The organism is Mycobacterium sp. DBP42 (genome assembly GCF_005924235.1).
GTDB classification, from domain to species: domain Bacteria; phylum Actinomycetota; class Actinomycetes; order Mycobacteriales; family Mycobacteriaceae; genus Mycobacterium; species Mycobacterium syngnathidarum.
Genome location: NZ_VCMY01000003.1, coordinates 227,366 through 282,322, shown reverse-complemented (window position 1 = coordinate 282,322; position 54,957 = coordinate 227,366). Strand labels below are relative to the sequence as shown.

At 66.7% G+C, this 54,957-nt stretch carries 61 protein-coding genes (2 of these 61 only partly in view); 28 read left to right on the top strand and 33 right to left on the bottom strand.

Going from position 1 to position 54,957, the window contains the following annotated elements:
• The 4 genes from E0T84_RS05590 to E0T84_RS05575 all read left to right on the top strand — a co-directional run.
• Positions 1 to 113, top strand: partial view of a cutinase family protein gene (locus tag E0T84_RS05590; protein WP_070186123.1) — the end only. The gene continues 553 nt to the left of window position 1, outside the view; only the last 113 of its 666 coding nucleotides appear in the window; the start codon falls outside the window, past its left edge; its stop codon occupies positions 111 to 113.
• A gap of 24 nt (positions 114 to 137) precedes the next feature.
• Entirely contained in the window at positions 138 to 842 is a 705-nt protein-coding gene (locus tag E0T84_RS05585) for a cutinase family protein (RefSeq protein ID WP_070186122.1), read from the top strand.
• Between the two features lie 91 nt (positions 843 to 933).
• A complete protein-coding gene (locus E0T84_RS05580) occupies positions 934 to 1,581 on the top strand; it encodes a cutinase family protein (RefSeq protein WP_070944361.1) in 648 nt (215 codons plus the stop codon).
• Positions 1,582 to 1,644: 63 nt separating this feature from the next.
• A complete protein-coding gene (locus E0T84_RS05575) occupies positions 1,645 to 2,535 on the top strand; it encodes a hypothetical protein (protein ID WP_070186121.1) in 891 nt (296 codons plus the stop codon).
• A gap of 134 nt (positions 2,536 to 2,669) precedes the next feature.
• Here E0T84_RS05575 and truA read toward each other — a convergent pair whose 3' ends face one another.
• From truA to infA, 8 genes are all read right to left on the bottom strand, one after another.
• A complete protein-coding gene (truA, locus tag E0T84_RS05570) occupies positions 2,670 to 3,539 on the bottom strand; it encodes a tRNA pseudouridine(38-40) synthase TruA (RefSeq protein WP_070186120.1) in 870 nt (289 codons plus the stop codon).
• Between the two features lie 16 nt (positions 3,540 to 3,555).
• Entirely contained in the window at positions 3,556 to 4,062 is a 507-nt protein-coding gene (gene rplQ / locus E0T84_RS05565) for a 50S ribosomal protein L17 (RefSeq protein WP_070186119.1), read from the bottom strand.
• 74 nt (positions 4,063 to 4,136) lie between these two features.
• The gene (locus E0T84_RS05560) at positions 4,137 to 5,189 is read right to left on the bottom strand and encodes a DNA-directed RNA polymerase subunit alpha (protein WP_004571526.1); all 1,053 of its coding nucleotides are present in this window, start codon (positions 5,187 to 5,189) and stop codon (positions 4,137 to 4,139) included.
• Positions 5,190 to 5,266: 77 nt separating this feature from the next.
• A complete protein-coding gene (gene rpsD, locus E0T84_RS05555; protein ID WP_070186118.1) occupies positions 5,267 to 5,872 on the bottom strand; it encodes a 30S ribosomal protein S4 in 606 nt (201 codons plus the stop codon).
• A 14-nt stretch (positions 5,873 to 5,886) separates the two neighbouring features.
• Positions 5,887 to 6,300, bottom strand: coding sequence for a 30S ribosomal protein S11 (rpsK, locus tag E0T84_RS05550; RefSeq protein WP_004571524.1), 414 nt, complete (start codon positions 6,298 to 6,300; stop codon positions 5,887 to 5,889).
• 5 nt (positions 6,301 to 6,305) lie between these two features.
• Positions 6,306 to 6,680 carry a 30S ribosomal protein S13 gene (gene rpsM, locus E0T84_RS05545; protein ID WP_070186117.1) on the bottom strand — a complete coding sequence of 125 codons (375 nt, stop codon included), beginning with the start codon at positions 6,678 to 6,680 and terminating at the stop codon, positions 6,306 to 6,308.
• A 193-nt stretch (positions 6,681 to 6,873) separates the two neighbouring features.
• A complete protein-coding gene (rpmJ, locus tag E0T84_RS05540) occupies positions 6,874 to 6,987 on the bottom strand; it encodes a 50S ribosomal protein L36 (protein WP_003879483.1) in 114 nt (37 codons plus the stop codon).
• A gap of 86 nt (positions 6,988 to 7,073) precedes the next feature.
• Complete coding sequence (gene infA, locus E0T84_RS05535; protein WP_003418601.1) at positions 7,074 to 7,295, bottom strand: translation initiation factor IF-1; 222 nt, start codon at positions 7,293 to 7,295, stop codon at positions 7,074 to 7,076.
• Positions 7,296 to 7,624: 329 nt separating this feature from the next.
• Here infA and E0T84_RS05530 point away from each other — a divergent pair, with 329 nt between their 5' ends.
• The 8 genes from E0T84_RS05530 (at position 7,625) to E0T84_RS05495 (ending at position 16,494) form a co-directional block, all read left to right on the top strand.
• Positions 7,625 to 8,119 (top strand): hypothetical protein, encoded by a 495-nt coding sequence (locus E0T84_RS05530; RefSeq protein ID WP_171054925.1) that lies wholly within the window; start codon positions 7,625 to 7,627, stop codon positions 8,117 to 8,119.
• Positions 8,120 to 8,158: 39 nt separating this feature from the next.
• On the top strand, positions 8,159 to 9,688 hold the full coding sequence (locus tag E0T84_RS05525; protein ID WP_138743996.1) for a flotillin family protein: 1,530 nt from the start codon (positions 8,159 to 8,161) through the stop codon (positions 9,686 to 9,688).
• Positions 9,689 to 9,724: 36 nt separating this feature from the next.
• Positions 9,725 to 11,416: an FAD-dependent oxidoreductase gene (locus E0T84_RS05520; RefSeq protein ID WP_138743995.1), complete on the top strand. Its 1,692-nt coding sequence runs from the start codon at positions 9,725 to 9,727 to the stop codon at positions 11,414 to 11,416.
• 13 nt (positions 11,417 to 11,429) lie between these two features.
• Positions 11,430 to 12,923, top strand: a complete 1,494-nt coding sequence (locus E0T84_RS05515; protein WP_138743994.1) for an ATP-binding protein — start codon at positions 11,430 to 11,432, stop codon at positions 12,921 to 12,923.
• 192 nt (positions 12,924 to 13,115) lie between these two features.
• On the top strand, positions 13,116 to 13,979 hold the full coding sequence (locus tag E0T84_RS05510) for an LLM class F420-dependent oxidoreductase (RefSeq protein WP_070186112.1): 864 nt from the start codon (positions 13,116 to 13,118) through the stop codon (positions 13,977 to 13,979).
• 40 nt (positions 13,980 to 14,019) lie between these two features.
• On the top strand, positions 14,020 to 14,871 hold the full coding sequence (locus E0T84_RS05505; protein WP_138743993.1) for an LLM class F420-dependent oxidoreductase: 852 nt from the start codon (positions 14,020 to 14,022) through the stop codon (positions 14,869 to 14,871).
• A gap of 25 nt (positions 14,872 to 14,896) precedes the next feature.
• Complete coding sequence (rfbB, locus tag E0T84_RS05500; protein ID WP_070186110.1) at positions 14,897 to 15,892, top strand: dTDP-glucose 4,6-dehydratase; 996 nt, start codon at positions 14,897 to 14,899, stop codon at positions 15,890 to 15,892.
• The gene (locus E0T84_RS05495; protein ID WP_070186109.1) at positions 15,889 to 16,494 is read left to right on the top strand and encodes a dTDP-4-dehydrorhamnose 3,5-epimerase family protein; all 606 of its coding nucleotides are present in this window, start codon (positions 15,889 to 15,891) and stop codon (positions 16,492 to 16,494) included. Before rfbB ends, E0T84_RS05495 begins: the two co-directional genes overlap by 4 nt.
• Positions 16,495 to 16,524: 30 nt before the next feature.
• Here the strand turns inward: E0T84_RS05495 and E0T84_RS05490 are convergent, their stop codons facing one another.
• A complete protein-coding gene (locus E0T84_RS05490) occupies positions 16,525 to 17,646 on the bottom strand; it encodes a P1 family peptidase (RefSeq protein ID WP_070186108.1) in 1,122 nt (373 codons plus the stop codon).
• A gap of 98 nt (positions 17,647 to 17,744) precedes the next feature.
• Between E0T84_RS05490 and E0T84_RS05485 the strand changes: the two genes are divergently transcribed.
• Complete coding sequence (locus tag E0T84_RS05485; protein WP_110764973.1) at positions 17,745 to 18,365, top strand: TetR/AcrR family transcriptional regulator; 621 nt, start codon at positions 17,745 to 17,747, stop codon at positions 18,363 to 18,365.
• A 64-nt stretch (positions 18,366 to 18,429) separates the two neighbouring features.
• On the opposite strand, the gene E0T84_RS05480 is transcribed toward E0T84_RS05485, so the two are convergent.
• The 3 genes from E0T84_RS05480 to E0T84_RS05470 are packed head-to-tail and all read right to left on the bottom strand — an operon-like array spanning position 18,430 to position 20,797.
• Entirely contained in the window at positions 18,430 to 19,179 is a 750-nt protein-coding gene (locus E0T84_RS05480; RefSeq protein ID WP_070944362.1) for a fluoroquinolone transporter permease, read from the bottom strand.
• Between the two features lie 5 nt (positions 19,180 to 19,184).
• The gene (locus E0T84_RS05475) at positions 19,185 to 19,898 is read right to left on the bottom strand and encodes an ABC transporter permease (protein WP_138743992.1); all 714 of its coding nucleotides are present in this window, start codon (positions 19,896 to 19,898) and stop codon (positions 19,185 to 19,187) included.
• Positions 19,895 to 20,797 (bottom strand): ABC transporter ATP-binding protein, encoded by a 903-nt coding sequence (locus E0T84_RS05470; RefSeq protein ID WP_138743991.1) that lies wholly within the window; start codon positions 20,795 to 20,797, stop codon positions 19,895 to 19,897. Before E0T84_RS05470 ends, E0T84_RS05475 begins: the two co-directional genes overlap by 4 nt.
• Positions 20,798 to 20,939: 142 nt before the next feature.
• Here E0T84_RS05470 and E0T84_RS05465 point away from each other — a divergent pair, with 142 nt between their 5' ends.
• Entirely contained in the window at positions 20,940 to 21,398 is a 459-nt protein-coding gene (locus tag E0T84_RS05465; protein ID WP_171054924.1) for a GbsR/MarR family transcriptional regulator, read from the top strand.
• On the opposite strand, the gene E0T84_RS05460 is transcribed toward E0T84_RS05465, so the two are convergent.
• Both E0T84_RS05460 and E0T84_RS05455 read right to left on the bottom strand, forming a co-directional pair.
• Complete coding sequence (locus tag E0T84_RS05460) at positions 21,377 to 21,976, bottom strand: TetR/AcrR family transcriptional regulator (protein WP_070186105.1); 600 nt, start codon at positions 21,974 to 21,976, stop codon at positions 21,377 to 21,379. The genes E0T84_RS05465 and E0T84_RS05460 overlap by 22 nt on opposite strands.
• A complete protein-coding gene (locus tag E0T84_RS05455) occupies positions 21,973 to 23,484 on the bottom strand; it encodes an FAD-dependent oxidoreductase (RefSeq protein ID WP_070186104.1) in 1,512 nt (503 codons plus the stop codon). Before E0T84_RS05455 ends, E0T84_RS05460 begins: the two co-directional genes overlap by 4 nt.
• A gap of 77 nt (positions 23,485 to 23,561) precedes the next feature.
• On the opposite strand from E0T84_RS05455, the gene E0T84_RS05450 reads away from it, so the two are divergent.
• The 4 genes from E0T84_RS05450 to mmsB all read left to right on the top strand — a co-directional run bounded on the left by E0T84_RS05450 (position 23,562) and on the right by mmsB (position 28,105).
• Positions 23,562 to 24,386, top strand: a complete 825-nt coding sequence (locus tag E0T84_RS05450; RefSeq protein ID WP_070186103.1) for an MOSC N-terminal beta barrel domain-containing protein — start codon at positions 23,562 to 23,564, stop codon at positions 24,384 to 24,386.
• A 145-nt stretch (positions 24,387 to 24,531) separates the two neighbouring features.
• Positions 24,532 to 26,052 (top strand): CoA-acylating methylmalonate-semialdehyde dehydrogenase, encoded by a 1,521-nt coding sequence (locus E0T84_RS05445; protein ID WP_138743989.1) that lies wholly within the window; start codon positions 24,532 to 24,534, stop codon positions 26,050 to 26,052.
• Positions 26,053 to 26,059: 7 nt separating this feature from the next.
• Positions 26,060 to 27,220, top strand: coding sequence for an isobutyryl-CoA dehydrogenase (locus tag E0T84_RS05440; RefSeq protein ID WP_138743988.1), 1,161 nt, complete (start codon positions 26,060 to 26,062; stop codon positions 27,218 to 27,220).
• 12 nt (positions 27,221 to 27,232) lie between these two features.
• Positions 27,233 to 28,105 carry a 3-hydroxyisobutyrate dehydrogenase gene (gene mmsB, locus E0T84_RS05435; protein ID WP_070186100.1) on the top strand — a complete coding sequence of 291 codons (873 nt, stop codon included), beginning with the start codon at positions 27,233 to 27,235 and terminating at the stop codon, positions 28,103 to 28,105.
• Positions 28,106 to 28,186: 81 nt separating this feature from the next.
• Here the strand turns inward: mmsB and E0T84_RS05430 are convergent, their stop codons facing one another.
• Both E0T84_RS05430 and E0T84_RS05425 read right to left on the bottom strand, forming a co-directional pair.
• A complete protein-coding gene (locus E0T84_RS05430; RefSeq protein ID WP_070186099.1) occupies positions 28,187 to 29,023 on the bottom strand; it encodes a hypothetical protein in 837 nt (278 codons plus the stop codon).
• A gap of 109 nt (positions 29,024 to 29,132) precedes the next feature.
• A complete protein-coding gene (locus tag E0T84_RS05425) occupies positions 29,133 to 29,930 on the bottom strand; it encodes an HAD family phosphatase (RefSeq protein WP_070186098.1) in 798 nt (265 codons plus the stop codon).
• Between the two features lie 104 nt (positions 29,931 to 30,034).
• On the opposite strand from E0T84_RS05425, the gene E0T84_RS05420 reads away from it, so the two are divergent.
• Complete coding sequence (locus tag E0T84_RS05420; RefSeq protein WP_070186097.1) at positions 30,035 to 30,697, top strand: response regulator transcription factor; 663 nt, start codon at positions 30,035 to 30,037, stop codon at positions 30,695 to 30,697.
• Positions 30,694 to 31,908, top strand: coding sequence for a GAF domain-containing sensor histidine kinase (locus E0T84_RS05415; RefSeq protein ID WP_070186096.1), 1,215 nt, complete (start codon positions 30,694 to 30,696; stop codon positions 31,906 to 31,908). Before E0T84_RS05420 ends, E0T84_RS05415 begins: the two co-directional genes overlap by 4 nt.
• Before the next feature lie 10 nt (positions 31,909 to 31,918).
• Here E0T84_RS05415 and E0T84_RS05410 read toward each other — a convergent pair whose 3' ends face one another.
• Positions 31,919 to 32,503: a TetR/AcrR family transcriptional regulator gene (locus E0T84_RS05410; RefSeq protein WP_138743987.1), complete on the bottom strand. Its 585-nt coding sequence runs from the start codon at positions 32,501 to 32,503 to the stop codon at positions 31,919 to 31,921.
• Positions 32,504 to 32,589: 86 nt separating this feature from the next.
• On the opposite strand from E0T84_RS05410, the gene E0T84_RS05405 reads away from it, so the two are divergent.
• Positions 32,590 to 32,973 carry a nitroreductase family deazaflavin-dependent oxidoreductase gene (locus E0T84_RS05405; RefSeq protein ID WP_070944263.1) on the top strand — a complete coding sequence of 128 codons (384 nt, stop codon included), beginning with the start codon at positions 32,590 to 32,592 and terminating at the stop codon, positions 32,971 to 32,973.
• Here the strand turns inward: E0T84_RS05405 and E0T84_RS05400 are convergent.
• From E0T84_RS05400 to secY, 11 genes are all read right to left on the bottom strand, one after another.
• Positions 32,970 to 33,416: a hypothetical protein gene (locus E0T84_RS05400; protein ID WP_138743986.1), complete on the bottom strand. Its 447-nt coding sequence runs from the start codon at positions 33,414 to 33,416 to the stop codon at positions 32,970 to 32,972. The genes E0T84_RS05405 and E0T84_RS05400 overlap by 4 nt on opposite strands.
• A gap of 63 nt (positions 33,417 to 33,479) precedes the next feature.
• Positions 33,480 to 33,983, bottom strand: coding sequence for a MarR family transcriptional regulator (locus E0T84_RS05395; protein ID WP_070186093.1), 504 nt, complete (start codon positions 33,981 to 33,983; stop codon positions 33,480 to 33,482).
• Between the two features lie 68 nt (positions 33,984 to 34,051).
• A complete protein-coding gene (locus E0T84_RS05390) occupies positions 34,052 to 35,083 on the bottom strand; it encodes a histidinol-phosphate transaminase (RefSeq protein ID WP_138743985.1) in 1,032 nt (343 codons plus the stop codon).
• Positions 35,083 to 36,132: a 3-oxoacyl-ACP synthase III family protein gene (locus tag E0T84_RS05385; RefSeq protein WP_138743984.1), complete on the bottom strand. Its 1,050-nt coding sequence runs from the start codon at positions 36,130 to 36,132 to the stop codon at positions 35,083 to 35,085. The genes E0T84_RS05390 and E0T84_RS05385 overlap by 1 nt, the downstream gene beginning before the upstream one ends.
• Positions 36,133 to 36,141: 9 nt before the next feature.
• Positions 36,142 to 36,822 carry an SRPBCC family protein gene (locus E0T84_RS05380; protein WP_138743983.1) on the bottom strand — a complete coding sequence of 227 codons (681 nt, stop codon included), beginning with the start codon at positions 36,820 to 36,822 and terminating at the stop codon, positions 36,142 to 36,144.
• A complete protein-coding gene (locus E0T84_RS05375; RefSeq protein WP_171054918.1) occupies positions 36,803 to 38,539 on the bottom strand; it encodes a thiamine pyrophosphate-binding protein in 1,737 nt (578 codons plus the stop codon). Before E0T84_RS05375 ends, E0T84_RS05380 begins: the two co-directional genes overlap by 20 nt.
• A 273-nt stretch (positions 38,540 to 38,812) precedes the next feature.
• Positions 38,813 to 39,547, bottom strand: a complete 735-nt coding sequence (locus E0T84_RS05370; protein WP_070944269.1) for an anti-sigma factor — start codon at positions 39,545 to 39,547, stop codon at positions 38,813 to 38,815.
• On the bottom strand, positions 39,544 to 40,071 hold the full coding sequence (locus tag E0T84_RS05365) for a sigma-70 family RNA polymerase sigma factor (RefSeq protein ID WP_070944270.1): 528 nt from the start codon (positions 40,069 to 40,071) through the stop codon (positions 39,544 to 39,546). Before E0T84_RS05365 ends, E0T84_RS05370 begins: the two co-directional genes overlap by 4 nt.
• A gap of 114 nt (positions 40,072 to 40,185) precedes the next feature.
• Positions 40,186 to 40,983: a type I methionyl aminopeptidase gene (gene map, locus E0T84_RS05360; protein ID WP_070186301.1), complete on the bottom strand. Its 798-nt coding sequence runs from the start codon at positions 40,981 to 40,983 to the stop codon at positions 40,186 to 40,188.
• Positions 40,980 to 41,525: an adenylate kinase gene (locus E0T84_RS05355; protein WP_070944271.1), complete on the bottom strand. Its 546-nt coding sequence runs from the start codon at positions 41,523 to 41,525 to the stop codon at positions 40,980 to 40,982. The genes map and E0T84_RS05355 overlap by 4 nt, the downstream gene beginning before the upstream one ends.
• Positions 41,522 to 42,847: a preprotein translocase subunit SecY gene (secY, locus tag E0T84_RS05350; RefSeq protein WP_070186303.1), complete on the bottom strand. Its 1,326-nt coding sequence runs from the start codon at positions 42,845 to 42,847 to the stop codon at positions 41,522 to 41,524. The genes E0T84_RS05355 and secY overlap by 4 nt, the downstream gene beginning before the upstream one ends.
• 314 nt (positions 42,848 to 43,161) lie before the next feature.
• Between secY and E0T84_RS05345 the strand changes: the two genes are divergently transcribed.
• The 4 genes from E0T84_RS05345 to E0T84_RS05330 are packed head-to-tail and all read left to right on the top strand — an operon-like array spanning position 43,162 to position 46,876.
• The gene (locus tag E0T84_RS05345) at positions 43,162 to 44,076 is read left to right on the top strand and encodes a class I SAM-dependent methyltransferase (protein WP_138743982.1); all 915 of its coding nucleotides are present in this window, start codon (positions 43,162 to 43,164) and stop codon (positions 44,074 to 44,076) included.
• Positions 44,077 to 44,088: 12 nt separating this feature from the next.
• Complete coding sequence (locus E0T84_RS05340) at positions 44,089 to 45,024, top strand: class I SAM-dependent methyltransferase (protein ID WP_138743981.1); 936 nt, start codon at positions 44,089 to 44,091, stop codon at positions 45,022 to 45,024.
• A 7-nt stretch (positions 45,025 to 45,031) separates the two neighbouring features.
• Positions 45,032 to 45,937 (top strand): class I SAM-dependent methyltransferase, encoded by a 906-nt coding sequence (locus tag E0T84_RS05335; protein WP_138743980.1) that lies wholly within the window; start codon positions 45,032 to 45,034, stop codon positions 45,935 to 45,937.
• Positions 45,938 to 45,955: 18 nt separating this feature from the next.
• A complete protein-coding gene (locus tag E0T84_RS05330; protein ID WP_138743979.1) occupies positions 45,956 to 46,876 on the top strand; it encodes a class I SAM-dependent methyltransferase in 921 nt (306 codons plus the stop codon).
• Positions 46,877 to 46,882: 6 nt separating this feature from the next.
• On the opposite strand, the gene E0T84_RS05325 is transcribed toward E0T84_RS05330, so the two are convergent.
• From E0T84_RS05325 to E0T84_RS05315, 3 genes are read right to left on the bottom strand one after another with little or no spacing between them, the layout of a single operon-like run.
• On the bottom strand, positions 46,883 to 47,380 hold the full coding sequence (locus E0T84_RS05325; RefSeq protein WP_138743978.1) for a DUF3830 family protein: 498 nt from the start codon (positions 47,378 to 47,380) through the stop codon (positions 46,883 to 46,885).
• Positions 47,377 to 48,786 carry an amidase gene (locus tag E0T84_RS05320; RefSeq protein ID WP_249383579.1) on the bottom strand — a complete coding sequence of 470 codons (1,410 nt, stop codon included), beginning with the start codon at positions 48,784 to 48,786 and terminating at the stop codon, positions 47,377 to 47,379. Before E0T84_RS05320 ends, E0T84_RS05325 begins: the two co-directional genes overlap by 4 nt.
• On the bottom strand, positions 48,783 to 49,766 hold the full coding sequence (locus tag E0T84_RS05315) for a D-2-hydroxyacid dehydrogenase (RefSeq protein ID WP_138743977.1): 984 nt from the start codon (positions 49,764 to 49,766) through the stop codon (positions 48,783 to 48,785). The genes E0T84_RS05320 and E0T84_RS05315 overlap by 4 nt, the downstream gene beginning before the upstream one ends.
• Positions 49,767 to 49,845: 79 nt before the next feature.
• Here E0T84_RS05315 and E0T84_RS05310 point away from each other — a divergent pair, with 79 nt between their 5' ends.
• The 3 genes from E0T84_RS05310 to E0T84_RS05300 are packed head-to-tail and all read left to right on the top strand — an operon-like array spanning position 49,846 to position 51,981.
• Positions 49,846 to 50,583, top strand: coding sequence for an Asp/Glu racemase (locus E0T84_RS05310; protein WP_371725695.1), 738 nt, complete (start codon positions 49,846 to 49,848; stop codon positions 50,581 to 50,583).
• Positions 50,584 to 50,608: 25 nt separating this feature from the next.
• A complete protein-coding gene (locus tag E0T84_RS05305) occupies positions 50,609 to 51,328 on the top strand; it encodes a maleate cis-trans isomerase (protein ID WP_171054917.1) in 720 nt (239 codons plus the stop codon).
• Positions 51,325 to 51,981 carry a GntR family transcriptional regulator gene (locus E0T84_RS05300; protein WP_138743976.1) on the top strand — a complete coding sequence of 219 codons (657 nt, stop codon included), beginning with the start codon at positions 51,325 to 51,327 and terminating at the stop codon, positions 51,979 to 51,981. The genes E0T84_RS05305 and E0T84_RS05300 overlap by 4 nt, the downstream gene beginning before the upstream one ends.
• On the opposite strand, the gene E0T84_RS05295 is transcribed toward E0T84_RS05300, so the two are convergent.
• Together E0T84_RS05295 and sppA are read right to left on the bottom strand one after the other, a co-directional pair.
• On the bottom strand, positions 51,967 to 53,382 hold the full coding sequence (locus E0T84_RS05295) for an MFS transporter (RefSeq protein ID WP_138744028.1): 1,416 nt from the start codon (positions 53,380 to 53,382) through the stop codon (positions 51,967 to 51,969). The two genes, E0T84_RS05300 and E0T84_RS05295, sit on opposite strands and share 15 nt — an antisense overlap.
• 202 nt (positions 53,383 to 53,584) lie before the next feature.
• Positions 53,585 to 54,957: the 3' portion of a signal peptide peptidase SppA gene (gene sppA / locus E0T84_RS05290; protein WP_138743975.1), read on the bottom strand. The gene runs 412 nt beyond the window's last position; only the last 1,373 of its 1,785 coding nucleotides appear in the window; the start codon falls outside the window, past its right edge; the stop codon is at positions 53,585 to 53,587.

Below are 54,957 nucleotides of genomic sequence, written 5' to 3'. Positions count from 1 at the left end.
ACCTGTGCAACCCCGGCGACCCGATCTGCGGCGACGGCGAAAGCGTCTCGGCACACCGGGCGTACGAAGGTCCGGCCAACGATGCCGCGAACTTCGTGGCAGGCCTGTTGTAGTCGGCGTCCGCTACGATCGCTGAGGTGGTCGAACATTCCACCCAATACCACGCCGCCCGACCGATTCGGCGCTGGATCGGTCTGGCCGCGATCATCGCGGCAGCGGTAGCCCTTCTGCCGGTCATCTCTGCCGGCCATACCGGTTCGGTAGCGGTGGCAAACGCCGCCCCATGCCCCCCGGTCGAGGTGGTGTTCGCCCGCGGTCGTACCGAACCCGCCGGCGTCGGCACCCTCGGGAACGCGTTCGTGAGTGCGCTGCGGGCCAAGACCAACAAGAACATCGGCGTCTACGCCGTCCGATACCCGGCGGACAACGAAGTCGACATCGGGGCCAACGACATGAGCGGCCACATCCAGTACATGATGAACACCTGCCCGGACACCCGGTTGGTGGTCGGCGGGTACTCGCTGGGTGCGGCCGTCGCCGACGTGGTGCTGGCCGTGCCGTTCACGGGCTTCGGTTTCAAGACTCCGCTCGCCGCAGGCGCCGACGGCCACATCGCCGCGGTCGCCCTGTTCGGCAATGGCGCCGCGTGGGTCGGTCCCATCACCCGCTTCAGCCCGGTCTACGCCGACCGGACCATCGAGTTATGCCATGGTGCCGATCCCATCTGCAATCCGGCCGATCCCGACACGTGGAAGAACAACTGGCCCGATCACCTGGCCGGCGCCTACATCGACGGCGGGATGGTCAACCAGGCCGCGGATTTCGTGGCCGGGCGCCTCTGACACGTACCCACTTCGTCGCTGGATCGTTGCCGAACCGGCACCCATTCTCGACGGCACCGTAAATACCATCTAACCCGTGATCGGCCGCCGCATGTCGGCCGCAGTGATCACCGCTTTGACTACCGTTGTGGCACCAATAGCGGTGGCGCCCAGCATGATCGGCGCTGCAAATGCCGCCACGTGTCCTCCGGCGGAGGTGGTGTTCGCCCGCGGCCGCATGGAGCCCCCAGGCCCCGGACAAGTCGGTGCCTCGTTCGTCAACGCGCTGCGCACGCTGCGCGGGCCGAACATCGCCCTCTATCCGGTGAAATACCCGGCCGACACCCAGGTCGACGTGGGCGCCAATGACATGAGCCGCCACGTGCAGTGGATGATGCGCAACTGCCCGAGAACCCGGCTCATACTGGGCGGCTACTCGCTCGGAGCGGCTGCCACCGACCTTGTTCTGGCCATGCCGATACGGGCGTTCACCTTCACCAGTCCGCTGCCCGCCGGCGCCGAACGTCACGTGGCGGCAGTGGCACTGTTCGGTAACGGTGCCAACTGGGCCGCGCCGATCACGCTGTTGAATCCGGCCTACCGCAACCGCACGATCGACCTGTGCCACTCCGATGATCCGATCTGCAACCCGAGCAGCCCGTACAACTGGCGGGCCGGCTGGCAGGATCACCTGGCGCCCGGCTACATCCGGTCCGGAATGGTGGCCCAGGCGGCCAGATTCGTCTCCGCGCGCCTCTGAGGGCTGTGGATAACTTGCGGCCTGGCGTTCCGAATTGTCAGGGGACCCGCCGATGCTTGGCCCATGAACCAACCATTCCTCGGCGGGTTTCCCGGGCGTCAGCCCAGTCCGTTCCTGGGTAGCGACGCGCTAGGTTCCGGCGTGCTCACTGTGCACCAACTACGCAAGAATTATCGTGCCGTGTACCGCAACGTGTATCTGGCCAAGGACGTAGCCCTCTCACCACTGCTTCGGGCACAGGCGGCGTGGCTGTTCACCGGGCCCGATGCGGTCTTGAGCGGGATTTCAGCCGCGGCCGTGTACGGAACCCAGTGGCTGAACGTCAACGCCCCGGCCGAGGTCGTGCGAGCCAACTGCCACGCGCCGGACGGGCTCCGCGTTCGATCGTATGCCCTTGCACCAGAACACATCCGCGAGGTCGACGGGATGCGGGTCACTACTGTTGCCCGGACTGCTTTCGATCTTGGTCGCCTGTTGCCGAACACCGAAGCAGTGCCCGTGTTGGATGCGCTGATGAACAAGACCAAGATCGACCCTGACGCGATATGGCGTTTGGTCGAGGAAAATCCAGGGATTCGAGGCATTGACCGCCTTCGAATGTCGCTGGCACAGGCCGACGGCGGAGCCGAATCCCCGTTCGAGACGCAGACTCGACTCTTGCTCCGAAACACCGCCGTGCCGGGACTCGAGACTCAGATCCCGTTCTACGACGAGTGGGGTCTGGTGTGTACCCGAGCGACGATGGGCTGGCGCCGATGGAAAGTGGCGGTCGAGTGCGACGACGAACGGGATTCCACGGAGCATCGAACGTGGGTGCATTCGCACACTGCCGACCTCGAATCGCGCGGCTGGGTCGTGGTGTGGGTGACCAAGGCGATGATCTCCGGCAGGCGCAGCATCGTGCGGCGAGTGCAGCAGAAACTGTGGGCCGCACGGCGCGCGCAGTACGGCTGAAGGTCCGTCCGCCGCCACTGTGACGAACCTGCAGCCTGTTGCGCCAGAACTGCGGAATTGCCGCAGAATCTTGCAGTTTCGCCACAGTGTTCCGGAGCGACATATGCCGGGGGCGGCCGCGGCTGCACAGAAAGTCAGAGCGTACGCAGGTCCCTGGTGACGACGTTCCTGGCGGCCATTTCGTCATCGGGCGGATAATCGACCCGCACCAGGGTGAGCCCACGGGCGGGGGCCGCGGCGAAATCACTGGACCGACTCGTCTCGGTGAGCAGCCCGGCGGTCCACTCAGGTGGCCGCCTGCCCTCCCCGACTGCCAGCAGCGCACCGACCAACGAGCGAACCATGTTCCAGCAGAACGCATCCGCAGTGACATACGCCGTCACGTAGAACCCGTCTCGCAGCCAATCCAGCCGCTGCAGGTCACGGATCGTGGTTGCCCCTGGCCGATGGCGACAGAACGCCGCAAAATCGTTGAGCCCGACCAACTCCCGCGACGCGGCTGCCATCGCATCAAGGTCGAGAGGCTTTGACCACGGTGTGACGAACCGCGCTTCGGCCGGCTCCACGCCGTAAGGCGCGAGACTCAGCCGGTAGGTGTAGTGGCGGCGCAATGCCGAGAACCTGGCGTCGAAACCCGCAGGAGCCCGCACGATGTCGCGGATCCGGACATCGGTCGGCAGCAATCGCGCCAAACGCCGCACCAGCGGTGTGAATTCAGCGTCGCCCGGGCGGGTGGTTCGGGGGTACGCGTGGGCGAGCGCATCGACAGGGATGTCGACGTGTGCCACCTGGCCGGTGGCGTGTACCCCGGTATCGGTACGTCCCGCGGTGCGCGTCACCACGGGCGTACGGAACACCGTCGAAAGGCCTTCGTCGATCACCCCGGCGACGGTGCGCTGACCGGCCTGCACCGCCCAGCCGGCGAAATCGGTGCCGTCGTAGGCAACGTCGAGCCGCAGGCGGACTAATGCGACATGCCCGCCACCGGAATCGATGGCGGGCATGTCGTTCGATGCCTGACTAGGACTTGGCTTCATCCTCAGAAGCTGCCTCGTCGGCCGGAGCCTCTTCGGCAGCGGCCTCTTCGGCCTCGTCAGCCTTGGGAGCCTCGGCGGCCTTGGCCTGCGCGGCGGCGGCGCGACGAGCGCGGTCCGCCTCGGAGGTCACGGTCTTCTCCCGCACCAGCTCGATGACCGCCATAGGAGCGTTGTCGCCCTTACGGTTCTCGACCTTGATGATGCGGGTGTAGCCGCCCTCGCGATCGGCGAAGAAGGGGCCGATCTCGGCGAACAGGACGTGCACGACGTCCTTGTCGCGGATCTTCTTCATCACCTCGCGCCGGTTGTGCAGCTCACCCTTCTTGGCATGAGTGATCAGCTTCTCGGCGTACGGACGCAGCGCCCGGGCCTTAGGCTCGGTCGTCTTGATACGACCGTGCTCGAACAGCGAGGTGGCCAGGTTGGCCAGGATCGCCTTCTGGTGTGAGGACGACCCGCCGAGGCGAGCACCCTTGGTGGGCTTGGGCATTGCGACTATCTCCTAAATGGGGCCGGCCCCCGTATCAGGTAGGACCGGGACGAATGTTCTTCTGTGGAGCTGGTTTAGAGCTGTTCGGTCTCGGCGTAGTCCTGGGTGTCATCCAGGTCGTAGCCGGCGTCGCTGGTCCAGGTGCCGGTTGCGGCGTCGTAGCCGGCGACCTCCGACGGATCGAACGTGGCCGGGCTGTCCTTGAGCGAGAGACCCAGCTGGTGCAGCTTGATCTTCACCTCGTCGATGGACTTCTGGCCGAAGTTGCGGATGTCCAGCAGGTCGGACTCCGTGCGGGCGACGAGCTCGCCCACCGTGTGCACACCCTCGCGCTTGAGGCAGTTGTACGAACGGACGGTCAGGTCCAGGTCGTCGATCGGCAGCGCGAAGCTGGCGATGTGATCTGCCTCGGCCGGCGACGGTCCGATCTCGATGCCCTCGGCCTCGACGTTGAGTTCCCGTGCCAGACCGAACAGTTCGACCAAGGTCTTGCCGGCCGACGCCAGGGCGTCACGCGGGCTGATCGAGTTCTTGGTCTCGACATCGAGGATCAGCTTGTCGAAGTCGGTGCGCTGCTCGACGCGGGTGGCCTCGACCTTGTAGGTCACCTTCAGCACCGGGCTGTAGATGGAATCGACCGGGATACGGCCGATCTCGGCACCCGAGGCCTTGTTCTGCACGGCCGGGACATAGCCGCGACCGCGCTCGACGACGAGCTCGACCTCCAGCTTGCCCTTGTCGTTGAGGGTGGCGATGTGCATGTCCGGGTTGTGCACCGTCACACCGGCCGGGGGCACGATGTCACCGGCGGTGACCGCACCCGGGCCCTGCTTGCGCAGGTACATGGTGACCGGCTCGTCCTCTTCGGAGGACACGACCAGGCCCTTGAGGTTCAGGATGATGTCGGTGACGTCTTCCTTCACCCCGGGGACGGTGGTGAACTCGTGCAGCACACCGTCGATGCGGATGCTCGTGACCGCTGCGCCCGGGATGGACGACAGCAGCGTGCGCCGCAGCGAGTTACCCAGCGTGTAACCGAAACCGGGCTCCAACGGCTCGATGACGAACTTGGAGCGGTTGTCGGCGAGGGTTTCCTCGGACAGTGTGGGTCGCTGAGAGATCAGCATGGTGTTTCACTTCCTTTCGACGCCCGCTATATGACGTCTCTTGGGGGTTCTCGGGGGCGGAGCCCCCGAGGGTGTCATTACTTCGAGTAGAACTCGACGATGAGCTGTTCGGCCAGCGGCACCTGGATCTGGGCGCGCTCGGGCAGCTGGTGGACCAGGATGCGCTGACGCTCCCCGACGACCTGCAGCCACGACGGAACCGGGCGCTCACCAGCGGTCTGCCGAGCAACCTCGAACGGCAGGGTGTTGAGCGACTTCTCCTTGATGTCGATGATGTCGTACTGCGACACCCGGTAGCTCGGGATGTTCACCTTGACACCGTTGACGGTGAAGTGGCCGTGGCTGACCAGCTGACGGGCCATCCGCCGGGTCCGGGCCAGGCCCGCACGGTAGATGACGTTGTCCAGGCGGCTCTCCAGGATCTGCAGCAGGTTCTCACCGGTCTTACCCGACTGGCGGTTGGCCTCTTCGTAGTACTTGCGGAACTGCTTCTCCAGCACGCCGTAGGTGAAGCGAGCCTTCTGCTTCTCCTGCAGCTGGGTGCGGTATTCGCTCTCCTTGATCCGCGCACGGCCGTGCTGGCCGGGCGGGTAGGGGCGCTTCTCGAACGACTGATCGCCGCCGACCAGGTCGACGCCGAGACGACGCGACTTGCGGGTGGCGGGTCCGGTATAACGTGCCATTTTCTAGATCCTCCCTAGACCCGGCGCCGCTTGGGCGGACGGCAGCCGTTGTGCGGCTGCGGAGTGACGTCGGAAATCGCGCCCACCTCGAGGCCTGCGGCCTGCAGCGAGCGGATGGCGGTCTCGCGGCCCGAACCCGGACCCTTCACGAACACGTCGACCTTCTTCACGCCGTGCTCCTGCGCCTTGCGGGCAGCGTTCTCGGCGGCCAGCTGTGCGGCGAACGGGGTCGACTTGCGCGAACCCTTGAAGCCGACGTGACCCGACGACGCCCAGGCGATGACGTTGCCCTGGGGATCGGTGATCGAGACGATCGTGTTGTTGAACGTGCTCTTGATGTGAGCGGCGCCGTGCGGGACGTTCTTCTTTTCCCGGCGACGGGTGGTCTTGCCGCGCTTGGCGCCCGCGGCCTTCTTCGGTGGTGCCATCGGGGTTACCTAGCCTTCTTCTTGCCGGCGATGGTGCGCTTCGGGCCCTTGCGGGTGCGCGCGTTGGTCTTGGTCCGCTGGCCGCGCACCGGCAGACCGCGGCGGTGCCGCAGGCCCTGGTAGCAGCCGATCTCGATCTTGCGGCGAATGTCGGCCTGCACTTCGCGGCGCAGGTCACCCTCAACCTTGAGGTTGCCTTCGATGTAATCGCGCAAGATGGTCACCTGATCGTCGGTCAGGTCCTTGGTGCGCATGTTCTTGTCGATGCCCGTCGCGGCGAGAATCTCGTTCGAACGGGTACGGCCGACGCCGTAGATGTAGGTCAGCGCGATCTCCATGCGCTTGTCGCGCGGAAGATCAACGCCCACGAGGCGTGCCATGTGGCGGTTTCCTTTTCTCTGCGGAGGTCTGGTCCCAGCCCGTTCCCTCCAGCCCCTAAGGGCTCTGCAGGGGTCCGGCCTCCGTGCCGGACGTGGATGAAGTGCTCATCGCGATTGAACGGCCTATCCGTTCAGTGGTGCTGGGAGTTCATCATTCAGTTGTGTTGCGATCGGTCAGCGCTCGGCTGACAGATCAGCCCTGCCGCTGCTTGTGGCGGGGATCGCTGCAGATCACCATGACCCGCCCATGCCGGCGGATCACCCTGCACTTATCGCAGATGGGCTTGACGCTCGGGTTCACCTTCACGGCTGTTTCGATCCTTCTGGCTTGTTGGTGTCGCGCAGGCGCGCACGTCACCGTTTCTCGTCGTTACTGGTCGGGCTTCTATCGGGTCACTTGTACCGGTACACGATGCGGCCCCGGGACAGGTCGTATGGAGAGAGCTCCACCACTACCCGGTCCTCGGGCAGGATGCGGATGTAGTGCTGCCGCATCTTGCCGCTGATGTGGGCCAAGACCTTGTGTCCGTTCTCCAGCTCAATGCGGAACATCGCATTGGGCAGAGGTTCGACCACGCGACCCTCGACCTCGATGGCACCGTCTTTCTTGGCCATACTTTTCGGCGATCCTTGCTTTCGTTTCGTAGCTTCATCAGTCACAATGCAGCCCGTCGTGCTGCGGAAACCGACCAACTTCAAAACGTGAGCCGGATCGAGGCGGACTTGCAGAAACTCAGCAGTTCCAAGACGGGGCACGCAAAAAGTCGGCGCGATAGCCGCACCGTTGGTCCACAATACCCGTTCATCGGGCTGTACCAAAATCACGGCTGATCAGCTCTGGCCTGCCAGATCCGGGCCGAAGATTGGTGCGCGGCGCGGCCGCGAACCAGGCGAGAATAGTACGAACTGATCCGCACCCGCCGAACGGAGACCGCGAGCACGTGATGGTTGTGTATCTGGCCGCGTTCGTCGTCGGCGGCATCGCTGTACTGGCGGCCCTACTGCTCGCCGACGTCGGACACGGCGACGGAATGCCGTTCCTGAGCCTGACCGGACTGTCGGTCGCCCTGCTCGGCGCCGGCACCGGAGGCCTGATCGGCACCTGGCTGGGGTTGGGCTCCGTCTGGTCGGCAGCTCTGGCCGCGGCCTGCGCCGTGGTGCTGGTGTTCATTCTCAATGGTCTGCTGTTGCCCTACCTGCGCCGCCAGCAGTCCAACTCCCATCGCGGTCGATCTTCTTATGTCGGCCTGCTCGGCACGGTCACCCTCGAGGTTCCGCCGGGCGGCTGGGGCGAGGTGTCCTTCGTCGACGCCGACGGCAACCGGGTGTTCTCCCGGGCCAAGAGCGACGAGCCGGCGACGCTGCCCAAGGCCGCCCGCGTCTACATCGCCGACATCGATCCCGACTTCGTCCATGTCGTCGCAGTTCCAGAGACCTGAGCTGTTCCCGAGCACTGACCCACCGAGAAAGGCACAACCGTGTCCCTGCTGCTCATCGTCGTCCTCGCCGCCATCGCCGCGATCCTGATCCTGGTGGTGTTGCCGTTGATCTACGTCAAGAACTACATCAAGGTGCCGCCCAACGAGGTGGCCGTGTTCACCGGGCGCGGCACACCCAAGGTGGTCCGCGGCGGTGCCCGGTTCCGGATGCCCGGTATCGAACGCGTCGACATCATGAGCCTGGAACCGTTCAACGTCAGCATCAACCTGCAGAACGCGCTGTCCAACAACGGCGTGCCGGTCAACGTCGAAGCCGTCGGCCTGGTCCGCATCGGCTCGGCAGACGAGGCCGTGCAGACCGCGGTGCAGCGCTTCCTGACCTCCGACCTCAACGAGCTGCAGCGTCAGATCAACGAGATCCTGGCCGGTTCACTGCGCGGCATCACCGCGACCATGACCGTCGAAGACCTCAACTCCAACCGCGACAGCCTGGCCCGCAGCGTGGTCGAGGAGGCCGGCGGTGACCTGGCCCGCATCGGCATGGAGGTCGACGTCCTCAAGATCGCCGGCATCTCCGACGCCAACGACTACCTGAAGTCCCTCGGCCAGCGCCGCATCGCCGAGGTCAAGCGGGATGCCACCGTCGGCACCGCCGAAGCCGAGCGCGACGCCCAGATCCAGTCGGCCAAGGCCCGCCAGGAAGGGTCGATCGCGCAGGCCGAGGCCGACACCGCGATCGCCACCGCCAACCAGAAGCGCGACGTCGAGCTGGCCCGGCTGCGCGCGCAGACCGAGGCCGAGAACGCCCAGGCCGACCAGGCCGGACCGCTGGCCAACGCCCGCGCCCAGAAGGACGTCGGCATCGCCACCGAACAGGCCGAGGCCGCCCGGGTGCAGGCACGCATCGAAGTGGAGCAGCGCCGCGCCGAGCAGGCGCAGGCCGCGCTGCAGGCCGACGTGATCGCGCCGGCGGAGGCGAAACGGCAGGCCGACATCGCGATCGCCGAAGGCCAGCGTCAGTCCACGATCCTGGCCGCCGAGGCGGCTGCCGAGACCGAGCGGCGCAAGGGCCAGGCCGAGGCCGACGCCCGTAAAGCCGCCGCCGATGCGCTGCGGGTGGAGAAGCAGGCCGAGGCGGACAGCCTGCAGGCCAAGCTGGTCGCCGAGGCCGCCGGTAAGAAGGAGCTGGCCGACGCGCTGCGCGTCGAACAGCAGGCCGAGGCCGCCGGTATCGAGGCCAAGCTGCTGGCCGAGGCCAACGGTAAGAAGGAGATCGCCGCGGCACTCAACGGCTACTCGGCCGAGGCCGCGCGCCTGCTGATGCTGCCCGACGTGCTGGCCTCTGTGGTCAAGGCGACCGAGGCCGCGGCCGCCCCGCTGGCCGAGATCGACCGGCTGTCGATCATCGGCGGGGCAAACGACACCCAGGGCGCGGTCGGCGGCCTGCTGGGCATCAGCCCGCTGGCGGTGGCCAACATCTTGGAGTCGCTGAAGGCCTCCGGCATCGACGTGGCGTCCATGCTGCAGGGGTCCAATGCGAGCAACGGGGACAGCGCACACCCGAGCTGAGAAAACTGCTGGCGGCGGGGCGCATAATTACTAGCGATGACTGGCCCCGCCTCCCAGCCCCGTAAACCCGTAATCCTGACCGTCGACGACGATCCCGCGGTCTCGCGCGCCGTCGCCCGGGATCTGCGCCGCCACTACGGCGAGCGCTACCGGATCGTGCGTGCCGAATCCGGCCCGGACGCCCTGGAAACCCTCAACGAGTTGAAGCTGCGCGGCGACGTTGTCGCGGTGTTCGTCGCCGACTACCGGATGCCGCAGATGAGCGGCATCGAGTTCCTCGAATCCGCGATGGACCTCTACCCGATGGCCCGGCGCGTGCTGTTGACGGCGTACGCCGACACCACCGCGGCCATCGACGCCATCAACGTCGTCGACCTCGACCACTACCTGCTCAAGCCGTGGGATCCGCCCGAGGAGAAGCTCTATCCCGTCGTCGACGGCCTTCTGGAGGCCTGGCACGCCGTCGGCGACCGGGCCATCCCGCACACCAAGGTGATCGGGCACCAGTGGAGTTCGCGGTCCTGGGAGGTGCGCCAGTTCCTGGCCCGTAACCAGCACACGTTCCGGGCGTTCACCTCCGACGAATCCACGGGCCGTCAGCTTCTGGATGCCGCCGGATTGGACGGTCTGCAACTGCCGGTGGTGATCACCGAGGGGGGTGAGACCCTGGTCGAACCCAGTGACGGCGAGCTGGCCGACATGCTGGGGTTGTCGACCACCCCGTCGCTGACCATGTATGACCTCGCGGTGATCGGCGGCGGTCCGGCGGGTCTGGCCGCGGCGGTCTACGGCGCCTCGGAGGGGCTCAAGACTGTGCTGATCGAGGGCACCACCACAGGCGGGCAGGCCGGCCGCAGTTCCCGGATCGAGAACTACCTGGGCTTCCCGACCGGAGTGTCGGGCGCGGAACTGGCCACCTCGGCGCGCCGGCAGGCCGAGCGGTTCGGCGCCGAGGTGATCACCACTCGCGAGGCCGTCGCGCTCGACATCGCCGGCGCGGCTCGCACCATCACCTTCGCCGACGGCGAGACCATCGGTGCGCGCGCGGTGATCCTGGCCACCGGTGTCGAGTACCGCCAGCTCCCGGTGCCGGGCTGTTGGGCCGATCCCGACAACCCGAACAACTACGTGGGCCGGGGCGTGTACTACGGCGCCTCGGTGTCCGACGCGTCCGAATGCAAGGGCGAGGACGTCTACATCGTCGGCGGCGCCAACTCGGCCGGGCAGGCCGCGATGTTCATGTCGCGCGAGGCCAAGTCGGTGACGCTGCTGGTGCGCGGTCCGTCGTTGGAAGCCTCGATGTCGTACTACCTGATCCAGCAGATCGAACAGACGCCCAACATCTTCGTGCGCACCTGCACCGAGGTGGTCAGCGCCATCGGCGAAGACGATCATCTGGTGGGCTTGGAGCTGGTGAACCGGCAGACGGGCGAGCACGAGGAAGTCCCCGCGACACGCCTGTGCTGCTTCATCGGAGCGACCCCGCGCACCGAGTGGCTCGACGGCGTGGTGGCCCGCGACGACCACGGTTTCATCCTGGCCGGTCCGGATCTGCGCGACGTGTGCGGCTGGTCCCTGGAACGTCCACCGCATCACCTGGAAACAAGTGTGCCCGGTGTGTTTGTTGCAGGAGATGTGCGTGCCGAGTCCGCCAAGCGGGTGGCTGCCGCCGTCGGCGAAGGGTCGATGGCCGTGATGCTCGTGCACCGGTACCTGGCAGAAGCGTGAGGAGCAACTGAAGATGGGCGAGACGTGCCTGCGGGACGAACTGCGGACGCTGTTCCTGTTCGAGCATCTGTCCGACGCGCAACTCGACACGTTGTGCCAGGCCGGCAGCATCGAGCGATTCCCCGCCGGCCCGATCGTCACCGAAGGTGATCCGGCCACGTGCTTCTACGTGATGCTCGACGGCGAACTGGTGATGTCGAAGCGATCCGGCGGCGTCGACATCCAGACCAACCGCACTTCGATGCGCGGTGTGTACTTCGGTGCCTGGTCGGCCTACATCCCGGGTGAGGAGCACATCTACGAAGCGTCGGTGCGCCTGACCAAGCCGTCGCGGGTGTTCGTGCTGGACGCCAACGCGTTCGCCGGCTTCATGCAGTCCCAGTTCCCGATGGCCGTGCACCTGCTCGAAGGCCACAAGGTCGGCGGTCGGCGCCAGAGCCAGATCATCGGTCAGCGCGAGAAACTGCTGGCCCTCGGCAACATCACCGCGGGGCTGACCCATCAGCTCAACAATCCGGCGGCGGCCACCGCGCGCGCCGTGGCCGACCTGCGCGAGGGCGTCGGCAAGATGCGGCACAAGCTGGCGATGCTGGCCGACGGCAAGTTCACCCCGCAGGCCCTGCGGATGCTTGTGACGATCCAGGACGAGGTCGCCGAGCAGGTCGCCAAGAACAAGGGGTTGGAGCTGACCGCGCTGGAGACGTCCGACCGCGAGGACGAGATGGGCGACTGGCTCGAGGACCACGACATCGTGGGTGCTTGGGACTATGCCCCGACCTTCGTCGAAGCCGGCCTCGACATCGACTGGCTGGAACGCATCTCGGGCTCCGTCGACGACGCGCTCAAGGACGGGGAGGCCTCGGCGACACTGCAGGCGGCTCTCGGCTGGCTCAAGTACACGATCGACACCGAGCTTCGGATGAACGAGATCGCCGAGGCGAGCAAGCGGATCTCGGCGTTGCTGGCCGGCGCCAAGCAGTACTCGCAGATGGACCGCGGCGACTACCAGAGCGCCGATGTCCACGAGCTGCTGCGCAGCACGCTGATGATGTTCGGCGACAAGATCGGTAAGGACAAGCCGGTCAGCCTGTGCAAGGACCTCGACAAGTCCCTTCCCGAATTACATTGCTACCCAGGCGATCTCAACCAGGTGTGGACCAACATCATCGACAACGCCATCCAGGCGATGGGTGGCCACGGCAGGCTGACGCTGCGCACCAGCCGCGAGACCGACGAGATGATCCGGGTGGAGATCTGCGACGACGGGCCGGGCATCCCCGCCGAAAACATCAGCCGGATCTTCACACCGTTCTTCACCACCAAACCGTTCGGCCAGGGCACTGGCCTGGGCCTGGATCTGGCCTGGCGCATCGTGGTGGAGAAGCATCATGGGGACCTGCGGGTGCAGTCCAAGCCGGGCGACACCCGCTTCATCGTGCTGTTGCCGTTGCAGGCACCCGTGCCCGAGACGCAGGCCTCCGAGGCAGAAGCTCAAGCGTCGGAGTAGTCCGTCGGCGCCCGGGCAACGCCGCCAGCGCCCCCATTGTCACGCTTTGTCACGCTGGAGCGGCGGTCGACCTCGAACGCCACGCTGGAGTGACAATGGGGGCGGCCACACGGCACACGCCACACGGCCAAGGCACAGATCCAGAGTGATCGGTTCGGAATAGCCCCCGACCAGAGCCGAGTTGAGAGGTTCATGACCCAGACCACTGCGGACACCAAGCCCGATCTCGGCACATTCGGCGCGTTCGGCCATTACGCGCAGTTCCAGCGCCTGTCGGCCGAGCAACTGCGCGACATCGAGGCGCTGGGCTACGGCGCGATCTGGGCCGGCGGGTCGCCACCTGCCGAGCTGGAGTGGATCGATCCGATCCTGGCCGCCACCACCACGTTGCAGTTGGCCACCGGGATCGTGAACATCTGGAGTGCGGCCGCCGGCCCGGTCGCCGAATCGTTTCACCGCATCGAGGCCGCCTACCCGGGCCGGTTCCTGCTGGGCATCGGCGTCGGGCACCGTGAGGTCATCGGCGAGTACCGCAAACCTCTCGACGCACTCACCGATTACCTCGACAAGCTCGACGAGTACGGCGTGCCGACGAACCGTCGGGTCGTGGCCGCACTCGGCCCGAAAGTGCTGGGGCTGTCGGCGGCTCGTTCGGCAGGTGCGCACCCGTATCTGACCACGCCGGAGCACACCGCACAGGCCCGCGAGCTGGTCGGGCCGGACGCGTTCCTGGCTCCCGAACACAAGGCGGTGCTCAGCACCGATGTGGAAAAGGCCCGATCGATCGGCCGCAAGGCGCTCGACCCTTACCTCGGTCTGACCAACTACTGCAACAACTTCAAGCGCCTCGGCTTCACCGATGAGGACCTGGCCAAACCGGGCAGTGACCGGTTCATCGACGCCGTCGTCGCGCATGGCACGGTGGACGAGGTGGCCGCGCGGCTGCGGCAGCATCGCGACGCCGGCGCCGATCACGTGCCTGTACAAGTGTTGACCAGACCCGACAAACTGGTATCGGCACTGGCCGAGCTCGCCGGGCCGCTCGGCCTGGCCTAGCGACCAAAACACCGCGCACCCAACAGACAAGGACTCGTAGATGACCGAATCGCTTTCGCTCAAGCCGGATCTGGGCCGCTACGGGGTGTGGACGTTCGGGGCGGTGGAGCCTGATCAGGCCGCCGAAATCGAGGGACTGGGTTACGGCGCACTGTGGGTGGGCGGGTCCCCCGCGGCCGACCTCTCGTTCGCCGAACCCATCCTGGAGCGCACCGAAGGTCTTCAGCTGGCCACCGGCATCGTCAACATCTGGACGGCCGAGGCCGAGGCGGTGGCCGAATCGTTTCATCGCATCGAATCGGCGCACCCCTGCCGATTCCTGCTGGGCGTCGGGGTCGGGCATCCCGAGCACACCGACGAGTACCGCAAACCTTACGACGCATTGGTGGAATATCTCGACGCCCTGGACGCAGCCAAGGTGCCGACCAGCCGGCTGGTGATCGCCGCACTGGGTGACAAGGTGCTGAAGCTGTCCGCCGGCCGCAGTGCGGGCGCGCACCCGTATCTGACCACCCCCGAGCACACCGCCCATGCCCGGGACGTGCTCGGTGAGTCGGTGTTCCTGGCCCCTGAACACAAGGTGGTGCTGAGCACCGACGGCGCGGCAGCACGCGCGATCGGGCGCGAGACGGTCGACTTCTACTTGAACCTCAGCAATTACCTCAACAACTGGCGTCGCCTCGGTTTCACCGAAGACGACATCGCCAAGCCGGGTAGCGACAAGCTGATCGACGCGGTCGTCGCGCATGGCACTGCCGAGAACATCGCCGCGCGCCTGCGACAGCACGTCGCCAACGGCGCCGACCATGTGGCAATCCAAGTCCTCGGCGGGCCGGACAAACTGATCCCGACACTGACCGAATTGGCCGGGCCGCTGGGTCTGAAGGGCTGACCTGCCGGCCGGTTAGGGTTGGCGCATGCGGTTACTGGTCACCGGCGGCGCCGGGTTCATCGGCGCGAACTTCGTACGCCTCGCCGTCAACGACGCACTGACCACCTCGGTGACCGTGCTCGATGCCATGACGTACGCGGGCAGCCGAGAGTCCCTGGCGGCGGTGGCCGACCAGATCCGGCTGGTGCAAGGCGATGTCGCCGATGCACCTCTGGTACATCAGCTGGTCGGCGAGGCCGACGCCGTGGTGCACTTCGCCGCGGAGACCCACGTCGACAATGCCCTGGCCAACCCGGAACCGTTCCTGCAGAGCAACGTGGTCGGTACGTTCACGGTGCTGGAGGCGGCGCGCGCGCACGGAGCCCGTCTGCACCACATCTCCACCGACGAGGTGTACGGCGACCTTGAGCTCGACGATCCGGCCCGGTTCACCGAGGGCACGCCGTACAACCCGTCGAGCCCGTACTCGTCGACCAAGGCTGCCGCCGACCTGCTGGTGCGGGCCTGGCTGCGGTCGTACCGGGTGCGCGCCACGATCTCGAACTGCTCGAACAACTACGGCCCCTATCAGCACGTGGAGAAGTTCATCCCGCGCCAGATCACCAACGTCCTCACCGGCAGGCGCCCCAAGCTCTACGGATCCGGAGCCAATGTCCGCGACTGGATCCACGTCGACGACCACAACCGCGCGGTGTGGCAGATCCTGAAGAACGGCCGCATCGGGCAGACGTATCTGATCGGCGCGGAATGCGAGCGCAGTAATCTCACGGTGATGCGCACCCTGCTGCGTTTGATGGACCGCGACCCGGACGACTTCGACCACGTCACCGATCGGGAGGGCCACGATCTGCGTTATGCCATCGATCCGTCGACCCTGCACGGCGAACTGGGCTGGGCGCCCGAACACACCGATTTCGACGAGGGCTTGGCGGCCACCATCGACTGGTACCGCGACAACGAATCCTGGTGGGGTCCTTTGAAAGACAACGTGGAGACCAACTACTCGGAGCGCGGCCAGTGACCGCGCGGGAACTGACCGTTCCCGGCGCCTGGGAGATCACACCCAAGCTGCACGGCGACACGCGCGGACTGTTCTTCGAATGGTTCACCGAGGCCGGATTCGCCGAGATGACCGGGCACCGCTTCGACGTACGGCAGGTCAACTGTTCGGTGTCGGCGGCCGGGGTGCTGCGCGGCGTGCATTTCGCCGAAGTGCCGCCCAGCCAGGCCAAATACGTGACGTGCGTGCGCGGCGCCGTGCTCGATGTGGTGGTCGACATCCGGGTCGGCTCCCCGACCTTCGGGCAGTGGGATTCGGTCCTGCTGGACGATCAGACCCGACGTTCGGTCTACCTGTCGGAGGGGCTTGGTCATGCTTTCCTTGCGCTGCAAGATGATTCGACGGTGATGTACCTGTGTTCGGCGCCGTACGCCCCGGAGCGCGAGCACACCATCTTGGCCACGGATTTCGGGATCGACTGGCCGATCGAAGGCGAGCCGGTGTTGTCCGAGCGTGACGCGGCCGCCCCGACCCTCGAGCAGGTGCGTGCCGCGGGGCTGTTGCCTAGGTGGGACGAGACCCGCGCGTTCGTCGACGAGCTGCGCGCCCGGCCCCCCGCCTGACGGTCCGCGACGGCGGATCACCGAACGAGGTCAGTGCCCCTCGAGAACCAGTGCCGAGTGCAGCAGCTTGTGGTCCAGGGCGTGGGCGGTCACCCCGCCCCGGCCGGTCACGGTCTCGGCGGCCACCAACGCGTTGACGATGGCCTCCTCGGTGGCTTCGATGGCCAGGTCGAACAGCCTGGTCATCAACTGAGGCGCCACCATACGCACCGCGATCTCGGGCCGGTTGGCGTCGGGGTTCTCGTCCCATCCGTACGGTGGGATGCCCCGGTTGCCGGTGGAGAAAGCCAGCATCAGATCACCGCTGTACTGCTCCCCGCTGCCACCGACTCGGCCGACGGCCAGCGCGGACCGTTGCGCGAGCCGGGTGCACTGATGCGGTAGCAACGGCGCGTCGGTGGCGACCACCACGATGATCGACCCCGATCCCGCCGGATAAGGGATCGGCAGGTCGGGGGTCGGCACCAGCTCGGGTCCGACCATTTCTCCGACGGGCACCCCGTTGACCCGAAGACGTTCCCGCCGGCCATGATTGGCTTGGACGAGCACTCCGACGGTGTAGGTCCCGGCCACCGTGTCGGTGACCCGGGAGGCCGTTCCGATCCCGCCTTTGAAGCCGTGGCAGATCATGCCGGTCCCGCCGCCGACGTTGCCTTCGGCGACCGGGCCGCTCGTGGCTTCGGCCAGCGCCGCGGCGACGTGCTCTGGGCGGACGTGGTAGCCGTTGATGTCGTTGAGCAAGCCGTCGTAGGTCTCCCCCACCACCGGCAGTGACCAGTACAGGCCCTCGCCGCGGGTCTGGACCTGGGCCTGGACGAGGGTGTCCCGCACGACACCGACGCTGTGGGTGTTGGTCAGCGCGATCGGTGAGGTGAGCTCGCCGGATTCGCGGATCCATTCCAGGCCGGTGAGTTCGCCGCTGCCGTTGAGCCGGTGCGCACCGGCGAACAGCGGCTCGGTGAAGATTCCCGGGTGCGGGATCACGACGGTGACGCCGGTGTTGACCGGGTGGGGCCCGGGACGCTGGATCGTGGTGTGGCCGACGCGCACGCCGGCCACGTCGGTGATCGCGTTGTCGGGTCCCGTGGGATGTTCGCCGATCACGACGCCGATGTCACGGGCACGGGGACGCCGCGAGGCGCAGTCCAGCATGCATCCTCCGGAAAGTTCTGACGAAATTGTTTTCAAGATTGGAAAATAATGGCGCCGGGCAACCACCGGCGTCAACCGAAGTGGCAGATTCGTGAAGGATGGGACCCGTGGGACGGCCGAACCGCCAGGCGCAGCGACGCGAGGAGATCCTCGATGCAGCGACCGCGCTGATCGAACGCAACGATCTGACCACGCTGCGGATCGCCGATGTGGCCGCCGAGCTTCGACTGACCCCCAATGCCGTGCGCTACTACTTCCGAGAAATGGACCAGCTGCTCTCGGCCCTCGCGCAGCGCTCGGACAGCAGGTTCTACGACGACCGGCTCGCGGTGGTGCAACGCACCGCCGACGCCCGGGACCAGATCGCGTTCATGATCGCCGCGGGGTTGCCGTCCGGACCCGAGGATGCCGAGTGGCGCACCATCTGGCGGGCCGTGCTGGCCGCCGGGTTCGTCCTCGACCAGCGCCCCGACATCCAGCACATCTTTCACCGGCAGGTGGGCCTCTACACGCAGATCCTCGAAGCTGGTGGCGCTGCAGGCACATTCACACTGGCCGCACCCGCGCAGGATATCGCGATGACACTGATGTCCATGGAGGACTATCTCGGTTACCGCATCGTGGCGCGAGACCCCGACCTCGACCGAGCCACTGCGCTGCGCCTGATGCGGGGGTACGCCGAACTGACCACGGGGGCTTCACTTCCGGTGCCTACGTGAGCCGCCGCGCCGCACTCCTGGTGGTGATCGCCGCGGTCAGCCAGGAGGTCGGCGCGAGGAACTGTCAGCGGTTCTTGGCGAGGAACCGACGGAACAAGGGCCAGGCGATCGCCAGGTTGTATGCCACGCCGCCCACCAGGTACGGCCACCAGGTGCCGTGGTCGCTGGCGACCCAGAACGCCTTGGCCGCCCAGTACGGCGGCAGCACACCGAAGGCCAGGTTCCATGACGAATCGATGAACCACGGCAGGCATGGCAATCCGGCGATGATCATGCCCAGTGCCCGCAACATCGCAATGCCTTGGATCTTGTTGCCCGCCAGGGCGATTATCAGTAGTAGCGTCACCACGGCGGACAAGCCCGCCACCATCCCGATCGGGATGAGCGCCGGGATCAAACCAGGTTCCAGAATCCCGCTGAACGACAGCGTCGCAACCACATAGACGGCGGTGACCGCCATCACCGTCCCCGCCCGATAGCCGAAGAATGTCGACATCGGCACCGGTGTCACCCGCAGGGCGGACATGGTGCCGGCGTCGATCTCGTCGAGAACCAGGAATGCGCCCAGGCCGCCGGCGATGATGATGCTGGTGAGCAGCAGGAATGCGGTGAGCACCAACGGGTAGTACGGCACCAGATCGAAGTCGTAGCGCTCGGCCAGCATGTCGGTGAACATCGGCGTGAGAACTGCAACTCCCGTGGTCCAGATAACCGGCGCGAGCACGAGCATCACCAGGAGCGGATCGCGGTAGGTGCCGCGCAGGTCATTGCGCCCGAAGGCCGCCAGAGCCCGACCCCTGTTGGAACCGATCATGGCGGTCACAGCACACCTGACCTTTCGATGACGTAGCGGTCGAACAGCGCGTGGGCGGCCCGCCACAGCGCGGCCAGGCACACGATCGGATAGAGCACCGCATAGGCGAGCTGCCAACCACTCAGCGTCACCTGGTCGAATGCGGCGCCCAGCAACAGCATCGGCCCGTGGGTGGGCACGACGAAGAGCACTGGATTGGGCCAGACCCCGGAGAAGAGCAGGATCGGCGGAGTGAGCATGGCGGCAAGTGGGATGACCGCTGCGAGAAACCAGTCGGTGACCGATCCGAACGGCAGCGAGCTGATGAACCCGACCAGCAGCATCAACAGGGTGCCGAGAACCACGCCGAGGACCAGGGGCACCGGATGGTAGGCGGTGCCCCTGGAGATGGTCGACACAACGAGCGCGACCAACAGCGAGATCGACAGCAGCACCGCGAGTTTGGCCGTGAGGTACTCCCCGAACCGCAAAGGGGTCGAGATGATGGCACCGAGGGTGCGTTCCTGCTTTTCGAAGAACACCGAGCCGCCGATGAAGAAAAATCCGATGATCGCGATGTCGCCGACCAACACATAGGGTTCGGCGACCGGGCGGAGGTGGTGCGGCATGGGCAGCAGCACCGCCAGCCATATCAGCCCGGAGAAGATCCCTGCGTGCAGGAATTTCTGCCGGTACTGAACCGTCAGCTCGAGCCGGATCGCACTGGTCAATCTGGTCATATCAGCTGCCGTCCCGTCACCTCGACGAAGACGTCGTCCAGGCTGGCTTCGCGACTGTGAATGGTCTCGACGTGGAAGTTGCGCAATACCGCGTGGAAATCCGGATCGTCGGCCAGGCCGTCCATTCCGAACTCTGTCGTGGTGAGACCCTCTCCGGGTACGCGGTACTGGACCCGCACCCGGCGTTGGCTGCGCGCGATCTTCAATTCGGCAGGCGTGTCCATTGCGACGATGGCTCCGTCGACGACGAAGGCCACCCGGTCGCACAGCTCATCGGCGGTGGACATGTCGTGGGTGGTGAGAAAGATCGTGCGACCACTCGCCTTCAATCCCAGGATGATGTCTTTGACCTTGCGCGCGTTGACCGGGTCGAGTCCAGAGGTCGGCTCATCGAGGAACAACAATTCGGGGTTGTTGACCAGCGACCGCGCAAACGTCAGCCGCATCTGCATTCCCTTGGAATACTTGCCCACTCGGGTGTGGGCCGCATCCTTGAGACCCACGGATTCGAGCAACTCCATCGGATCCGCCGTGGGCCCGTCGTAGAGGGAGGCGAAGAACTGCAGGTTCTCCAGGCCGGTGAGCTTGAGATAGTGGTTCGGCAACTCGAACGAGACTCCGACGCGCTGGTAGTAGTCCGAGCCCCACTCGAGTGGGTCGCGGCCCCACACCGTGGCCTGACCGCCGTGACCTCGCAAGAGGCCGATGAGCAGCTTCTGCGTGGTGGATTTGCCGGCGCCGCTGGGGCCGAGGAATCCGAAGATCTCTCCGCGCCCAACGGTGAAATCCATACCGCGCACAGCGGGTTCGGTTGACTTGGGGTACGTGAACGTCAAGTTCTCGACGTGGATGACAGCCGTCGCGGTGTTCGGGTCGGCCGTGGATGTCAGGTGTTGCATTGTTTCTCAATCGCTCTTCTGTCGTGCGAATAGACAATTTCCGACCAGACTTCCCGGAACACCGCGACCGACTGTACTAAACTTTCAGTAATTTGTGAAGATAGTTTGGGCCGAGGAGGATTCGATGACGTTGGCGTCAGATCTGCAGCACGCCGCCGAAGAGCTCGCCCTGGCACTGACCAGCCATGGGATGCAACGTATGACGGCGCGGGTACTCGCGACGCTTCTGTTCACCGAGAAACCCAACCTGACCATGGGCGAGCTTTCCGAGAATCTGAGCGCCAGTGTCGGCGCAATATCCAGCGCCCTCAAGATGCTCACGTCGGTCGGCCTTGCCGAACGGGTACCCGTGCCGGCCAGCCGCCGCGACCACTTCCGGCTGCGGGATGACGCTTGGGCCATTCTGTTCACCAACCAGAACGAGACGATCGCGGCCATGCAGGCCGCCGCCGAATCCGGCATCGCCGCCACAGACCCCGGAAGCGTGGCGCACCAGCGCCTCTCCCAGATGCGGGATTTCTATACCTTTCTGATGGCCGAGCTGCCCGCGATCCTGGACCGGTGGCGTGAACACCGCACTCAGGGCAACAAGCCCACCTGACGGTAGACCGCACGCAAGTAGTGCCGCATCTCCTCGACGTCGGGCGGGTCTGGTTGCAGTACGCGATATGTGATCGCACCGACCATCATGTCGATCGCCACGTCGAAATCGGTATCGGCAGCGACAGTTCCACACTCCTGCGCATGCTCGAGCAGACGAGTGGCGAGCGCGCGTCGTGGCCGGATGTAGCGATCCCAGTAGACCGTCATGAGCGCCGGGTGACTGACCGCCGAACCGTAAACCCGCGCCACCAGCGCGCGATAGGACGGTGTGGTGGTGACAGCCGCCGCGCTTTCGATCGCGGCCTCGACAAGCTCATGAGGGGATTCGATGTCGATGGCCTCCGGTGAGGCCCAACCCACCTCCTCGGCGACCAGCGTCTCCATCGCCGCGGCGATCAGGTCCTCCTTGGTCGACCACCGTCGATAGATGGTCGGCTTGCCGACACCGGCACGTTTGGCGATCTGTTCGATGCTCGAGCCCTCGACCCCGCGCTCGATGAAAAGGTCCAGCGCTGCTTGCAGGATTGCGCGCTCAGCCGCCGCGTCCCGGGGCCGGCCACGGCCGGCCGTGGTCACCGCACCGCCCCCGTCCCCAGAGCGGCTGTCAGCCAACGGTCGAGCTCGCCGACATCGTCGGGACTCCCCCGCCATGCCAGATGGGCATCCGGCCGGATCAACATGGCCTCTGAGCTGTCGTGGTGCAGGGCCACGACGAATTCGCCCAGGTGGGGCCGCAGCGGTTCGAGATCGTCGGGTACGCCGTCGGGCAACAGTAGTGCCCAGCGCCCGCCGAGCTCGCCGTGTAGTCGGGTGGCCGCCCCGTCGGAGCGGGTGCAGGGCAGATCCGCGATCCGATCGCCGGATCGCGGCTTGCGGCCGCGGCCGCCGAGCGGGCCCTTGCGGTAGCTCACCCACAGCTGTGAAGCCGTGTACGTCGTCCAGCGCTGGATGAAGGCCGAGCTGAACAGGCGGGTGGCCACGTGGTCACGCAGGAACCGGCCGACCGGATTGCTCGCGACGTTGACCCGGGTGACCGCACTTGTGCCGCGCAGCACTTCGGTGGCCAGGGGCCTGCGCTCGGCTTCATAGGTGTCGATGAGCTTGTCGGAGGCCAGGTTTCGGATCACCAGCGCCAGTTTGAAGGCCAAGTTCTCCGCATCGCCGATGCCGGTCAGCATGCCCTGACCACCAAAGGGCGCATGCGCGTGCGCGGCGTCACCGGCGATCAGGATGCGCCCGTGCCGGTACGTATCGGCGAGCCGGCGGTGCACGGTGAACACCGACAGCCACTCGGCGTCGCCGACGGTCACCGCGCGGCCGGTCCGCTGTGGCACCACCTGTTTGATTCGGTCCAGAATCTCACTCTCGCTGGGCTTTTGCGCGAGCGTGGGATCGTAGACGAACAGCCGCCACAAGTCGTCGCGACCGCTGGCATCGGGCATGGGCATCGCGCCGACCACTCCGTCGGGGTGAACCCAGCCGGTCGTGCCGCCACGGTCGAGCGTCCAGTCCAGATGGACATCGGCGAGCAGGAATCGTTCGGAGAGTTTGACCCCGGGGAACGCGATACCAGCCTGCTGCCTGGTGACGCTGGAGGTGCCGTCGCATCCCACCAGCCACTTCGCCCGCACGCGTTCACCGTCGGAGAGTTCGGCAACGACGACGTCGCCCTCCTGCAGCACACCGACCACGCCTCGGCCCCATTCGGGCTCGATCCCGAGCTCGGCCAGTCGGGCCCGCAGTGCCGCTTCGACTTTCGCCTGCGACACCACCATGGGCGGTGCGGCGGTCCGCATGCCCGGATCACCGAACTCCAGGGTCATCACGGGGCGGTCGCCGAGATAGTTGGTGATGCGCATGGCGCGCAACGACTCGTTCGGCAAGTTGCCCAGTGCGCCGATCCGGCCCAGCACTTCCGAGCCTCGGGCGTGCAGAAAGTTGGCCCGCGACGTGGTCGCCGGCCCCGGTGCGCGGTCGACGACGCGCACGGAGAGGCCGTGTAGGCGCAACGAGCAGGCCAGCGTCAATCCGGTCGGGCCGGCACCGACCACCACCACATCCAGGCTCTCATCCCAGGAAACCATGCCAATAGCATAACGATACCGTTCCGTAATTTAAAGAGGTCGCCCCCAACCACGCCCCACCCGGTTATCTTCGGTCCATGAGCATGGCGGCAGATGAGCACATGCAGGTTGACAGCCTGTACCGATACCCGGTCAAGTCGATGCTCGGGGAGCGCGTGGACACGTTGCTCGTCAACGCCGGTGGAGCCGACGGCGACCGCAAGTACGCGCTCATCGATGAATCCAGCGGCCGGGTGGCGAGCGCGAAGCAGGCCCGACTGTGGCGCGGACTCTTGTCGTGTGGCGCTGTCACCGAACGGCGCCAGGTGCGCATCCACCTGCCCGACGGCCGCACGACCACGTCGGATGACGACGACGTCGACGACCTGTTGTCACAGTTCGTGGGGCGCTCGGTTCACCTGATCGACAGCAGACCCGCCGGCGCCTCGATTGAACGCGCGGACCCCGATCAAGTGCTCGACCTGGGCGTCGACGCCCAGGTCGACGCCCCGATCCTGGAACTGGCTCTGGCCACTCCGGGGACCTCATTCACCGATCTGGCTCCCGTGCACGCGATCACCACGGCGACGCTCGAGCACGTCGGCGTCGAGGCCGCGCGCTATCGGCCCAACCTGGTGATCGCCACGCCACCCGGGTATCCCCCGTACACCGAGAACGAGTGGACCGATCACATTCTCAACGTGGGTGAAACGCGGCTTCGCGCAATGGGGCCCACGCCCCGCTGCGTCATTCCGACGCTCGAACACGGCCGCCTGCCCCGCGCGGCACATGCGCTCCGCACACCCGCCGACGAGAATCGGGTCGACGCCTTCGGACTCGGCCTGCTGCCGTGCGCCGGGGCGTACCTGCAGGTGCTTTCCGAGGGCACCATGCAGATCGGTGACCGAGTCTCGCTCGGTTGAATCAACTCCGCCGGTAACGGCACAGGGAGATCGCATCAGAACAGCAGAACCCTTGCGAACTCCGGCGACCAATTACTAGGATATCCAAGTATCTCGGGTACTGCTCGAGCCACTCACTGTGCACATCCCCTTTGGACGGAACGCCATGACCACTCAGATCCCCCACTTCATCAACGGCCAACGCACCACCGCCGGATCGACCCGCACCGCCGATGTGCTCAACCCCAGCACCGGCGAGGTGCAGGCGCAGGTGGCCCTGGCCTCGGCCGCCGACGTCGACGCCGCGGTGGCCGGCGCGGCCGAGGCCCAGAAGGAATGGGCCGCCTACAACCCGCAGCGCCGGGCCCGGGTGCTGATGAAATTCATCGAACTGGTGCACCAGAATGCAGACGAGCTGGCTGAGCTGCTCAGTTTGGAGCACGGCAAGACCGTGGCCGACTCGCACGGCGACATCCAGCGCGGCCTCGAGGTCATCGAGTTCTCCGTCGGCATCCCCCACCTGCTCAAAGGCGAGTTCACCGAGGGCGCAGGCACCGGCATCGACGTGTACTCGATCCGTCAGCCGCTGGGCGTGGTCGCCGGCATCACCCCGTTCAACTTCCCCGCGATGATTCCGCTGTGGAAGGCCGGCCCCGCGCTCGCATGCGGAAATGCCTTCGTGCTGAAGCCTTCCGAGCGCGATCCCTCGGTGCCGCTGCGGCTGGCCGAGCTGTTCATCGAGGCCGGGCTGCCCGCGGGCGTGTTCCAGGTGGTCCACGGCGACAAGGAGGCCGTCGACGCGATCCTGGAGCACCCCGAGATCAAGGCGGTCGGCTTCGTCGGCAGCTCCGACATCGCGCAGTACATCTACTCGGGCGCGGCCGCGCACGGTAAGCGCGCGCAGTGCTTCGGCGGCGCCAAGAACCACATGATCGTGATGCCCGATGCCGATCTGGACCAGGCCGTGGATGCCTTGATCGGCGCCGGGTACGGCAGCGCCGGCGAGCGCTGCATGGCCATCAGCGTCGCGGTCCCAGTGGGCGAAGAAACAGCGCAACGGCTTCGGAATCGGCTCGTCGAGCGGATCAACCAGCTGCGGGTCGGACACAGCCTCGACCCCAAGGCCGATTACGGGCCACTGGTCACCGGCGCGGCACTCGAACGGGTTCGCGACTACATCGGCCAGGGTGTCGAGGCCGGTGCCGAGATCGTGGTCGACGGCCGCGAGCGGGCGAGCAACGAGCTGACTTTCGGCGACACCAGCCTGGAGAAGGGCTACTTCATCGGCCCGACCCTGTTCGACAACGTCACCACCGACATGTCGATCTACACCGACGAGATCTTCGGTCCGGTGCTGTGCATCGTCCGCGCTCACGACTACGAAGAAGCGTTGAAGCTGCCGTCCGAGCACGAGTACGGCAACGGCGTGGCGATCTTCACCCGCGACGGCGATGCCGCACGCGACTTCGTGTCCCGGGTGCAGGTCGGCATGGTGGGCGTCAACGTGCCGATCCCGGTCCCGGTGGCCTACCACACCTTCGGCGGCTGGAAGCGGTCCGGATTCGGCGACCTCAACCAGCACGGGCCGCACTCGATCCTGTTCTACACCAAGACCAAGACCGTCACCGAGCGGTGGCCGTCGGGCATCAAGGATGGCGCCGAGTTCGTCATCCCGACCATGAAGTAGCGCACCGGTGAATCTGCACGACCTGGATGAAGACGAGCGCGTGATCGCCGAGACGGCGGCCGCGTTCGCCGAAAAGCGCATCGCGCCATACGCGTTGGAGTGGGATGAGACCCATCACTTCCCCACCGACGTGTTACGCGAGGCGGCCGAACTCGGCATGGGCGCCATCTACTGCGGTGAGGACACCGGCGGCAGCGGGCTGCGTCGACTGGATGCGGTACGCATCTTCGAGCAACTGGCCGCTGCCGATCCCACCCTGGCGGCGTTCCTGTCCATCCACAACATGTGCGCGTGGATGGTGGACAGCTTCGGCACCGAGGAGCAGCGCAAGGCCTGGGTGCCCAAGCTGGCGTCGATGGACGCCATCGCCAGCTACTGCCTCACCGAACCGGGTGCCGGCTCGGACGCGGCGGCGCTGCGCACCCGGGCGGTCCGCGACGGCAGCGATTACGTCCTCGACGGGGTCAAGCAGTTCATCTCCGGGGCCGGCAGCTCCGATGTGTACGTGGTGATGGCCCGCACCGGAGCTGACGGCCCGAGGGGGATCTCGGCGTTCGTGATCGAAAAGGACGCACCCGGGCTGAGTTTCGGCGTCCAGGAGCAGAAGATGGGCTGGAATGCCCAGCCCACGGCACAGGTGATCCTCGAGGGTGTGCGGGTTCCGGCCGATGCCCTGCTGGGCGGCACCGAGGGCACCGGGTTCGGCATCGCGATGAACGGTCTGAACGGTGGCCGGATCAACATCGCGGCCTGCTCGCTCGGCGGGGCCCAGGCCGCCTACGACAAGGCGCTGGCCTACCTGGCCGACCGCCAGGCCTTCGGTGGGTCACTGCTCGACGAGCCGACCATCCGGTTCACCTTGGCCGACATGGCCACCGGCCTGGAGACCTCCCGAAACATGTTGTGGCGGGCGGCTTCCGCGCTGGATGCCGACCACCCTGACAAGGTCACTTTGTGCGCGATGGCCAAGCTGTACGTCACCGACACGTGCTTCGAGGTGGCCGATCAGGCGCTGCAGTTGCACGGCGGCTACGGCTATCTGCGTGAGTACGGTCTGGAGAAAATCGTCCGGGATCTACGGGTGCACCGCATCCTTGAGGGAACCAACGAAATCATGCGGGTGGTCATCGGGCGTTCCGAGTCGTCCCGCACCCGCAACTCTGCATAGGGAGAGACATACGTGACCACGATCGCGTTCCTCGGTTTGGGGCACATGGGCGGCCCGATGGCGGCCAACCTGGTGGCAGCGGGCCACACCGTGCACGGCTTCGATCCCGTGCCCGCCTCGAAGGCAGCCGCTGAAGCCAACGGCGCCAAGGTCTTCGACACCGGCGCTGCGGCGGTGTCCGGTGCCGACGTGGTGATCACCTCACTGCCCAACGGCAACATCGTCAAAGCGTGCTATGCCGAGGTGCTGCCGGCTGCAGCGAAAGGCACGTTGTTCATCGACACCTCGACCATCTCGGTGGACGACGCCCGCGAGATTCACGCAAAGGCAGGTGAACACGGGCACGCTCAGCTCGACGCCCCGGTCTCCGGCGGCGTGAAGGGCGCGACCGCGGGCACGTTGGCGTTCATGGTCGGCGGCGAGGCCGAAGCGGTCGAGCGGGCCCGCCCGGTGCTGGATCCCATGGCGGGCAAGATCATCCACTGCGGCGGCTCGGGCACCGGCCAGGCCGCCAAGCTCTGCAACAACATGGTGCTCGCGGTGCAACAGATCGCGGTCGGCGAAGCTTTCGTGCTGGCCGAGAAGCTGGGCCTGCCTGCGCAGTCGCTGTTCGACGTGATCACCGGCGCCACCGGGAACTGCTGGGCCGTCCACACGAATTGCCCGGTGCCAGGCCCCGTCCCGACGTCTCCGGCCAACAACGACTTCAAGCCGGGTTTCGCCACCGCCCTGATGAACAAGGACCTCGGGTTGGCGATGGCTGCGGTGATGTCCACCGGGTCTTCGGCTCCGCTCGGCACACATGCGGCACAGATCTACGCCGCGTTCGCCGACGAGCACGCTGACGAGGACTTCAGCGCGGTGATCGAGACGCTGCGCGACTGATTCCTCCTCGCGTTTGTAACCAGGTGGCGGTGAAATTCGTGTTTGGCCGCCACCAGGTTACGAACGCGGCCCGCCGCGGTGTTACGAACGCGAAGCCCACACCCTGGCAAGCTTGCCGAGAACATTGGCCTCGCCGTCGCGGCAGGTAACCCGAATGACGCTCCAGCCCATTTCGATCATCGCGTCGATACGGGCGATGTCCTTGCGGAGGACGTCGGGATCGGTGTGGTGCAGGCCTTCGTACTCCATGACGATCTTCAGCTCCGGCCAGGCGAGATCGGCGTCTCCGATCAATGCGCCGTACTCGTTGTAGATCGGGTGCTGTGTCTGTGGTGGTGGATAGCCCGCGCGAACAACCAACAGCCGCAACCAGGTTTCCTGCGGGGATTCCGCCCCAGGGTCGACCAGGGCAATGCTCGCACGTGCCTGTTTGATGCCTTTGCGGCCGGTATACCGCTGCGCGGCCAATTCGATGTCAGCGACTTTCAGCCGCGTGGCCCGCGCCAGCGCATCGATCGCTGCCACAGCGGCGTCTTCTGGCAGTCGGCAGGCGAGGTCTACCGCCGTCCGTAGCGGGTTGGTCAATCGGATATCGCCGATCAGACAGATTTCGTCGTCATCGATCACGTCGGCCCAGGCGACGACTCCCCGGGTCGGTCGCCGATTCGTGTCGAGAATGTTGGCGGGAAGCGCAGCATCGATCCAACGTGCTCCATGCAGCGCCGACGCGGAATACCCAGCCAATACGCCCCGCCGCCGTGATCGCAACCAGGCCGCCTTGGCGCGCAGCACCGCGGTGGGCCGAGTCTCCCTGGGCACATAGATGTCGTGGTGCACAGCGGTGAACCGGGCACGCAGATCGTGGCGTGTCAGCCTGCCGGCCGCAACGGCCTCACTGCCGATGAACGGCTCCACCATGCGGGAAAAGTGTGCCCGCGCCCACCGACAACCTCACGTTCGTAACGTGGTGGCGCCAGAATTCGCGTCTCGCCGCCACCAGGTTACAAACGCGGATACGCGACAGGAGCTAGGCCGCAGACGGGCTGCGCTGAGCCCACCACTGGCTGTGCAGGCGCTGGCACACCGGCAAACGCAGCGGCTCGGCGCCGGCGAAATCCGGCCGGACCGCAACGGCCGCGTATGACCCGGAACCGGCGTCGGGATCGATGAGCAGGCTGGCCATCCCCGCGTCGTTGGCGGCGCGCAGGCCCGAGACCGAGCCGGCGATGGCCAACGCATCGTGGCCGGCCACACCCAGCTCACCCAGGGCATGCCGGTACAGGTCGGCCCCGGTGGCGCTGACGTCGTCGGTGGTGACGACGGTTTCCACCAGGCCGTCACCGACCAGCTGGCGCACCAGCGGTTCGGCCCAGCGGCGACGGCCCGCGGCGACCACGCCGACCGGCAGGCCGGCCAGGAACGCGTCGTTCATCAGATCCTCCAGGCCCGGCCGTGGCGTCAGGCCCGCGTCGAGGATCATCTCGTCGAACATCATGTCCTTGGTCGTGCAGATCTCGTCGGCGAGCACTTCGGTGAGGACATCGCAGTCCGGCCCCACGCAGCGCTTGCGCAGCTCGGCAGTGACCCGTTGACGTTCGTCGTGCAGCGCAAGGAGCTGCTGATACCGCGCGACCTCCCACTCGATGGGCAGACCGTGCGCGGCGAACGCGGCGTTGAAGACAACGCGATGTCCGTCGACGTCGAGATCCGACAGCGCATCGAGGTCCAGGATCACCGCACGCAGCGGATGGGCACTCGTATCAGGCTGCGAACAGTCCCACCAGAACCGCCCGGCCCGCCATGACTTCTCTTGTGTTGACGACACCCCATGAGAGTGGCCCACGTCACATCATCCGCGCGTCCCCCGTAGGGGGGATTGGGCCGGTCAAGTTCATCTACTCCGGACCTCACCCCCTCTAGGGTGATGCCATGGCGCCCTCCAATCCAGTGCGCCTTGTGCTGGTCGACGACCATGAAATGGTCATCGAGGGTCTCAAGGCCATGCTTGCTGCGTTCAACGACCGGGTCGAGGTGGTCGGCCAGGCCGTGGGCGCGGAACGCGCACTCAGCGTCATCGAGACACTCGATCCCGACATCGTGCTGTGCGACGTGCGCATGGAAGGTTCCAGCGGGTTGGACCTGTGCCGGGTGCTGCGTGAGCGCGAACCGGAACGCAAGGTGGTCATGCTGTCGGTCTACGACGACGAGCAGTACCTGTTCCAGGCCCTGCGGGTGGGCGCCGCGGGCTATCTGCTCAAGAGCATCAGCAGCGACGAGCTGGTGCGTCAGCTCGAATTCGCACACAGCGGCCAGACCGCGATCGATCCGGGGATGGCGGCCCGCGCGGCCGGCACCGCGGCCCGGTTGCAGCGCGACGAGTTCTGGCCCGGGGTCCGGCAGGGGCTGACCCAGCGCGAGAGCGAGATCCTGTCTTTCGTGGTCGCGGGCCTGTCCAACCGGGGGATCGCCAACAAGCTGGTGATCGGCGAGGAGACCGTGAAGACGCACCTACGCTCCATCTACCGCAAGCTCGGGGTCAGCGACCGGGCCGGTGCGGTGGCCACCGCGCTGCGCGAAGGCATCTACCAATGACCGCCGAGAAATCCGGACGCGAACTCGGGCCGATCGACCTCACCGCCGACCGGGAGCTGGCCCTGCTGCGTGAGCTCATCCGCGCCGCGTCGAGCGGCCCGGGGGTGGAACCGCTGGCCGCCGCGGCGGCCGGGATGATCACCGAGGCCACCGCCACCGACGTGTGCTTCGTCCACGTGCTCGACGACTCGGACCGCGCCCTGACCCTGGCCGGGGCCACTCCGCCGTTCGACGCCGAGATCGGCAAGATCCGGCTACCGCTGGGGCAGGGCATCTCCGGTTGGGTGGCCAGCCATCGCCAGCCCGTGGTGATCAGCCACGACAAGGAGTCCGACCCCCGCTACAAGCCCTTCGAGTCGCTGCGCGGACGAGACTTCACCTCGATGGTGTCGGTCCCGATGGAGACCGGGCCGGGCGGGCTGGTCGGTGTGCTCAACGTGCACACTGTCGAACGCCGAGAGTTCACGCCGCGCGACGTGGAGTTGCTGCTGGTGATCGGCCGGCTGATCGCCGGGGCATTGCACCAGGCCCGGTTGCACCGCCAGTTGGTGGCTCGCGAGCGTGCCCACGAGAATTTCGTCGAGCAGGTGATCCAGGCTCAGGAGATCGAGCGGCGCCGGTTGGCCGGCGACATTCACGACGGCATCTCCCAGCGGTTGGTGACGCTGTCCTACCGGCTCGACGCCGCAGCGCGCGCGGTCGAACCGCAGGCGGTGGCCGAGCAGTTGGCGGCTGCCCGCGAGCTGGTTGCGCTGACTCTGCAGGAGGCCAGGGCAGCGATCAGCGGGCTGCGTCCGCCGGTGCTCGACGATCTCGGTTTGTCGGGTGGGTTGGCCAGCCTGGCCCGCTCGATTCCGCGGATCCCGATCGAGGTCGACCTCGCCGAGACCCGCGTGCCCGATCACATCGAGCTGGCGCTGTACCGGATCGCCCAGGAATGTCTGCAGAATGTGGTCAAACATGCCGACGCGGATCGGGCCCGGCTCACCTTCGCCGTCGACGACGGTGTGGCACGCCTCGAAATCGTCGATGACGGAAAGGGTTTCGATACCTTCGAACACCCGTTGGGCAGCGACGAGATGGGTGGCTACGGACTGCTCTCGATGGCCGAGCGGGCCGAGATCGTCGGCGGGCGGCTGCACATCCGGTCGCGGCCGGGCGCGGGTACCACGGTCACCGCGACCATTCCGCTGCCGTCCGTCACGCAGTAGTCGATCGTTCTCAAGGTGGGTCCGCAAGGTGCACACGCACCGCAGGTACCGCCCGGGCGATCAGCTCCTCGACCGATTGCGATGCGATGGGTTCGATCCGCAGGATGTGACGCAGGTAGGCGATGCCGAGTAGTTGGCCCATGGCCAGGTCCACCCGTAGTTCGGCGTCGGCGCCGGTGAGCGCGGTGGCGATCTGCGGGTAGAGCCGCTGCTCGATGAACTGGCGGACCAGTGCGGCCGATTCCTCGTGGGTGGCCGCACCACGCAGGATGGCCAGCAGGGGCGCGCGGGTGTCGGGTTGTTCCCACAGTTCGAAGAAGAGCCGGGCGAGGCGTTCGGCCAGGCCGGTCTCGGTGTCACCGAGAATCCGGTCGCTGAACTGCTCCGGGTCGAACGGCCAGCCCACGGCGGCCCGGAACAGCTCGGCCTTGCTTCCGAAATAGTGCCGGATCAGGGCCGGGTCTACACCGGCGGCGGTCGCGATGTCGCGCAGTGAGGTCTTGTCGTAGCCGCCTTCGGCGAACATCTGCCTGGCCGTGGCCACCAACTCCTCACGGGTGCCGGACTGTCCCGGCCGTCGTCCACGGGGCGGCATAGTGAAGAAATTCTACAGTCGTTGACTTCCCGATCAGGCCAGGTCTACGCTCGAATCATTAATTCCACAACCGAGGAGTTAAAACGATGCCCGCTCCACGCTGGGTCGCCCACGTCAACAAGATCGGCCTCAACAAGCTCACCCAGTTCATCGCCCCATGGGCACCGGGCTGGGCAGTCGTCATCCACCGGGGCCGCAAGTCCGGCCGCACCTTCCGCACACCGCTGTGGGCATTTCGACGGCCGAACGGTTTCGTCATCGCCCTGACCTACGGCTCGCAGGCCGACTGGGTGCGCAACGTACTGGCCGCAGGCGGCTGCGAACTGGAGGCCCGACGCCGTCGGTACCGCTTGACCGCACCCGAGGTCTACCGCGACGAGAACGCCACCGGCATGCCGGCGTTCATCAGGTTCATGCTGCGCCGCGTGATCAAAGCCCCGGAGTTTCTCAGCCTGCGGGTCGCCGACTAACCGCCGAGTTTCCCGGCGAGTTCGGGGCACTCGTACTTGAGTGCCACGGTCACGATCGTCATGAGCGCGGGAGGGCTGAGGCGGCTGCCCATCTGGATCAACACGTCGACGACATCTTGTTTCGTCTTGTTGAAGCTGCCGCCTGCCATGATGCACGCCAGCATCAGCTGCTCCCCGATTGCCGTGTCAGAACCCTGAATACCGGCGGCACGGACCTCGGCGTACGCCTCCGCAGGCAGGTCCGCCGGACCACGCCCGACGCCTGGGGGCGGGCCGGGACTCTTGGCGGCAGTGGACCTGGGTGCCTTCGACGACGTCGTGAACGGCGTGACGTCGTCGGGCGCGGTGGCCACGCCGATGGTCGTGGAACTGCAGGCCGCCATCAACACGACGGCGGCGGCACCCAGCGCCGCACCCACCCGCCGCTTCCGCTTGGCGTTCATGCGCCCTCCCCTCGACTGTGTTCGAGCGTAGGCGCGTCAGCCCCGACGGGGCAGAAAGCCGCCTCAGAAATCCCCGGAGTGTCGGCGCAGCGTCTCGATCGAGGCCACCAGGGCCTGAGATTCTTCATCGGACATCCCGACATCGGCGAACACCTGCTGGTTCAGGGTCACTGTGGCGTCCTCGACCGTCGACCGCCCGAGTTTGGTGATCTGCACCAATGTCGTACGCCCGTCGGTCGGGTGCGGGACGCGCTCCACCAGGCCACTGGCTTCCAGGCGCCGGATGGCGTGGGTGACGCTGGTGACATGCACCTGGAGGCGATCGGAGGCCTTGGTGATCGGCAATGCGCCGGCCCGGCTGAATGCCAGCAGCCGCAGCAGCTCGAACCGCGAGAAGCTCAGATCGTACGGCCGCAGTGCGGCCTCCACCCGGGCCAGCAGGATCTGGTGGGCCCGCATCACCGAGGTCACCGCCACCATGCCGCCGGCCACGTCGCCCCATCCGGCGGCCTCCCAGTTCGCGCGGGCCTGCGCGATGGGGTCACGTTTGTCTGGTGGCGAGGGCACGCCTCTTCTTACCGCATCGCCGCGCGGGGGCCGCGCATTCCGCGCGCATCCGGCCCCGCACAGCGCGTTCAGCCGGCGGCTGTCACCGCCCCCAGCACGGCACGAGTGGACTGCCGTGATCCGACGGTGATCCGCACACCGCCGTCGGCGTAATGGCGGACCTGAAGTCCGGTGCCGTCGAACACCTCCGGCCATGACATGGCCCCGCCGGGTAGGTACAGGAAGTTGGCGTGGGCATCCGTGCTGTAGACGCCGAGTGCGCGCAACCGGGCCTGCAGGTAGCGCCGCTCCGCCGCGATCATCCGGATACGTTGGTGCAGTTGATTTTCCGCATCATAGGAGGCCGCCACCGCGACCTGGGCACTGAGCCCGATCCCGAACGGCAGCTGCATCTGCCACAGCTGCCTGCCGAGGTCCGCGGCGCAGAACCCGTAGCCGATCCGCAGCCCGGCCAGGCCGTAGGCCTTCGAAAAGGTGCGCACCACCACGACATTGCCGAACCTGGCTACCAGGCTGGGCCCGTCGATGAGTTGATCGGCGGTCAAGAACTCCACGTATGCCTCGTCGAGCAGCACCACGGTGTCCTCGGGAAGCCGGGTCAGGAGTCGCTCGATCTCGACGGCCGACTCGATGGTGCCCGTCGGGTTGTGCGGCCGGCAGACCGCCACCACTTTCGCGCGCTGGCCGGCCTCGGCCATCGCGTCCAGGTCGTGATGGCCGTGCGCATCGAGCGCAACCGTGATCGTCCGCAATCGAGCCATCTGCGCGAAGATCGGATACCCGTCGAAGGTGGGCGCCGCCATCACCATGGTGTCGCCCGGGCTGGTCACCGCATGCAGCACCTGCATGATGACCCCGGTGGCGCCGGCGCCGACGATCACCTGCTCCTCGGCCACCCCGTCATGCCCGGCGATCAGTGAACGCAACCGTTGCGGCAGAAACTCCGGATACCGGTTTGCCGCCCCGTCGCAGGCCCGCAGCGCCGAGCGCACCGCGGGCAGCGGCGGAAACGGACATTCGTTGAGCGACAACGCCAACGGGTTGACCGCCTGCGGCAGCGCGCCGACCACGCCGGACAGTGCGGTGCGCGGTGCTGCCATCACACCCGCCCCGCATCGGCACTGTCGCCTACCCGGCCGCCCCATCGCACCGCCGCGGCCCCGGCGAAGTCACCGGCGTGGGCGAAGGCGGCCATCAGCACGGTATCGCCGGCCTTCACCCGACCGCCGGCGACGGCCCGGTCCAGATTGACGGGAATCCCTGCGGCGAACAGGTTTCCGCATTCGTCAAAGGTGTCCACGTGGCGTTCGGGTGGCAATTCCAGCGCCTCACGCCAATTGCGCAGGAACACTCGGTTGGGCTGATTGGTCACGAACAGATCGATGTCCCTGGGCTGCACCCCGATCCGGTCGCACACCGCGTAGGACACCTCGGGCACCTGCCGGTTGCCCCGGGCCAGCACCTTGGTGATCTTGCTCTCGGTGAACCCGATGCAGGCCTCACCCGGACCGGCCTGCCACCATTTGCGCGGCGGGTCCATCACCACGGTCATGTCCCCGGCGAACTCCCCGTAGGTGCGGCATTCGATGTCGAGGACGGGCGACGCGTCGGACAGCGTCACCAGCCCGACGGCGGCCCCGTCGCCGGGCACCGCGGCCTGCGCCTTGCGCCGGATGGTCTGCTGATCGAAGACCTGGCCGGCCGAGTTCTGGGCGATCGCGATCACCGCGGTACGACCTTCTCCCGCGCCGAGCAGCGTCCGGGCCACCTTGAGCCCGAGGATGAATGCCGCGCACCCGCCGTTGTGCAGATCGATCACCCAGTTGGGTTTCATACCCAGCCGGTGCGCCATGCCGCCCCCGCCGCCGTAGAACGGCATGTCCGGCAGCTGGGTGTGGGTGATCAACACGTCGGCTCCGGTGATGACGTCGGAACCGTGCCGCTCGACCACCCCGGTGGCAGCCCGCTCGACCATGTCGATCGCGGTTTCCTCGGGCCCCACGTGATGTCGGAATCGCGGCGCCCGGAACATCACGTTGTCGGCCAGCTCATCGGTTTCGGCGAACCCGGCGTAGTAGTCGGCACCGATCGGTTCACCGGGCAGGTAGGTGGACACGTCGACGAGGCTGACGGGAGTCTGATCAGGCATGACCGAACCTCACTTCATCCAGGCCGGGGTGACCGGCAAGCCGTTGCGGTGCCGGTATTCGGCGATCGCCTTGAGATTGCGCAACTCCAGCAGATGGCCGGGGCCGAACATGTCCCAGAAGTCGCCCACCCAGACCGGTCGCGCCGGGGGCGCGGTCTCCGGGTAAGGGTTTTCGTCGTAGAACGGGTGATGGCAATTCGTCCACAGCACAACCGATCCCGGCTTGTCGAGGACCACCTGCGCGTCGACGATGCGCATCAGGTAGATCATCCACAGATGCTTGCCCTGATCCCAGGCACAGTGGTAGTCGACGGTCAGCGCGTGACGGTTGGCCACCGTGCGGGTGTAGATCTCGCTGCCCGGTCCCGACGGCCCGGCGCCGAGCCGGTCGTGAGCCAACCACAGCCCGGGCTTCTCGGTCGGAGTGAAACCACGCAGGCTGTATGTCCACTCCTCCAGACAGCGGGTATCGGACATGTAGTCGAACAGTTCGTCGGGCGGGCACTCGATGTAGTCGTTGACGGTGCAGTACTGGCCGAACACCTGGTCGTGCGGGTACACCGACCGCATCATCTCCATGATGATCGGTGTGGCCTGCTCCTTTGGCGAGGTCTCGATCCGGATCAGTCCGTCCAGCGGGGTGCGGGTGGCGCGATGGGCCGTGATGTCTTCAAGCGCGGGCAGTGACATGGGACGGGTTCTCCTCTGAAATCGAAGGTGTGCTGGTCGTGGTGGTGAGAAAAGCAGCGAACGGCGGAATTTCGTCGGCTGAACATTCGATGCTCAGCACCGAAGGGCCGTCGGCGTCGAGAGCCATGCCCAGCGCCTGGGGCAGGTGGCGGATCTCGGCGACGTCGTAGGCGGGCAGTCCGGGGAACATCGCCGCCAGCCCAGCACCCAGCCGGCTCGGGCCGAACCTGTTGTAGGAGTAGCGATCTGCGTAGAACAGCTGCTCCCGGGTGACGCACATGGCGTGGGCGTGGTTGTCGAACAGCACGAAGGTGATCGGAAGCCGGTACTGCAGCGCGGTGTGAATCTCCATGCCGTGCATGAAGAATGAGCCGTCACCGGCGATGACAATCGTGCGGCGCGCAACGCCGGCCGCGGCCCGGTGAAACGTCATCCCGATTCCGGCGCCGAAGCTGTATCCCATACCTCCCATGCCCAGCGCCACCAGGAATCGGCCGTCACGCCGGGCCGGCAGATGATGGATGGCCGCAGCCCCCACGTTGCCTGCGTCGACGACGATGTCGGTGCCGTCGGGCAGGACGTCGTCGAGTAGGCGCATCGCGTCGCGATACCTGATGCCCGGGCCGTCGTGGACCGGTGGGCGCAGTTCGGTGGGCGGCGCCGGGTCCGGCACCCGCACCTGGGCGCGACGGCCGGGCCCCGACAGCGCCCCGGCCAGCAGGGTCAGCGAGACGCGCAGATCGTCTGAGTGGGTATGGGTGCACGGCGGGTAGGGCACCTGCGCGCCGATCGAATGGGTCGGCACCGAAGCCAGCGCCTCATCCAGGCCGGCCCGGGCGGTCACCGTCATGCGAGTGCCGACGAGCAGGCATAACGCACTCTGTGCTGCGGCAACGGCCACCCCGGGATGGCCCATCACACCGGCCACCCCCAACGCCGAGGAGGAGCCGAAACCCGGCGTGCCCGCCACATCCTTGGCGTCGGGCACCGTGGCCACCCGTGCCCGCAGAATGGACCGCAGCCGATCCAGTTCAGCCCGGGCATCGTCGCGGGCCACTTGTTCACCGGCGATGACGGTGATGGGGCCGTCGGCGCGGCGCAGCGCCTGCTCGAGCGCGTTGAGGTCGCAGTGGCGTGCCATCGTCGATCCGGCCGCACCGGTCCGGCCGTTGCCGGCACCCGGCGCCCCCAGCTCGACCTGCTGAATATCCTTGGGCAGCAACAGCACCGCGGGCCCGCCGGCGTGTGCCGCGGCAAGTGCTTCCGGGAGCGCAGTGAGAATGTCCGCGGGCTTCAGCACTCTGCGGCAGTACAGCGAGACCGCGGAAAACAAGGCATGCGCATCCAGGCTTCCGTTGTCCCCGCTGGTGTCCTGGAATGCGCCCCGGCCGTCGAGCGTCGTCGGCGCCTGCCCGATCAGGGCCAGCACGGGCACCCGGCTGGCCAGCGATTCCGCCAGCCCGGGCACGGTGTTCAGGCAACCACCGCCAGAGGTCGCCGCCACGACGCCGATCCCGCCGCCACTGCGGCTGAACCCGTCTGCCATTGTCGCAGCGGAGAATTCGTGTTTGGCCAGCACCGCGGTGATGTCCTCGCGGAAGTACGCGGCATCGTAGAGGTCCTCGATGTTGGCGCCGTCCACGCCGAAGATATGTGTGACCCCGTTCGCGGCCAGCTGACCGACGATGTGGTCCACCACCCGGTGCATGTTGACCATGTGCCACCTACTTCCGTGCTCTGCCAGAGACACGACACATGAGTGGCGGTGGTTCACCCCGAGCACGTATTTGTGCAAACTCCCGGGGTTTACGCAGAACTTTCAAAGGTTCCCAAGACCGCCGGACCGCCGGGCCGCCGGGCCGCCGGGCCGCCGGGCCGCCGGGCCGTCAGACCGCCGGGCCGCCCAAATGTCACGCTGGAGTGACCCTCGGATTCGAGGGCCACTCCAGCGTGACAAAAGCCGCGCCAGCTGCCCCGCGGGCAGGACCGCTCAGAGCTGCTTTTCCAGCAGCACCTTGCCGTCGGGGGACGTAACCAGTTGCACGGCAGCGATATCCGTCGCCGGCATCTGGGTGTTGCCGCTGGGCAGCGCGGTCGCGCCGGACAATCCCAGCCACGTGGCGATCTCGTTGCGGCTGCCGTCCCGGCCGATCACCACCATGCCCAGGTTCTGCGGGGGCGCGTCCTGCTTACCCCAGCTTCCGTAGCTGCAGGCCATGTCGATCCGGGTGCCCCAGGAGTAACTGGTCATCGCGATGCTGGCGTTGATGGGCGTCTCGGACATCTTGGCCATCGCCATCATCTGCGAGTTCTGCTGTTCGGTGCCGCTGTGCAGGCCGAACACCTCCGGACGGACACCGATCACCACACCGATCGCCAGCAGGGCCGCGGCCACGCCTACCGCGGCCGTGGTCACCCACCGCGAGCGGCGGCGACGCCAGCTGACCTTGGCCAGCACGGACTGCAGCACCTCGGGCCGCAGCGGCGGGTCGGGCTGTTCGGATTCGAGGGCGTTCACCTCGTCCAGGTCGAGCATGGCCAGAAGCGCGGGCATGCCGCTCAGCTCGGCCACCGCGGCACGGCACTGCGCGCAACCGTCCAGATGGGCCTCGTACTCGCGGCGCTCGCCACTGTCGAGCGATCCGAGCACATAGGCCGCATCCCAGGTCCGATAACGGTCGGATTCCACCGGATCAGGGATGTGGGGTACACCGAACTGTGTCATCGTGTCACCCCCATCTCTTGCAAGTTCAGTCGTAGTGCACGTACCGCGTAGTGCAGCCGTGATTTCACGGTGCCCTCGGGTATCTGCAGGTCCTCGGCGATCTGCCCGGTGTTCCACCCCTGGTAGTACGCCCGGCGGACCACTGCGCGGTGTTCGTCGGAAAGTTGGCTCAGCGCCGTGCTCAGCAAGATTCGGTCCAACGCATTGTCCACCTGGTCGGGGGCGGCGGCCGCTTTGGAATGGTCTGCCACCTGTTCGGGGTCCGGCACCCCGGTTTCGTTCCGAAAACGGGCACTCCGGCGTTCATCAATGATCATGTTTCGCGCCACCGTAAACAACCACGCCCGGGCCGAACGGTCGGTGTCGGCGGTGACTTCAGGGTGACGCCACGCCCGCAGCAACGTTTCCTGCACCACGTCCTCGGCGCGCGCCCTGTCCCCTGTCAGCCGCAGGGCGTAGCGCCACAGCGCGGCAGCATGCTCGTCGTAGAGCACCCGCATCATGGCGGCCTCCGGATCATCCATTCCCTACCTCCGTCTGTGATACGACGTTGGTGGCGATCCGGTTCAACTACTACCTTTGCACGCGGGCGTACACCAACGCCGACGCGCGGTTCGGGCAGGGATTGCTGTCGTTGATTACCGGGTGAGGATTCGTGGGCCGTCTTCGGTCACTGCGACCGTGTGCTCCCAGTGCGCCGCGCGGGTCCCGTCGGCGGTGACGACGGTCCACTCGTCGTCGAGGATCTTGGTCTCGGTGGTGCCCAGGGTCAGCATGGGTTCGATGGCCAGCACCGAGCCCGGCTCCAGGTACGGGCCACGGCCCGGCGAGCCCTCGTTCGGCAGGAACGGGTCCATGTGCATCTGCCGGCCGATGCCGTGTCCGCCATAGCCCTCGACGATCCCGTACTTGCGGTCGTGGCGAGCTTCGGCGGCATGGGTCTCGACCTCGATCGCGTGCGAGACATCGGTCAGCCGGTTTCCGGGCAGCATCGCCGCGATGCCGGCCTCCATGGCCGATTTCGTTGCGGCAGAGAGGGCTTCGTCGGCCGCAATCAGCGTGCCGATCCCGAACGTCACTGCCGAGTCGCCGTGCCAGCCGTCGACGATGGCACCGCAGTCGATGGACACCAGATCCCCGGCCGCCAATTTCTCGTCGGCTGACGGAATGCCATGCACCACACGGTCATTGACCGATGCGCAGATGCTGGCCGGGAACCCGTGATAGCCGAGGAAAGACGGGGTGCCGCCGCCGTCACGGATGACGGCCTCGGCGATCTGATCCAGCTCGAGCGTGGACACGCCGGGGGCGGCGGCTGCGCGCACCGCGCTCAGCGCCGAGGCGACCAGGGCCCCGGCGACCGCCATCGCGTCCAACTCTCCGGCGCTACGCTGCGCAACGACCTTGCGCTTACGCAACCCCGGCAATCTGATCACTTACCCAGTGCGTGCAATGCGCGGGCGAACACCTCGTCGAGGCCGCCCACCGCATCCACGGTCTTCAGGTCGTCGCGGTAGTACTCCAGCAGCGGCTCGGTCTCGTCGCGGTAGACCTTCATGCGGTTGCGGATGACCTCATCGGTGTCGTCGGCGCGGCCGCGGCCCTTGAGGCGGGTCAGCAACTCGTCCTCGGACACCTGGAACTCCACCACCGCATCGAGCTTGGTGTTGCGGGCGGCAAGCATGTCCTTGAGCGCGCCAGCCTGCTCGACCGAGCGCGGGTAGCCGTCCAGGATGAATCCGTCAGCGGCGTCGGCCTGGTCGATGCGGTCCTCGACCAGACGGTTCGTCAGTTCGGCGGGCACCAGATCCCCGGCGTCCAGGTAGCGCTTGGCCTCCAGCCCGAGCGGGGTGCCGTCACCGATGTTCTTGCGGAACAGGTCTCCGGTGGAGATTTGCGGGATGCCGAGCTTCTCGGACAGCTTCTCGGCCTGCGTGCCTTTGCCCGCACCGGGCGGTCCGAGTAGAACGACTCTCACTTCAGGAACCCTTCGTAGTTGCGTTGCATGAGCTGGCTCTCGATCTGTTTAACGGTATCCAGACCGACACCGATCATGATCAGAACCGCGGTTCCGCCGAACGGCAGATTCTGTACCGAGCCGGTGTTGCCGATCTGCAGGAACACGTTGGGCAGAACGGCGATCGTACCGAGGTAGATCGAGCCGGGCAGAGTGATCCGGCTGAGCACATAGCGCAGGTAGTCCGCGGTCGGCTTGCCGGGCCGGATGCCCGGGATGAATCCACCGAACTTCTTCATCTCATCGGCACGCTCGTCCGGGTTGAACGTGATCGACACGTAGAAGTACGTGAAGAAAATGATCAGGCCGAAGTAGATCGCGATATAGACCGGGTCCGCCGGGTTGGTCAGATAGTCGGCGACGAACTTGTCCCACCAACCCGTGCCCGGGTTGGAGCTCCCGCTCTGGATCAGCTGGGTGATCAGGTGCGGGATGTAGATCAGCGACGACGCGAAGATCACCGGGATGACGCCGGCCTGGTTGACCTTGAGCGGAAGGTAGGTGGAGGTGCCGCCGTACATCTTGCGGCCCACCATGCGCTTGGCGTACTGGACCGGGATGCGGCGCTGGCCCTGCTCGACGAACACCACGCCGACGATGATCAGCAGCGTCGCGGCCACCACTGCGGTGAACACCAGGCCGCCGCGGCTCTCCAGGATGGTCTGGCCTTCGGACGGGATCCGGGCCGCGATGCCGGCGAAGATCAGCAGGGACATGCCGTTGCCGATACCGCGCTCGGTGACCAGCTCGCCCATCCACATCACCAGCGCGGCGCCTGCCGTCATCACCAGCACGATGACGACCAGCCCGAAGACCGAGCTGTCCTGGATGATGTCGAGGCTGCAGCCCTGCAGCAGGCCGCCGTTGGCGGCCAGTGCCACGATGCTGGTGGCCTGCAGAACGGCCAGCGCGATCGACAGATAACGCGTGTACTGCGTCATCTTGGCCTGACCGGCCTGCCCCTCCTTCTGCAACTGTTCGAAGCGTGGGATCACCACGACCAGCAGCTGGACGATGATGCTGGCGGTGATGTAGGGCATGACGCCCACCGCGAACACCGTCAGCTGCAGCAGCGCGCCACCGGAGAACAGGTTGATCAATGAGTAGATCTGCGCCGAATCTCCGCCGCTGACCTGCTCGATGCACTTCTGGACGTTCGGGTAGTTAACCCCCGGAGACGGGATCGACGCGCCGGCCCGGTACAGGATCACCAGGCCCAACGTGAACAGGATCTTGCGTCTGAGGTCGGCCGTCCGCAGCGATGAGATGAAAGCCGAAAGCACTCTTCCTCCTGCGCAGCCGACCTCTCAGCGCGGCGTGCCAAATGGGGCTGGGTGAAGCCAGCGTCAATGGTCAAGTCATGTCCGGCAGCCCAGCAGGCGCGCAGCCTGCGGACTCAGCCGTCAAATCAGTCTACGAGAGTAACAGTTGCCGCGGAGAGGACCCCTGTGCGCACCCGAGTCGACCCTCTGCGATCCCCGCGCCATACCGCCTAGCTGCGAGCAGAGCTGCTCTTCAGAATCGGGGCGTACAGTCGGCGACAGCTCATTACACCACCTAACTAACACGTTGATTCTGACTGAACAAAGGGGAATTCATGGCCCGGACTGCTGACGACTCGTGGGATCTCGCCTCCAGCGTGGGTGCGACGGCGACGATGGTCGCGGCAGCGCGCGCGATGGCCACCAACTCCGATGATCCGGTGATCGACGACCCGTTCGCCGCTCCCCTGGTTCGCGCGGTCGGCATGGAATTCTTCACCAAGCTGGCCGACGAGAACTTCACCACCGAAGGACTCGACGAAGAGGCGGCCACGGGCCTGATCCGGTTCGCCAACGGCATGGCCGCCCGCACGCGTTTCTTCGACGACTTCTTCCTGAGCGCCTGTCGTGCCGGCATCCGACAGGCGGTCATCCTGGCGGCCGGTCTGGACTCGCGCGCCTACCGGCTGCCATGGCCGGACGGAACGGTGGTCTACGAGGTCGACCAACCCGAGGTGATCGAGTTCAAGAGCACGACCATGGCGAGCCTGGGCGCGGCGCCGACGACCGACCGCCGCACCGTGGCCATCGATCTGCGGTTCGACTGGCCCACCGCACTGACCGAGGCCGGGTTCGACCCCTCGGCGCCGACCGCATGGATCGCCGAGGGGTTGCTGGGTTACCTGCCGGGAGACGCGCAGGACCGTTTGCTCGATCAGGTGACTGAGCTGAGTGCCCCGGGCAGCCGCTTCGGTGTCGAGGGCGTGCCCGCGACCGAGACCAACGACGAAGAGACGATCCGGGCCCGGATGCAGGAGTTCACCGACCGCTGGCGGGCACACGGCCTGGACATGGACCTCAACGAGCTGATCTTCCTGGGCGACCGCGCCGACGTCACGACGTATCTGGAAGGGCATGCCTGGAGGACCACCGCCATCTCGTCCAACGATCTGCTGATCCGCACGGGTCTGCCGCCGGTCGAGGACGAAGCCCACGCGGCATCAGTGCTCTACATCAACGCCGAGAAGTGAGGTGGGCGAACGATGACACGGTCTGACACCGACAGCTGGGATCTGGCCTCCAGTGTGGGCGCGACGGCGACGATGGTCGCCGCGGCCCGCGCGATTGCGAGTGCTGAACCCGACCCGCTGATCGACGACCCCTACGCGGCCGATCTGGTCCGCGCAGTCGGAGTGGAGTTCTTCACCAAGCTTGTCGACGGCGAGATCGCCCTCGACGGCGAACTGGCCGAAGGTGCCGCGTTGATGACCGGCGTGATGGCGGTGCGGACGAAGTTCTTCGACGACTTCTTCACCGCCGCGGTAGGCGGCAATTCCACGGACGCCGCCGTCGAAGAGGCCGGGATCCGTCAGGCGGTGATCCTGGCCTCCGGGCTGGACTCGCGCGCGTACCGGCTGCCGTGGCCCGACGGCACCGTGGTCTACGAACTCGACCAGCCCGCCGTGATCGGCGCCAAGACCGCCACCATGGCGAAGATCGGGGCCACCCCCACGGCCGAACGCCGCACCGTGGCCGTCGACCTTCGTGACGACTGGCCCGCGGCGCTCGAAGCCGCCGGGTTCGATCGGGCGGCGCCGAGCGCATGGAGCGCCGAGGGGCTGCTGGCCTATCTGCCTCCGGAGGCCCAGGACCGGTTGTTCGACAACATCACCGCGCTCAGCAGCCCGGGCAGCAGGCTGGCCACCGAGTACCACCTGCCCGGCATGGCGGCGGACCTGCGCGAGCGCGGACAGGTTTTGAGCGAGCAGTGGCGTCAGCACGGGCTCGACCTCGACCTGGCCAACCTCTGGTACGACGGCGAGCGCAACTCGGTGGTCGACTACCTCACAGACCGCGGATGGTCGGTGACCGCCCGACGACGGCCCGATCTTTTTGCCGACTATGGCCGCACCTTCCCCACCGCGGACTCCGCTGCGCTGCAACGTAATTCGCAATCCGTTATCGCGATACGAAACTAGGAGCACCATGACCCGCACCGAAGGCGACAGCTGGGATCTCGCCACCAGCGTCGGGGCCACCGCGACCGGTGTCGCGGCGTCCCGCGCCCTGGCCAGCAAGCAAACCGACCCGCTGATCACCGATCCATACGCCGACGCACTCGTACGCGCGGTGGGTCTGGAACACAGCATCCGACTCGCCGACGGTGAGGTGTGCGTCGAGGGCGACGTGATGCTCGACCGGCAGCGGATGTGCGAGCAGATCGCGGTCCGCACCCGGTTCTTCGACGATTTCTTCCTGGCAGCCGGTGCGGCCGGGATCGGCCAGGCCGTGATCCTGGCCGCGGGCCTGGACACTCGCGCTTACCGGCTCGCCTGGCCTGCCGGCACCGTGGTATTCGAGGTGGACCAGCCGGCGGTGCTGGAGTTCAAGACCCGCACCCTGGCCGACCTCGGCGCCACGCCGGCAGCCGAGCTGCACACTGTGCCGGTCGATCTGCGCGATGACTGGCCGAAAGCCCTGCGTGACAACGGCTTCGATCCAGCGGTTCCGACCGCCTGGATCGCCGAAGGTCTGCTCATCTACCTGCCCCCGGAAGCTCAGGATCGGTTGCTCGACAACATCACCGTGCTCAGCGCCCCGGGCAGCCGGCTGGCGACCGAACACATGGACGCCGCAATGCTCACCGAGAAGTGGACCGAGCGGGTCAGCCAGTGGTCCAAGAAGGTCGGGTCCGACGTGGATCTGACCGACCTGTTCTATTCCGGCGAGCGCACCGCGGTCCGTGACCACCTCACCCCCCAGGGGTGGAACGTCACGGTGCAGTCCAGCCGGGCGGCCTACGAGTCGCACGGCTTCGACTTTCCCGAGGAGCTCGCCAATCTCGCGGGAGACTCTGGTTATCTGTCAGCAACTCTGAAGGCATCGAACTAGACAGTCGGGAGACGCACGATGGCACGTACCGATGGCGACAGCTGGGACCTGGCCTCCAGCGTCGGCGCGACCGCAACGATGGTGGCGGCGGGGCGGGCGATCGCCAGCCGGGATTCCCACGGCCTGATCGACGATCCGTTCGCCGCACCGTTGGTCCGCGCGGTGGGCATCGAGGTGTTCACCAAGATGGTCGACGGTGAGCTGAGTCTGGAGGCACTGACTCAGCTGGCACCGGAGGCCGCTGAGCGGGCCCGCGCCAACATCGACGAGATGGCCGTGCGGACCAGGTTCTTCGATGATTTCTTCGGTGCGGCCGGCAAGTCCGGCATCCGGCAGGCGGTGATCCTGGCCTCCGGGCTGGATTCGCGTGCGTACCGGCTGCCGTGGCCCGAGGGCACCGTGGTCTATGAGATCGACCAGCCCGAGGTGATCGAGTTCAAGACGCGCACGCTGGCCGGTCTGGGTGCCGATCCCACGGCACAACGGCGGACCGTACCGATCGACCTGCGCGAGGACTGGCCGGCTGCTCTGCGGGCAGCGGGGTTTGATCCGGCCGCTCCGACCGCCTGGTGCGCCGAAGGGTTGTTGATCTACCTGCCGCCGGAGGCGCAGGACCGGTTGTTCGACAACATCGCCGCGCTCAGCGCACCGGGCAGCACGGTGGCCACCGAGTTCGTGCCCGGGCTCAAGGATTTCGACCCGGAGAAGGCCCGCGCCGCCACCTCCATGTTCAGCCAGATCGGGTTGAACATGGACATGCCGTCGTTGATCTATCACGGCGAGAGGCATTCGGCTGCCGACTATTTGAGTGCCAAGGGCTGGCAGATGACGGGCGTGGCGCGTTCGGAGCTGTTCGTCCGCCACGGCCTGCCGGTTCCCGCCCACGACGAGAACGACCCGATGGGCGAGATCGTCTACATCAGCGGCACTCTGAACTGAGCGGCTTCAGGAGACTCTGGCAAAGCGCAGGGTCTCGCCCCTGACCCCACCCATCCACAGGTCCTGGCACGCTGCCGCCATGTCGTCGAGCCCGTCGATGATCTCGCCGAACACATTACCGGGGACCCAGCCCTGGTCGCCGTTGATCAGCAGGTTGTTGCGACCGTAGAACAGCGCCAGGTCCACGATCGCGCCGGTGGTTCCGGTGCCGGCGCTGTTCTCGTATCCGTACGCGGGGTTGCCCAGATCGTCGGAGTCGAACGAGAACCAGCACAGGTCGCCCGGTATCGGGGTGACCGTGGTGTTCTCCTTGCCGGGGTCGGAGCCGAATGCCGGTAGCAGCGTGTAGATCTCGTTGCGGGCGTACTTGCCGTGGAACACCTGCGCGGCCAGCGGCAGGGCGTCCCACACGGCGGCGCAGGTGCGCGGCGCCGCTTCGTCGAGAAGCCTGGCCACGCAACTGACTCCGCGCTTGTCCAGCGACACCGTGATCAACCGGCTCATGCAACCTCCTCGGTGAGCAGCGCCGGCACCCGGCGGTGCCAGTCCGTGGCGTCCTGGTAGGCCTGCCCGGCGCGGAGCACCAGCGCGTCGGCGTGGCGCGGCCCCACGATCTGCAGCCCGACGGGCAGGCCGGCCGTGGTGAACCCGCACGGCACCGAAAGTGCGGGCTGCTGAGTCAGATTGAACGGGTAGGTGTAGGGCGTCCAGCTCGTCCAATCCGGTGAGGTCGAACCGTCGGGCACATCCTGGCCGACCGGAAACGCGGTCAGCGGCAGCGTCGGGGTGACGAGGAGGTCGTAGGCCTGGTGGAACCTGCCCATCAGCTCGCCGAGCTTCATCCGGACAGCGGTCGCGTCGAGGTAGTCCGACGCGGTGAAGCCCGCCCCGGTCGTGGCCGTACGGCGCAGGCCGGGATCCAGACGCTCGGCGGCCGGGCCGGTCAGCTTGCCTTCCAATACTTTTGCCTCGCCGGCGAACCACAGCACGTGGAAGGCGTGCACCGGGTCGGTGAAGCCGGGGTCCACCTGCTCGACGTGGGCGCCCGCCGCCGCGAGCACGTCCACCGCGGCGCGCACCGCGGCGTCGACCTCGGGATCGTTGGCGCCGAAGCCGAGGTTCGGCGAATAGGCGATGCGCAGTCCGGCGATTCCCCCGCTGAGGGCGGCCCCGAATGACGAACTCGGAGAGGGCATCGCCGACCAGTCTCGCGCGTCGAACCCGGTGATCACATCCAGCAATGCGGCAACGTCGGCGACCGTGCGGGCCATCGGGCCGGCGTGCGAGAGCGTGCCGAACGGGCTGGGTGGATACAGCGGAATCAGGCCGTAGGTGGGTTTGAGTGCGACGGTGCCGGTGAACGCGGCGGGGATGCGCACCGAGCCGCCGCCGTCGGTGCCGACCGACCACGGGCCCATTCCGAGTGCCACGGCGGCCGCGCTGCCCCCGCTCGATCCGCCTGCGGTCATGGCGGGATTCCACGGGTTTGCGGTCGCCCCATAGCGCGGGGAGTCGGTGACGCCCTTCCACGAGAACTCCGGTGTGGTGGTCTTTCCGAGCAGCACCGCACCGGATTCGCGCAGCCGGGCCGCACTGGGCGCATCCTCCTGCCAGGGGCCTGCGTCGTCGATGAGCCAGCTGCCACGTAGGGTCGGCCAGCCCGCGGTCCACAGCGCATCCTTTATCGAGGTCGGGACTCCGTCGGCCGGGCCGAGGGGATCGCCTGCATACCAACGCTTTTCGGATCTCCGTGCGCAGGCCAGCGCATTGTCGGGATCGACGAGCACAAAGGCGTTCACCGCATCGTCGTGTCGGTCGATGGCGCGCAGGGCCTCCTCGGTGGCCTCCACCGGAGATATCGTCTTGGCGCGGTAGGCCTCAACCAACTCGACCGCCTGCGGGATGCTCACCGCACATCCCCCGGCACGTACCCCAGCGTCTTGTCCACCACGTTCAGCAGCGGCTGCCCGGCCAGCCAGCGGCGCGCATTGTCGGTGAACTGCGCCGCCAGGATGTCACGAAAGCCGACGACGTCGCCGGACATGTGCGCGGTGACGACGGCACCGGGCGCGTCCCACAACGGGTGTTCGGCCGGCAGCGGTTCGGTACTGAACACGTCGAGGGTGGCTCCGCCGATGCGGTGCTCGGTCAACGCGGCAAGCAGTGCGTCCTCGTCGACGATCGGGCCACGCGCGATATTGACAAGGTGCGCATCGGATTTCATCGCCTTCAGCACGGTCGCGTCGACGAGTCCCTCGGTCGCCGGGGTGAGCGGCGCGGCCAGCACCAGGTGATCGCACCAACCGACGGCCTCGGCCAGCTCGGCAGTGGCCACCACGGTTCCGAAATCCGGATCCTCGTCGACCGCCACGCGCCCGGCGCCCCGCACGGACAGGCCGGCCGCGCGCAGCAGACGCGCGATCTCGCGGCCGATGCCGCCGGTCCCGACCACGAGGGCGTTCGCGCCCGTGATACTGCGAGTCTCCCGGTAGCTCCACTCATGACGCCTTTGGTGGTCGTGGCTGGCCTGGCTGCCCTTGGCATGGGCGATGACTGCGCCGAGCACGTATTCGGCTATGGGACGGTCGAATACGCCGCGGGCGTTGGTGACCACCACGTCGGACTCCCGCAACCCGTTGAACAGCAAGGTGTCGACGCCGGCGGCCGCGATGTGGATCCACTCGAGGGTGTCCGCGCATTCCCATGCCTCGCGCAGTGCGGTGGAGAAGTAATCCCACAGCAGCACCGCCCGAGCGCCCGTGACGGCCTGCTTCAGCCCGGCGGCGTCGCAGTAGCGGAACTCCGCGTCCACGTCGGCCAGCCCCGGCACCCGGTCGCTCTCACGCTCGCACAACACCGCGATCACGGGGCGGGCTGCGAGAGGCGGCATCGTTCCGAGGCTAGGAACGCATTCGTATGATTGTCAACAATCTGTTGCCGGTTTGCCCCCTCGGCCTCACACTATGGACATGACGCTCGAGGATGTCGTTCCTCCCCCACCGTTGCAGCAGGTGGGGATCGGCGTCGTGACGCCTCACGACTTCGCGCTCGACCGCGAACTGTGGCGCTGGGTGCCCAATGACGTCAGCCTGTACGTCACCCGGTTGCGGTACGCCCCGATGCAGGTGACGGTCGACATGGCGGTGCATGTCTCCGAACCCGAGCAGGTCGAGGCCGGTGCCGCGAATGTGCTCGCGGTCTCACCGTTGGTGACGGCGTATGCATGTACCGCGGGAAGCTTCGTCAAAGGCATGGCCGGTGAAGCCGCCTTGGTCACGGCGATGCGGGCCGCCGGAGCCCCTGCTGCCGTGACCACCAGCGGCTCCATGCTCGCCGCACTCCGCCACCTCGGGGTGCGAACGGTCGCGACCGTGACGCCCTACACCGCCGACCTGACGAGCGGGCTGACCAGTTATCTGATGGAGGCCGGTATCGAGGTGGCCGCCACCGCGGGCCTGGGAATGACATCGCGGATCTGGGCGGTTCCGTACCGCACCACGGCCGAATTGGTCTGTGCCACCGACTGTTCGGATGCGCAGGCCATCGTCATCAGCTGCACGAACCTGCCGACCTACGATCTGATCGCCCCGCTGGAGCGTGAATTGGGCAAACCGGTGGTCACCGCCAACCAGGTGACCATGTGGGCGGCCCTGGCGGTGGCCGGGCGCAAAGCCGTCGGCGCCGGTCAGCGGCTGCTGGAAACCTGAACGCAGACAAGCGAAAGGAGACTGCATGGCGACGGTGGGGATCCTCTATCCCGGCCACAGCGCCGAGGACGACTTCGGTGCACTGCAGGCACGCCTGCCTGGGACGCTGCGCCTGCCGGTGGCGATCACCTCGGTCGGCGAGGATGCACATCGTGTCGACGCCCTCCTCGACCTCGGCCGCACCGAACGCCTCGCCGACGGGGTGGCCCGCCTGGGCCCGTCCCGTCCGGACTCGATGATGTGGGCTTGTACCTCAGGCAGTTTCGTCTTCGGCCGCGACGGTGCCCGACGCCAGGCCGACGCGGTGTCTGCCGCTTCGGGCGTCCCCGCATCGTCGACATCGATCGCATTCGTAGATGCTTTGCGGCACCTGGACATCCACCGCGTATCGGTGGCCGCCTCGTATCCCGAGGATGTCGCGGCACACTTCGTCGCTTTTCTGTCCGGCGGCGGAGTCGACGTGGTCTCGATCGGCAGCCACGGCATCATCACCGCGGCGGAAGTGGGCCGGCTGGAGCAGGCCGAGGTGCTCGCGATGGTCCAGGCGGCCGACCACCCCGACGCCGAGGCCGTCCTGGTGCCCGACACCGCCATGCACACAATGAGTTTCATCGACCGACTGGAATCCGCCGTCGGAAAACCGGTCCTCACCGCAAATCAGGTCACGGTGTGGAAAGGCCTGCAGCTGATCGGCCCGGTGCCGGCGCTCCCCGGGATGGGCCGGCTGTTCGGAGCGCGGCCGTGACCGACTTCATCACCCCTGTCGAGCAGGAGTCGACGCCGAGCATCGTCGCCGAGAAGCTCCGGCAGGCCATCGCGTACGGCGAACTGGTCCCGGGCACCCAACTCGGGGAGGCCGAGCTGGCGCGCAAGTTCGGAGTCAGCCGCGGGCCTCTGCGAGAAGGCATGCAGCGCCTTACCCAGGAAGGGCTGCTCATCTCGATCCGCAACCGCGGAGTGTTCGTCAACAACATGGACGCCGGCGAGATCCGCGACATGTATCTGGCCCGCGAGGCGATCGAGCGCACGGCGAGCCGCCAGATCTTGCAGGGCGACTATGCGAGCGCCGGGGATGCCCTGCTCGCGATCGTCGACGAGATGGCCGCGGCCCGGGATCTGGACGAGGTCAGCGAGGCCGACATGCGCTTCCACGAGCTGCTCGTGGAGCTCGCGGGGAGCCCGCGGCTGTCCCGTCTGCACCAGACGTTCCTGGTGGAAACCAGGATGTGCGTGCACGCACTGGCCGACACCTACGGCTCCCCCACCGACCGGGTCAGTGAGCATCAGACACTGGCAAGTGCCATCCGGTCCGGCGACGTCGCGTTGACCGACAAGTTGATGCTGACCCACATGGAGGACGCCGTCGAACGGCTGATCGCGCGGCTACCGGCCGGCTGACCCTGCCGGCGCGTCGGCCTCGGTGTCGTAATCCAGCTGGGGCGGCGCCTCCGGGGTTCCAGGTATCTCGGTGCCGCTGATCGGGCACCGAGCAGTTTCGGGCACCTTGATCAGTGCCAGCGCCCCGATGACACACGCGATCATCATGTAGTACGCGGGGACCAACTTGTCGCCGGTCAACCCCACCAGCCAGTCGTTGACGGCCGGAGCAGTGCCGCCGAACACCGAGGTCGACACGTTGTAGGCGATCGCGAACCCGGCGTAGCGGACCTGGGTGGGAAACATTGCCGGGAAGGTCGCCGAAATCGTCGACAGCTGAGGCACATACAGCAGGCCCAGCACCGCGAACCCGATGATCGCGCCGACCATGTTCGTCGACATCAACAGGAACGTCGGAATCCCGGCGATGAACAACCCGACCAACGAGAACCACCACATCGGTTTTCGGCCCACCCGATCGGAGATGTAGCCGGCCACCGGCAGGAACACCATCATCGACAACATCCCGATGATGGGCACGATCAGCGAGTGACTGCCTGACAGACCGATTGTCTGCTCGAGATAGGTCGGCATGTAGGTCAGCAGCGTGTAGTTGACCACGTTGAGCGCGACCACCAGGCCGGCCAATCGCAGGATGGGACCCCAGTACTCGACGACCAGATCCTTGAGCTCGGACACCGGGCTGCCTTCCCGCTCCCCGCTTTGCTCGAGTTCGCGGAAGATCGGCGTGTCCTCCAATTTGGACCGCAGGTAAACGCCGACGAGGCCGAGCGGGGCGGCAACCAGGAACGGCAAACGCCAACCCCAGGAACTCATCTGGTCGTCGCTGAGCAGCACCGAGAAGCTCAGCATCAGCAGCGCGCCGAGCGAGAATCCGGCCAACGTTCCGAATTCGAGGAAACTACCGAGGAATCCACGCCGCCGCGACGGTGCGTACTCGGCCATGAACGTGGCGGCACCGCCATACTCTCCGCCGGTGGAGAATCCCTGAACCATGCGGAGCACGACCATCAGCGCCGGCGCCCACATCCCGATCACGTCGTAGGACGGCACCAGCCCGACACAGAATGTCGCACCAGCCATCAAGACGATGGTGATGGCCAATACCTGTCGGCGGCCGACTCGATCCCCCAACGGACCCCACACAAATCCGCCCAGGGGGCGCACCAGGAACGAGATGGCGAAGGTGGCCAACGCCAGCAGGGTCGCCTGCTGCGCGTCACCGGGAAAGATGGCCGCCGAAATGTAGCCAACGCCGTAGGCGTAGATACCGTAGTCGAACCATTCGGTGGCGTTGCCGATCGCCGATGCGGCAATCGCTCGTCTGAGCACCCCGGGTTCGGGCGCGTCCGGCTCGGGATCACGGTGGTCGAGGTCTGGTTTGTCGCCGAAGCCCTTCATCGGGCTCTTTCGCGCAGGCACGGTTCCTCCAAGTGTCAGACGACACCGCTCCCACCGTGCATTCTCTTACGGCTGGACTGAGCGGATCACCGCAGGACCAGGCCGTCGTCTCGTCGACAATTCATCAGTTGCCAGACCTGACGTTATCAGCCTTACCGCGTCGCTCCGGGCGCAGTTACCACCTCGTAACCGCCGCCGGGAGTCAGAACCGGTGATCCCCAACCCACAACGCGTTGGTACCGGTCATGGAACGCTCGAAGCCCTCAACGGCTCGCACCGCCGCTTGCCCGAAGAGTGCACCGACCGCGAGCGGCACCGATGCGGCTGCCGGTTGGGAGGAAGGCTTCGGCCGCAGCATGTCCAGCAAGGACGATCCCGGATAGGTCAGCACTCGGACCTTGGTCTGCGGATCGAGGCCGGCAAGGACCTTCGCGCGGGTGATCGCGGTACGCAGACCTCCGAGCTCGTCGACCAGCCCACGCTCCTTGGCGTCGGCACCAGTCCACACCCGGCCCCGGGCCACCTCGTCGACCTCCTCGACCGACAGTTTGCGACCTTCGGCCACCCGGGCGATGAAATCTCGGTACAGCAGGTCGGTCTCGGCTTCGATCTGGGTGTGCTGTTCGTCGGTGAACGGTGCATTCGACGACCAGGCATCGGCATTGGGGTTGGTACGCAAGGAATCCGAGCCCACCCCGAGCTTGTCCTTGAGTTCACGTGAGATCAGCTTGCCGGTGATCACGCCGATCGATCCGGTGAGGGTGCCCGCGTTGGCCACGATCTCGTCGGCGGCCATCGACACGTAGTAGCCACCCGACGCGGCGACCGCGCCCATCGAGGCAACGACGGGCTTCCCCCGCTCACGGGCCCGAACCACCTCGCGCCAAATGGTTTCCGAGCCACTGACCGACCCGCCCGGGCTGTCCACGCGCAGGACGATCGCCGAGACATCGTCGTCGGCGGCGGCCTCACGCAGTGCCGCGGCGATGGTGTCGCCGCCGGCACTGGAATTGCCGATCGGCAGTACCTGCGGTCCGCCGCGGCCGCTGACGATGGGGCCGTGCAGGGTCACCACTGCGATCGTCGGCTTGGATTTGCGGCCCGGGATCTGCGGCGCGGGGACCTTGGGAGACGTCCGCGCATATCGCGAAAGATAAAGTCGCGGCAGGGCATCCGGATGGTTGTCGGCGTCGATACCGGCCTCGACCGGGCCGCCTGACAGTTCGCCGATACGCGCATAGGCCTCGTCGCGGAACCCGATGCGATCGACCAGACCGGCCGTCACCGCATCATCGCGCAGCACGGGTGCCCGATCGGCCAGTGCGTTGACCGCCTCGGTGCTCAACTGGCGGGATTCGGCGATGCCCTGCCACACCTGCGACTGCAGGCTCTCGATCATCCGGCCGTCGGCCTCGCGCTGCGCATCGGTGTAGCGATCCTCGGTGAAAACGTTTGCAGCCGACTTGTATTCACCGCGCGCGACGAACTGTGGCTCGATACCCACCTTGTCGAGCGCGTCTCGCAGGAACATCGCATTGGTGGCGAAACCGACCAGGCCCACCGTTCCCGACGGCT

Excerpts from the sequence above, each read along its gene's own strand:
- E0T84_RS05580 (WP_070944361.1), top strand. The coding sequence starts at position 934 with ATGTCGGCCGCAGTGATCACCGCTTTGACTACCGTTGTGGCACCAATA.
- E0T84_RS05575 (WP_070186121.1), top strand. The coding sequence starts at position 1,645 with ATGAACCAACCATTCCTCGGCGGGTTTCCCGGGCGTCAGCCCAGTCCG.
- truA (WP_070186120.1), bottom strand. The coding sequence starts at position 3,539 with ATGCCCGCCATCGATTCCGGTGGCGGGCATGTCGCATTAGTCCGCCTG.
- rplQ (WP_070186119.1), bottom strand. The coding sequence starts at position 4,062 with ATGCCCAAGCCCACCAAGGGTGCTCGCCTCGGCGGGTCGTCCTCACAC.
- E0T84_RS05560 (WP_004571526.1), bottom strand. The coding sequence starts at position 5,189 with ATGCTGATCTCTCAGCGACCCACACTGTCCGAGGAAACCCTCGCCGAC.
- rpsD (WP_070186118.1), bottom strand. The coding sequence starts at position 5,872 with ATGGCACGTTATACCGGACCCGCCACCCGCAAGTCGCGTCGTCTCGGC.
- rpsK (WP_004571524.1), bottom strand. The coding sequence starts at position 6,300 with ATGGCACCACCGAAGAAGGCCGCGGGCGCCAAGCGCGGCAAGACCACC.
- rpsM (WP_070186117.1), bottom strand. The coding sequence starts at position 6,680 with ATGGCACGCCTCGTGGGCGTTGATCTTCCGCGCGACAAGCGCATGGAG.
- infA (WP_003418601.1), bottom strand. The coding sequence starts at position 7,295 with ATGGCCAAGAAAGACGGTGCCATCGAGGTCGAGGGTCGCGTGGTCGAA.
- E0T84_RS05530 (WP_171054925.1), top strand. The coding sequence starts at position 7,625 with ATGGTTGTGTATCTGGCCGCGTTCGTCGTCGGCGGCATCGCTGTACTG.
- E0T84_RS05520 (WP_138743995.1), top strand. The coding sequence starts at position 9,725 with ATGACTGGCCCCGCCTCCCAGCCCCGTAAACCCGTAATCCTGACCGTC.
- E0T84_RS05515 (WP_138743994.1), top strand. The coding sequence starts at position 11,430 with ATGGGCGAGACGTGCCTGCGGGACGAACTGCGGACGCTGTTCCTGTTC.
- E0T84_RS05510 (WP_070186112.1), top strand. The coding sequence starts at position 13,116 with ATGACCCAGACCACTGCGGACACCAAGCCCGATCTCGGCACATTCGGC.
- E0T84_RS05505 (WP_138743993.1), top strand. The coding sequence starts at position 14,020 with ATGACCGAATCGCTTTCGCTCAAGCCGGATCTGGGCCGCTACGGGGTG.
- rfbB (WP_070186110.1), top strand. The coding sequence starts at position 14,897 with ATGCGGTTACTGGTCACCGGCGGCGCCGGGTTCATCGGCGCGAACTTC.
- E0T84_RS05490 (WP_070186108.1), bottom strand. The coding sequence starts at position 17,646 with ATGCTGGACTGCGCCTCGCGGCGTCCCCGTGCCCGTGACATCGGCGTC.
- E0T84_RS05485 (WP_110764973.1), top strand. The coding sequence starts at position 17,745 with ATGGGACCCGTGGGACGGCCGAACCGCCAGGCGCAGCGACGCGAGGAG.
- E0T84_RS05480 (WP_070944362.1), bottom strand. The coding sequence starts at position 19,179 with ATGATCGGTTCCAACAGGGGTCGGGCTCTGGCGGCCTTCGGGCGCAAT.
- E0T84_RS05475 (WP_138743992.1), bottom strand. The coding sequence starts at position 19,898 with ATGACCAGATTGACCAGTGCGATCCGGCTCGAGCTGACGGTTCAGTAC.
- E0T84_RS05470 (WP_138743991.1), bottom strand. The coding sequence starts at position 20,797 with ATGCAACACCTGACATCCACGGCCGACCCGAACACCGCGACGGCTGTC.
- E0T84_RS05455 (WP_070186104.1), bottom strand. The coding sequence starts at position 23,484 with ATGGTTTCCTGGGATGAGAGCCTGGATGTGGTGGTGGTCGGTGCCGGC.
- E0T84_RS05450 (WP_070186103.1), top strand. The coding sequence starts at position 23,562 with ATGAGCATGGCGGCAGATGAGCACATGCAGGTTGACAGCCTGTACCGA.
- E0T84_RS05445 (WP_138743989.1), top strand. The coding sequence starts at position 24,532 with ATGACCACTCAGATCCCCCACTTCATCAACGGCCAACGCACCACCGCC.
- E0T84_RS05430 (WP_070186099.1), bottom strand. The coding sequence starts at position 29,023 with ATGGTGGAGCCGTTCATCGGCAGTGAGGCCGTTGCGGCCGGCAGGCTG.
- E0T84_RS05420 (WP_070186097.1), top strand. The coding sequence starts at position 30,035 with ATGGCGCCCTCCAATCCAGTGCGCCTTGTGCTGGTCGACGACCATGAA.
- E0T84_RS05415 (WP_070186096.1), top strand. The coding sequence starts at position 30,694 with ATGACCGCCGAGAAATCCGGACGCGAACTCGGGCCGATCGACCTCACC.
- E0T84_RS05410 (WP_138743987.1), bottom strand. The coding sequence starts at position 32,503 with ATGCCGCCCCGTGGACGACGGCCGGGACAGTCCGGCACCCGTGAGGAG.
- E0T84_RS05405 (WP_070944263.1), top strand. The coding sequence starts at position 32,590 with ATGCCCGCTCCACGCTGGGTCGCCCACGTCAACAAGATCGGCCTCAAC.
- E0T84_RS05400 (WP_138743986.1), bottom strand. The coding sequence starts at position 33,416 with ATGAACGCCAAGCGGAAGCGGCGGGTGGGTGCGGCGCTGGGTGCCGCC.
- E0T84_RS05390 (WP_138743985.1), bottom strand. The coding sequence starts at position 35,083 with ATGGCAGCACCGCGCACCGCACTGTCCGGCGTGGTCGGCGCGCTGCCG.
- E0T84_RS05385 (WP_138743984.1), bottom strand. The coding sequence starts at position 36,132 with ATGCCTGATCAGACTCCCGTCAGCCTCGTCGACGTGTCCACCTACCTG.
- E0T84_RS05380 (WP_138743983.1), bottom strand. The coding sequence starts at position 36,822 with ATGTCACTGCCCGCGCTTGAAGACATCACGGCCCATCGCGCCACCCGC.
- E0T84_RS05375 (WP_171054918.1), bottom strand. The coding sequence starts at position 38,539 with ATGGTCAACATGCACCGGGTGGTGGACCACATCGTCGGTCAGCTGGCC.
- E0T84_RS05370 (WP_070944269.1), bottom strand. The coding sequence starts at position 39,547 with ATGACACAGTTCGGTGTACCCCACATCCCTGATCCGGTGGAATCCGAC.
- E0T84_RS05365 (WP_070944270.1), bottom strand. The coding sequence starts at position 40,071 with ATGGATGATCCGGAGGCCGCCATGATGCGGGTGCTCTACGACGAGCAT.
- E0T84_RS05345 (WP_138743982.1), top strand. The coding sequence starts at position 43,162 with ATGGCCCGGACTGCTGACGACTCGTGGGATCTCGCCTCCAGCGTGGGT.
- E0T84_RS05340 (WP_138743981.1), top strand. The coding sequence starts at position 44,089 with ATGACACGGTCTGACACCGACAGCTGGGATCTGGCCTCCAGTGTGGGC.
- E0T84_RS05335 (WP_138743980.1), top strand. The coding sequence starts at position 45,032 with ATGACCCGCACCGAAGGCGACAGCTGGGATCTCGCCACCAGCGTCGGG.
- E0T84_RS05330 (WP_138743979.1), top strand. The coding sequence starts at position 45,956 with ATGGCACGTACCGATGGCGACAGCTGGGACCTGGCCTCCAGCGTCGGC.
- E0T84_RS05325 (WP_138743978.1), bottom strand. The coding sequence starts at position 47,380 with ATGAGCCGGTTGATCACGGTGTCGCTGGACAAGCGCGGAGTCAGTTGC.
- E0T84_RS05315 (WP_138743977.1), bottom strand. The coding sequence starts at position 49,766 with ATGCCGCCTCTCGCAGCCCGCCCCGTGATCGCGGTGTTGTGCGAGCGT.
- E0T84_RS05310 (WP_371725695.1), top strand. The coding sequence starts at position 49,846 with ATGACGCTCGAGGATGTCGTTCCTCCCCCACCGTTGCAGCAGGTGGGG.
- E0T84_RS05305 (WP_171054917.1), top strand. The coding sequence starts at position 50,609 with ATGGCGACGGTGGGGATCCTCTATCCCGGCCACAGCGCCGAGGACGAC.
- E0T84_RS05295 (WP_138744028.1), bottom strand. The coding sequence starts at position 53,382 with ATGAAGGGCTTCGGCGACAAACCAGACCTCGACCACCGTGATCCCGAG.